The organism is Bradyrhizobium sp. Ses1, from assembly GCF_059512365.1.
Map to the genome: position 1 here is coordinate 1 of NZ_JCAMOQ010000066.1, position 41,283 is coordinate 41,283.

The following is a 41,283-nucleotide window of genomic DNA, read 5'->3' on the forward strand; positions in this document are numbered from 1 at the left end:
TCAGCCCGGCCGCTCAGCGCGAAGCTCGGCTGCGGAGCATCTTTGACTGCGATCTGCTTGTGCTTGACGACCTGTTCCTCGCTCGCACCATCCCCGACGAAGCCGGCGCTTTGCTGCAGACTCTGATCCATCAACGCTACAAATTGCACCGCAGCGTCATCGTCACGTCCAATCGCGTCGTGCAGGATTGGGGCGCTTATCTCCGGGACAACACCATGAGCACGACGATCCTTGACCGCCTCATGCACCATTGCCATCTGCTCGAGTTCGACGGCCGCAGCTACCGCCTCAAGGAAGCCGCCGAAGCCCTTGCACGCAAAACCCAGTCAACCTAATAACCTCTCGTCCTGCTCCACAAGTGGGGGAGTTTGCGCGACCACAGGTGGGGGAATTTGAAGTGACCGTCCGGGCACAATGGCCAGACTTCCTAGGGGAAAGACTAAACATCCCGCATCGCATTCAGAGGCTATGAAGGCCAAATGGGAGGACCCGGAATACAGGGCAAAAATGGCTGCTCGGGACAGCAAGAGGGAGGCGCTACGCAAAGCTGACCCTGAGCGCTTCACCAGAACCGGAGTCCCAAACGGGATGAGGAAGGCTGAGGCCCAGCGGCTGTGGTCAGTGGCTGAGCTGCAGGCTGATAAGATCATTCAGACAATGAAGGCAGGTGGGCTGCTTCCGGAGACAGCAGCGAGCAGCTCAGCAGCAGATCAGACTACAGCAGCAGATCAGTCTAGCGTCCCTGTTCCAAACACAGAGGATGAGATGGCTGAGGTTATGCTCCGAGAGGCCTTTAAGCTGGCCTTAGGGCCCACAGGGACACGTGCCAAGCTGGCGGCGCTGGCCACCATAATGAGGTACACAAGGCTAAAGCCCATGGCGGTCCTACAGTTGGCCACAGGCACTAAGGCTGAGGATGTGCTGGATGAGCTTGCTACCAGCTAATCGAAAACAGCAGAGGAAGTTAACAGCGACAATCAATTACTGGCTAATAAGCTTCTGTAATCTGTTCTCTGTGCTGGGCTAGCAGCTAAATCTACAGGTGAAATCTATAGGTAAGTCTACGCTCCTTCAAAAGTGGAACTCTCCCCATTACGGCCTGTAACATTCCGTGATGGAACTTTAGTTCCCCAAAGAAGGGGTGAGACCTCTATAGGGTAGGTTCTTTAGAGGTTGACCCCCTACTTTCCTTACCTGAATACCTAGCTGTCTAAGGCGTTAGCCGCAAAATAAGCTAAGTTACTGTAAATATTAGCAAAAGAATCGGGTCACAGACCTCTAGGGTACTCCCTAAGAGCTTTGCCCCCAGTTCCCTACCCTGGAACCTAAACTCCCTCAGGCTCCCAAAAAGAGACCCTATAGGACCGAAGGGAGAACCCCGACCAACCGCAGGCCGTCTTTAGTGCTGCCGTGAACCTTACAGCTCCGGCGCCTTCGGATTGCGGACCTATGCGCATGCGTGCCGATATTCCGGCCGATGCTTAACCCTGTGCTGACCGCACATCATTTCCGTAAAGACAGAAGTTACTTCAATAAATGCCTCTCGAGACTGCATCAACTATCAACGATTTTGTACTCTCCAACCCGGCCCACTCAGACGGGCTCAATCAAGCCGACGCCCACCTTCGGCTCATCAAAAGCGTCCTCAAGAACACCTTCCCGGGCCTTGCGGCTCCCCTCATGAACGCTGCGGGCCAGATTGTGCAGCCCAAGGACGGCACAGGCTCAGCACCCGCATATACCTTCGCCTCAGAGCCAACCTTAGGATTCTACCGCTCCGCTGCGGGCGTCATCAGCATCGCAGGCGGCCAGCTCAAGGGCGCGTCACCGGTAGGTAGCGTCCACACATTCCTTGCTGAGCCTTCAGGTCTGGGGAAGGGCGGCACTGGCACTGGCCATGCCTTCCTAGAGCTTGATGGCAGCACGTGGAATACTGCGGACTTCCCTGCTCTAGCAGCTCAGCTTGGTGTGCCCGGTTCTACGTTCACGTTGCCCAACATGACCACCACCGGGCGCTTTCCCCGCTCACGGCGTTCCGGTGTTGCTGCTGGCGCGGTTGAGGCGAACGCGGTGCAGCAGCATACCCATTCCGTCGTGGGCAGCACAGGCACTGAGACTGCTGCGCACAATCACACCTTCTCGGGCACCACCGGCTCGATGAACCGCAACAACCCGCATACGCACAGTTCCAACGCCAACGTGACGGGTGTTGCGGGTGTCACAGGCGGCGGATCGTTCGCTACGCCCACTACGGGTGCGGCAACCATCAACGCTGCGGACATCAACCACGAGCACGCTTTCAGCGGCACCACAAGCACTGAGCAGCAGGCGCATGCGCACAACATCGCCTTCGAAAGCTCAGGCGTTAATGGTGCTACAGCTGTGTCTGAGACACGCCCAGAGGCACTATCGTTCGTGTTCTGCATCAAGACCTGATTAAGGCGAGGGGTCTCAGCTTCGGTTGGGGCCCCTTTTTGCCCGGCCTACAGCGCGCCAGCAACCACGCCTCCTCGGGCTTCAAAGTTTGGCGGCTTCGCTGGAAGTACCCTCCCTTACCAGCCGCACCAGTCCGCAAGCGGACACCTAAGCGGCGCTCAATCCAAAGGATATTCTGCCCCATGCAGACCACTACCGGCTCACACGAGCAACAGTACGCCCTCGTGCCGCCGCAGACCTTCGTCGACCGTCTAACCAACAAATGGACCACCGCCTACCACAACGTGCCCAGTGCCGCCCTAAGGGCCCTCTGGACCACCATGGCCAACACCTACCAAGCCGCAATCCTCGACACAGCCGCTGGTGTACCGCCACGCTGGCGCATCCTGTGGCCCCCAACGGGCTCAGGGAAGACCTTGGGAGCCAAGGTGTATGCGGCACTCCAAGCTGAGCAGAACGCCGCTGCTGCCCATAAGACGCCTGTGGGCATACTCATCGTCACCCGCCTGATTTTCCAAGCCGACGAGATGGTGGCCGCTATCAATGCCATGGCTGGCCGTCAGGTTGCTGTGGCAGATCACAGCGAACACCGAGCAACCCATGAGCAACTCCACGCAAGCGATGTGGTGGTCATCACTCATCAGGCATATGTGAACGCCACACAGACCATCACCAGTACACGCGCTGGCCGGTGGCACCGCCTGACGAATTGGAAGGGCGGCAAACGTCTCCTGACCATCATCGATGAGGCTCTCTGCAACGCCATCGAGGAGAGCCAAGTCAAGGTAGACCGGCTAGGCCAAGCCATCGGGTTTATCCCCCATGGCCTGCGTACCAACTACGCCGCTGAGCTAGAGGCCCTGGAGCACCTCTATGTTGCCTTGGGCCATCATGCCGGTGTCAGTGCGGGATTCGGCGGTGGCGCATGTATGGCTTGGGGCACGGAAGGGGCATCAAGCGGCCCCGTCAACCTAGCCGCCTTGCGCGCCGAGATGCTCAAGCTCCCATATGACCAGTATCTTGGCAAAGTTGACGTGAAGGAGCGCAACCGCATTGCAACGCAGATAGACAAGACGCTGGAGGCTGCTGCGGCGGTGCTGGATCAGTATGCTTATTTTGCGCTGAGAGGCACAGAGCCCACACTCAACTCATCGGCGCTACTGGTGCCTTTGGATGCTCCGGGGCCTGTGGTCCTAGACGCTACTGCCCGTGAGGATTTCATCTACAATCTCATGGAAGACCACGCAGTGATTATCCCGACGCCTTCCGGTGTACGTGATTACAGCAGCGTCAAGCTGCACGTGGCGCGGACGGGCTCAGGGATCGGCAAGGGAGCTATGGTAGAACGCGCCAAGACGCGCTTTCCTCGCCTCATTGAAGACCTAACCGCGCGCCTTACGCCTGATCGTTCAGTGTTCTTCTGTGTCCACAAAGCGGTTGAGCACGAGCTGCCAGAGGCCGGAGATATGCCCTTTGCAAAGGTGACCAAGGCGCATTGGGGTGCTGTGGACGGCAGCAACGCCTATGCTGACTGCGATGTGGCGGTCATCTTCGGCTTGCCATTTCGTGATGCGGTGACGTGGCCAACCAACGTCTTCTTTGCGCTCAAAGGCGTACAAGGGGATGATTGGCTCGACAATCCAACCTGGAAAGGACACGGTAACCTTCGGGAGCACATGGTCCGCCGTCAGCTATCCGCATCCATCATTCAAGCGATCAATCGCATCTGCTGCCGCCATGTCACAGATGACCACGGCGGATGCCCTCCGGCTGATGTGTTCATCGTCCTTCCTTCCGGTGAGCGGGGTGAGGATATTCTCGCTGCAATCCGCCGAGAGATGCCAGGGATACAGGTCACCGATTGGCCATTCGAGCCTGATGGTCCAAAGGTTCACAGGCGGGGCGCAGGGACGCCCCATGAGCGCTTGTTGACCTTCATGGGTAACCGGGCCCCGGGACGTACATCAATGACGGCGGTGGCTCGTGAGCTTGGGCTCAAGCCGGATGCCAAGAAAGACTTGCAGAAGAACCTTCGTAACGAGAACCACCGGACCACCATGGCCCTCAAGGCGATTAGGGTGACCTACGTCAGCACGGGCCGGGGTGGCAAGAGTGAGCTGGTTAAGGAAGCAGCGTAGCTAGAATACACAAGCCGCACATAGGTTTTCCCATCGGGGGCCCGTGTGCGGCTTTTTTTCGTTTAGCCCCAGCCACACTAGCTAATTGGCATCCCAATTGAAGCGACTTGTAATGAACACCGCCTGCTGCGGCTCATCGGCGTGGTGCCAGTGTATTTCCAACGCTCCCTCAGCCAGCCGCATGACCATCTTTCGCACCGCGCCCCGCAGCGCCTTATTGGCCTCCTCGGTGTCTATGGTCTCCGCTGTGAGCGCCTTCTCCACCGCTGCCAGCCGTAGCTTGACGTTGGTGCTCGTCAGGGTGTCCCTACGTTCCAGCAGCCGCCTCAGGGTCTCCTTTGCAGCCTCCAGCTCCTGCTCAGCCGTGTGCAGAGCCTGCCTTGCCGCCCTGCTCTTGTCAGTGATGGTGATCTCTAGCAGCTCGCGTACCCTGTCCTCGCCCCCATCAATCGCCGCATGTAGACGCCCAATCTTCTCATCCATCTCTGCGGTGTCATTGCCTCGGGGAGCCCCATCCAAAACTTGGTGGATTACCCGCCGTATCTCCCCTTCGGCATCGTGGTAGGGGACGCTCTCATACTTGCATGTACCTGACTTCGCATGCGCTGCTGAGCACACGAGGTACACATGCTGCCCTTTGTTGACGCGAGTTACAGTGCCGCCGCAGTGCTGACATTTGAGCACGCCCGCGAAGATGGACTGCACCGGGCCGTTGGTGTTCCGGCCCCGCGCTCCTGTTGTGCTTAGGCGAGCATTAACGCGCTCGAACAGCTCGCGGTCCACAGCGGCAGGGAAGCGGTGAGCTATGGGCTCTTGCGGTATCCGTTCCTTGCTGCGCTTGCCCGCGACCTTCCGCACCGTGTGGGGCACAAAGACCCCAATGGCAGCCCTATTGGTTAGCAGCTTGCGGATATAGGAGCGGTGCCAGTATTTGGCTTTCCAACCACCCGCGCCCCACGTCTCAACCTTTGCCTCGTTGAGCTGCGCCGCAATGCTGTGTACCCCCTCACCATCGTCAGCCAACTCGAACATCCACCGCAGCCGCTCCGCCCGCTCCTCTATCAGCTCGTAGCTTGCGGTCTCGGTGCTCCATCGTATCCACGCAGGCAGCCTCAGTGTGTAAGGCTTGGCGAGCTTCTCCTGACCGGCAAACTTCTGGCGTCTCGCTGCATGGGCCTTGGCCACACGCACGCCCTTAGTGGCGCTCTCCTCGTTAGCCCGGATGAAGCGGACCACCATCATCAGGAAGAGCATAGGGTCCTTGTCGAGTGTTTCGGCGCTGTACTCCCTGCCCCCGTCAGACAGGTCCACAACCGTGACCCCCGCCTCCACGATGTCCTCAATGGTACGCACGGCCTTCCGGGCGGCCTGCCTGCTTATGCGATCAAGGTTCTCAACTAACAGCCACGAGCCGCGCGGTATCGTGCCGTCCTTGACGCGCTCCAGGAACACGCCAAGTGCTCCGGTCTCAAGGTTCGCCCCGGTGAAGCCCGAGACGCCCTTGTCCTGCAGCGTCAGCTCCTCATCCAACGCCACCCCATTCGCAGCGGCCCACGCCTTTGCGGCGTCAGTCTGGCGTTGGAGCGAGTGGCCCTTAGCCTGCTCTGGCGTGCTGAACCTGACGTAGCTGTATGCCTTCGCGGGCCGCTGCGTATCCATTGGTCCGCCCTCAGTGGCTCAGGGCTTCGTTAGATGGGCCGGTGAGTGTGTCCATAGGTACTGAGGCTGAGAGCGCCGCTAGCGCCTCATCGACACCCCCCAACCTGTCAGCTAAGCGCTCTGCCTTGGCTTCCATGCGTTCCCCGAGGCGCTGCAAGAGCTCCCCGATAAGGATGGTTGCCCATGCGCCCCTGAAGGCTGCTGTGGCGAGCGCCACTTGAGCGCGGCTGATGCGGTGGCGAGCTGCGGTGAGCAAGTCGCGGATGGTGATGCGTATGGCCATATGTTCTGTGTCCTATTCCTTATCAACGCCCCAGAGTGGGCATCGGGGATATGACATGCTGATGATGGGCTCGCCCGGCGCCGGCAAATCGATGCTGGCAGCGCGGCTGCCCTCGATCCTGCCGCCGCTGTCGCCGTCCGAGCTGCTGGAGGTCTCGATGATCGCCTCGGTGGCCGGCGAGATCCGCGACGGCGCCCTGACCGCGCGGCGGCCGTTCCGCAGCCCGCATCATTCCGCCAGCATGGCGGCGCTCACCGGCGGCGGCATGCGCGCCAAGCCCGGCGAGATTTCGCTCGCGCATCAGGGCGTGCTCTTCCTCGACGAACTGCCGGAATTCGATCCGCGCGTACTGGATTCGCTGCGGCAGCCGCTGGAGACCGGCGAGGTTTCGGTTTCGCGCGCCAACCATCGCGTCACCTATCCGGCGCGCTTCATGCTGGTGGCGGCAATGAATCCGTGCCGCTGCGGTCATGCCTATGAGCCCGGCTATGCCTGCAAGCGCGGGCCCATCGACCGCTGCACCGCCGATTACCAGATGCGCATCTCCGGTCCGCTGATGGACCGCATCGATCTGCGGATCGAGGTGCCGGCAGTGACCGCCGCCGACCTGATCCTGCCGCCGCCTTCTGAAGGATCGGCGGAAGTGGCGGCGCGGGTTGCTGCCGCGCGCGACATCCAGCTTGCGCGCTATGCCGCCGCCGGCATGCCCAACGTCCGCACCAACGCCGAGGCACCGTCATCGCTGCTTGAGACCATCGCCCAGCCGGACGCGCAGGGGCAAAAACTGTTGCGTGATGCAGCCGAGACCATGCGCCTCACTGCGCGCGGCTATCACCGCGTGCTGCGCGTCGCACGCACGCTCGCCGATCTCGATGGCACGGAGAAGATCGGCCGATTGCACCTCGCGGAAGCGCTGTCCTACCGCGCGCTGGCCGACGATATCAGGCGCGCGGCGTAGAGCGCGTCCAGCCGTTTCGCGTCAACGCGACGGTAACCAGTTCTCTTTACACTCCGCCAACCATAAGTCCGCGCGATCCCGGCGGGCTCGAGCATGATCCCGGAAAAGTGGGAACCGGTTTTCCGAAAGGATCATGCTCAAGCAAAGAAGCAGAGCGAGGGATGCTTCGAAGAAGCGTCGCTCCGCTCTTGAGTGAGTGGTGTCATGTTGCGTTTGAAGATCCTGGCCTCGGTCGTGCCGCTGGCCGCGTTCGCGCTTGTTGCCCGCGGTGAATTGCTGCCGGGCTCGCACCCCTGCATCGAGGCCGGCGGTGCCACCATCCAGATCGCATCGCTCCCCTGGCTCGCCCAGCTCCATGTCAGCTTCACGGACGATCCGGCTGCCGCCACCGTGCGGGTCCAGATCTCCGATAGCGCGGAAGCCGCCGATTTCACCGTCATCGATGATGTCGATGATAGCGAGCCCGGCGCCTGCGAGAGCAGCGGCGTCCCACAACTGGTCGCGATCTCGGCCAATCCTACGGCAACCGATCCCGTGATCTATCTTTCGCAGGACGGCCCGGCCGATTACCGGATCTTCGTTCATTCAAAGAGCTTCTCGGTGCGAGATGCCGCGGCGCTGATCGTCGGCGCGCATGGTGGGCACCGCCGACTGCAGGCCGCTTCGCTGTAGCAACGATCGTTAACGCATTATCAACCCTGTTCGCATCGCGGGCCGGAACGCGACGCCGTCTCAAGCACTTTGCAAGGTCGCCGACGCATCGTCGACCCAACATGCGAGGTGGCCCAAGCTGCCAGCCTCCAAAGCAGGTGATCAGGGGATCGGCGATGACGTGGACCTATCGGCTGAAGCTCCACCTGCTTCGGTTCGGGCGCCGTCACCCCTGGATCGTCTTCACCCTCCGCGCCTTCGTCGTGTTCGCCGCGGTCTTCACCGGTGGCTATGCATTGCTCATTGGCGCGGTTTCCGATCGTGACCCACGTTCCATCGCTGTGGGTGTCAGCTTGCTCTTCGCGCTCACATGCGTGGCGCTGGTCGTACTGAATGTCCGGCTGCGGCTGATGCGCGGCAAGTTGCGCATGATCGCCGAGCACAACGAGGCGCTCGCCGACCGCAACTGGGAGCTGCAGGAGGCCGAGCAACGCGCGCGCAGCCTGTTCGAATCGCAAAGCGACCTGATCGTGCTGCGCGACGCCGATGGCATGATCACCTTCGTCAACGACGCCTATTGCGACCTCGCAGGGAAACCGCGCGGCGAACTGATCGGCAGCCATTTCGCCTTCGAGGTACTGGAACAGGGCAACACTGCGCTGGAGCCAAGCGGCACCCGCGTCTACGACCAGAAGATCGCGCACCCCTCCGGGCCGCGCTGGATCGCCTGGCGCGAGGGCCTCGTCCGCACCGATGCAGGACGGCCTGCGGAGATGCAAAGCGTCGGGCGTGACGTGACCGACCGCACCGAAAGCGAGCGCGCGCTCGCTGACGCGCGCGATCAGGCCGATGCGGCCAACCGCGCCAAGTCGCGCTTCCTCGCAATGGCGAGCCACGAGATCCGCACCCCGCTGAACGGCATCATCGGCATGAGCGGCCTGTTGATGGATACGCCGCTGACGCCGGAGCAGATGACCTACGCCAAGGCGGTGAAGACCTCCGGCGACGCGCTGCTGTCGCTGATCGAAGAACTGCTGGACTATTCCAAGATCGAAGCCGGCAAGATCGATCTCGAAGAGGGCCCGTTCGCGCTTTCGAAACTGATCGAGGACATCACCGAACTGCTGGCACCAAGGGCGGAAGCCAAAGGAATCGAGATCGCCGCCTATATCGATGAGCGGTTGCCGATGGAGGTGATCGGAGACGCGGCCCGGCTGCGCCAGGTACTGCTCAACCTCGCCGGCAACGCCATCAAGTTCACCGCGACCGGCGGCGTCGCCCTCGTCGTCGAGCCCGGCATCCGGCCGAATGAGATCAGCTTCCTGGTGCGCGACACCGGCATCGGCATTGCACCGGAAGCGCAGCAACGCATCTTCCGCGAGTTCGAGCAGGCCGATGAAGGCATTGCGCGCAGCTATGGCGGCACGGGGCTCGGCCTCAGCATCAGCGACCGCATCATCAAGCGCATGGGCGGCCGCATCGCGCTTGCAAGCACGCCGGGCGCGGGCTCGACCTTCGAAGTCTCGATCCCACTCGCCGCTTCCGACGGCAACACCGCAACCGTGTTCAGCCCGCCCAACCTTGCGGGACGATCGATCATGCTGGTCGCGCCGCAAGGCATCGAAGCCTCGCTGATATCGCGCCGCTTGCAGCGCTGGGGCGCACAGACCTGCATGGTGTCAGATACCACGATGGCGGAGGCCTTGCTGCCCGAGCGTTCATGGCACGCCGTGCTGATCGACCATGCGCTGGGAGCGGCCGAGATCAGCCGCATCAGTGAAGTGGCGCGGCTGCATGCGATGCAGCGGATCGTGATGTTCACGCCGGCGACCCGGCAGGAGCTGCGGCGGTCCGCCGACGCGCCGTTCACCGGCTATCTGGTCAAGCCGCTGCGCGCCGTCTCGCTCGCCGCTCGTCTGACTGCCACGCCCGAGGTCGCGTCGCCGAGCGTCGTCGCGGAGCCCGTTGTGGAACCGATCGAGGCGGATTCAACGCAGGCCTCACTGTCCGATAAGAAGCTATCGATCCTGGTTGCCGAGGACAATGAGATCAACGCGCTCCTGATGCGCTCGCTGCTGACGCGTCTCGGCCACCAGGTGGTGATGACCACCAATGGCGAAGACGCGCTTCAATCCTGGTCATCGGCGAAATCGACAGGGGCGCCATACGACCTCGTGCTGATGGACGTGCAGATGCCGCAGCTCAACGGCATCGAGACCACCAAACGCATCCGGCAACTCGAAGCCGGCCAGTCCGGCCGAGCAACGCCAATCCTCGCGCTGACAGCCAATACGCTGGCTGAGGATCGCTCCGCCTGCTTCGAAGCCGGCATGGACGGCTTTCTGATCAAGCCGCTCGATCGCGAGAAGCTGGAGAAGGCGCTCGCGGGATTGGCCGCATCACGGCATCTGGCGGCATAGCCACCGCTGCTCCCGCCGTCATTGCGAGCGAAGCGAAGCAATCCATCGCACCACACATGCGGAGGCGTGGATTGCTTCGCTTCGCTCGCAATGACGATGCCGGGCGACAGCGAATTATAACCGCCGCAGTGCGACTGTTTCCACCACGTGGTCGGCACCCTTCTTCAGGATCAGCGTCGCACGCGGACGGGTCGGCAGGATGTTGTCCTCGAGATTAGCGCGGTTGGTGCGTTCCCAGATCGCGATCGCGGTGGCGGTGGCCTCTTCGTCCGACAGCACGGCATAGCGGTGGAAATAGGAGCGCGGGTCGTGGAACGCAGTATCGCGCAGGGCAAGGAAACGCTTGACGTACCACTCGCGCAACACCGGCTCATCGGCATCGATATAGACAGAGAAATCGAAGAAGTCGGAAACCACCGGCACCGCCTTGCCGTCGCGCGGCAAGCGGCTCGTCTGCAGCACATTGACACCTTCGACGATCAGGATGTCGGGACGATCGATCTCGATGAATTGGTTCGGAACGATGTCGTAGGTCAGGTGCGAATAAACCGGCGCGCGCACCGGCCGCCGTCCGGCCTTGATGTCGCTCACGAACGAGAGCAGCAATTGCTGGTCGTAGCTTTCCGGAAAGCCCTTCTTCTGCATCAATCCCAGACGCTCGAGCACGGCGTTGGGATAGAGGAAGCCGTCTGTGGTGACGAGATCGACTTTGGGTCGCGGCGACCAGCGCGCGAGCAGCGCCTGCAGCACGCGAGCCGTGGTGGACTTGCCGACCGCGACCGATCCCGCGACGCCGATGATATAGGGCATCTTGCGGTCCTGGATGCCGAGGAATTGGCGCTGCGCGTAATAGAGCCGCTGCGTGGAGTCGACATAGATCGACAGCAGCCGCGACAGCGGCAGATAGATGTCCTCGACCTCGTGGATGTCGAGCCGATCATGCATCGAGCGCAGCCGCTCGAATTCGCCTGGCTCCAGCGTCATCGGCGTATCGTCGCGCAATTTCGCCCATTGCTCGCGCGAGAAGATCCGGTACGGATTATATTGCTGGTCGGGTGCCTGAATATCCATGGCCGTGCCCTAACTGAACTATTGCTTGGGCATGATCTTTTCGGAAAACCGGTGCCCACTTTTCCGGATCATGCCCTAGATTCTTCTTTTGACGCGTTTTCTTCACGCGAACCGGTGTCCACTTCGCTCGAAAACGCTTTAGTCACGCTTGCGCGCCGCTTTCTCTTCCAAGCCGGACATGGATGTGCGCTGCGCCAGCGCCGCCTCGACGTCCTCGAGCTTCACGCCGCGGGCCTTCAGCAGCACCAGCAGGTGAAACACCAGATCGGCACTTTCGGCGATGAGATGATTGCGATCGTTCTCGATCGCGGCGATCACCGTCTCGACCGCTTCCTCGCCGAGCTTCTTGGCACAATGCTCTGCGCCCTTGTCGAGCAGCTTCTTGGTATAGGACGCCTCTCCCCCCGACGCTGCGCGGGCATCGATGATGGCGGCCAGATCGTGGACCGTGAAACGCGACATACTCAAGCACCCAGACCGGCCGGACGCCGGCAATTTCCCCCGGAGGGGACTTAGCACTTTTGTGACGGCGAGTCCTAGGGATCGAGACGCATGGGCAGCCCTGCACGCACCATGTGCTCCTTGGCTTGGCGAATGGTAAATTCGCCGAAATGGAATATCGACGCGGCCAGGACCGCGGTGGCGTGACCCTTCCGGATCCCGTCGACGAGATGATCGAGATTGCCGACCCCGCCGGACGCAATGACAGGTACGGGGACACTATCAGCGATCGCCTGCGTCAGCTCAAGGTCGAAGCCCTGCCTTGTGCCGTCCCGATCCATCGATGTCAGCAGGATCTCGCCGGCGCCGAGCGAGACCACCTCCTGGGCATATTCGATCGCCTCGATGCCGGTGGGCTTGCGCCCGCCATGGGTGAAGATTTCCCAGCGGTCGGAACCGCCGGCACGATTGACCCGCTTGGCGTCGATCGCGACCACGATGCACTGCTCGCCGAACTTTTCGGCACCCTCTTTCACGAATTCGCGACGGCTGACCGCCGCGGAATTGATCGACACCTTGTCCGCACCGGAGCGCAGCAGCGCGCGGATGTCGTCGATGGTGCGGACGCCGCCGCCGACGGTGAGCGGCATGAAGCAGGCCTCGGCGGTCCGCCGTACCACGTCCAGCATGGTGCCGCGATTTTCATGGGTCGCGGTGATGTCGAGGAAGCAGAGCTCGTCGGCGCCGGCGGCATCATAGGCGATCGCCGCCTCCACGGGGTCGCCGGCGTCGCGCAGATCGACGAAATTGACGCCCTTGACCACACGGCCGTCCTTGACGTCGAGGCAGGGAATGACGCGGACTTTGAACATGTCGTCTCCTAAGCCGCGGCGCTGGCGCTGCGGATCAGTTTTAGCGCGGCGTCGGGATCGAGTCGGCCGTCATAGAGCGCGCGGCCAACAATGGCGCCGGCGAGTTTCTTGGCGCGTGGCTCCAGCAATGCGTTCACATCATCGATAGAAGCAAAGCCGCCGGACGCGATCACGGGGATCGAGATGCTCTCGGCAAGGGCGATCGTGGCCTCGAGGTTGAGGCCCTTCAAAAGACCGTCGCGGGCGATGTCGGTGAAGATGATCGCGGCAACGCCGGCATCCTCGAAGCGCCGCGCGATCTCAAGCGCCGTCACCTCAGAGGTCTCGGCCCAGCCCTGAACCGCGACCTTGCCGTCGCGCGCATCGAGGCCGACGGCGACGCGGCCGGGATGCTTCTTCGCGGCGCCCCTGACGAGCTCGGGGTCACGTACCGCCGCGGTGCCGATGATGACCCGCGCCACGCCCTTGTCCAGCCAGGCTTCCACCGTCTTGAGATCGCGGATGCCGCCGCCAAGCTGCACCGGCATCGTCACCGCCTTCAGCATCGCCTCGACGGCCCGCGCATTCATCGGCTTGCCGGCAAAGGCGCCGTCGAGATCGACGACATGCAGATATTCGAATCCCTGCTCGGCGAAGGCACGCGCCTGCGCCGCCGGATCGAGATTGAACACGGTGGCGCGCGCCATGTCGCCCTGCTCCAGGCGCACGCACTGTCCGTTCTTGAGGTCTATGGCAGGAAAGAGGATCACGGCTTCCACTTCAGGAAATTCGAGATCAGCGCCAGCCCGAAGCGCTGGCTCTTCTCGGGGTGAAACTGTGTGCCGATCGCGGTGTCTTTTGCAACGACGGCTGTGACCGGCCCGCCGTAGTCGGCGCGCGCCAGCACGTCCTGCTCATTGGCCGCGTTAAGGTGATAGGAGTGCACGAAATAAGCGTGGCGGCCGTCCGGCCCCAGCGGCAACCGCTCCAGCACGGGATGCTCGCGCAGCACTTCGAGCGTGTTCCAACCCATGTGCGGGATCTTCAAGTTCTCCTCGCGCGGCTGGATCTTCTCGACGTCGCCGGCGACCCAGTTGAAGCCCTCGGTCGTCACATGCTCCTTGCCGCGCGTCGCCATCAACTGCATGCCGACGCAGATGCCGAAGAACGGCCGCGCCTTGACCCGCACAGCTTCCGTCAAGGCCTCGAGCATGCCGTCGAGCGCATCGAGGCCTTTGCGGCAATCGGCGAAGGCGCCGACGCCCGGCAGCACGATGCGGTCGGCGCGGAACACCGCATCGGGATCGCGCGTCACCATGATCTTCTGCGGATCTTCCATGCTGCGCGCGGCGCGCTCGAACGCTTTCGCCGCGGAGTGCAGGTTGCCCGAGCCATAATCGATGATGGCGACCGTCATCGCGATCCTCCCGGCTCTGGAAACAACCCGATAATGCCGCCCTGCGGCAGCGGCGGCGGCTTGGAGAACGGCTGGCCCGGATTGTTCCGCGTCGGCGGCGGGCCACCGCGGTCGACCGACCATTGGTCGTTGACGACGCCGCGATGCGCTGCGGTCCAGCGATCGAAAAAGCGGCGCTCGGCGGATTCCTCGTCGTCGGCCACGACGATATCGAGCTGGCGCCATCGGCCGCGCGACAATGTCCAGCGCTTCAGGCTTGCCGCCTCGAATCCCAAGAGCAGCGCCAGCACCACGTCCACGGCCAGGATCGTGCCGCGGCCGATGCCGAGCTTTGCCAGGCCGTAATCGATCGCCGCCATCAACACGACCCAGCCGATCAGCGCCAGCCACAGCCGGTGCCAGGCCAGCCAGATCACGCTCGCAACCGCCGCCCAGAAATGAAAGCCGTCGCGCACGAAGGTGAACCTGTCAGTCGCCGCAAGATCGGCATTGTTCCCTACGGGGGCATGCACTGTGTAGACCGGCATCAAAACTCTCCGCCGCGAAGTTTTGGTTTGGCATGATCTCCGCGCAAACGCTTCGCGTTTGTCGCGAGGGAAAGCCGGGACCGAGTTTTCCGGGCCGTGCCCGGGAAATCAGCCGCCGAGCTTGCCCTTGGTGGAGGGCACTTCGCCCGCGGCCTGCGGATCGATCGCGACCGCCGCGCGAAGCGCTCTCGCAAGACCCTTGAAACAGGATTCGGCGATATGATGGCTGTTCTCGCCATATAGGGTCTCGACGTGCAAAGTCACGCCGGCGTTCATCGCAAACGCATTGAACCATTCGCGCACCAGCTCGGTGTCGAACTCGCCGATCTTGTCGCGGGGGAAGGCGGCCTTGAACACCAGCACCGGACGGCCCGAAATGTCGATCACCACGCGCGACAGCGTTTCGTCCATCGGCATGTGGATCGAGGCATAGCGGGTGATGCCAGCCATGTTGCCGAGCGCCTGTTTCACTGCCTGTCCGAGCGCAATCCCGACATCCTCGGTGGTGTGGTGGTAATCGACGTGGAGATCGCCCTCGGCCCTGACCGTGATATCGATGCGCGAATGCCGCGCCAGGAGGTCGAGCATATGGTCAAAGAAGCCGATCCCAGTCGAAACCTGGGACACACCCGACCCGTCGAGGTTGACCGCCACCTCGATGTCGGTCTCCTTGGTCTTGCGCTTGATCGTCGCCGTGCGCATGAAAATTGAGCTTTCCCGTGCCGAAAACGGGCGTCTTTTAACAGGCCGATGACCCCTTCGCTACTGCGGGATGACACCAAAAACGGCCAAGTTGCGGCCATGGTGACCAAACCGGCCTCAAATGACCCGATTGTAAGCCACTGGCCGACCGCCTAAATCTGCTCGGACAATGAGGTACCCCATGCAAGCATCCCCAAACGAGCCGACCGTCTGGCACGGCACCACGATCGTCACCGTCCGCAAGGGCGGCAAGGTGGTGATCGGCGGCGACGGACAGGTCTCGATCGGCCAGACCGTGATCAAGGCCAATGCCAAGAAAGTGCGCAGGATCGGCAAGGGCGACGTGATCGGCGGCTTTGCCGGCGCCACCGCCGATGCCTTCACGCTGTTCGAGCGGCTGGAAAGCAAGCTCGAGCAATATCCGGGGCAACTGACCCGGGCGGCTGTGGAGCTGGCCAAGGACTGGCGGACCGACCGCTATCTGCGGCGGCTGGAGGCGATGATGATCGTGGCCGACAAGGACGTCTCGCTCGTCCTCACCGGAACCGGCGACGTGCTGGAGCCGGAAGCCGGCGTCATGGCAATCGGCTCGGGCGGCAATTACGCATTGGCCGCGGCGCGCGCCTTGATCGACAGCGACAAGGATGCCGAGGCGATCGTGCGCCGCTCGCTCGATATCGCAGCCGACATCTGCGTCTATACCAACCGTAACGTGACGATCGAGACGCTGGGCGGCTGAAGCATGATCCGGAAAAGTGGGAACCGGTTTTCCTCGCGACAAGCGCGAAGCGTTTGCGCGGAGATCATGCTCGGACAAAGAAATGAGATCATGATCCGATTCAACCCAACCGGATCATGATCTCATGGGACTCTACACCTTCCGGGAAATGACGACGGCCCACCTTGCGCTGATCGAGCGCTGGCTGGCGCTACCGCATGTCCGGGAATGGTGGGGCGATCCATCCGAGCAATATGCGCTGGTGAGTGGCGATCTCGATGAGCCAGCAATGGACCAGTTCATCATCTCCGCCGAAGGCAACGATTTCGCTTACCTGCAGTGCTACGCGCTGACGGCCTGGAATGAAGGCTTCGGAGCACATCCCGAAGGCACGCGCGGCATCGATCTCTTCATCGGCGAGCCCGACATGATCGGGCGCGGACACGGCTCGGCATTAATCCGCCGCTTCGTCATCGAGCGGTTGGGGCAGGGCGCGCCGCGCATCGTCACCGATCCCGATCCGAACAATGCTCGCGCCGTGCGCGCCTATGAAAAAGCCGGATTTGAGAAAGTCCGCATGATCCACACGCCCGACGGCCCGGCGCTCCTGATGGTCTGTGACGCATGACCGCAGATTACGAACTCGACATGATTTCCAGCCCGACGGCGATCTAACCTCAGCTTGCTCTCACAGCCTTGAACCCCTAGCTAGGTGACATGACCGACTTCTCCCCCCGCGAAATCGTTTCCGAACTCGACCGTTTCATCGTCGGCCAGACCGACGCCAAGCGTGCCGTCTCCATTGCCTTGCGTAACCGCTGGCGGCGACTGCAGCTTTCCGGTTCCCTGCGCGAGGAAGTGCTGCCGAAGAACATCCTGATGATCGGGCCGACCGGCGTCGGCAAGACGGAAATAGCGCGACGACTGGCAAAGCTTGCCGGCGCGCCGTTCCTCAAGGTCGAAGCCACCAAATTCACCGAGGTCGGTTATGTCGGCCGCGATGTCGAGCAGATCGTGCGCGATCTCGTCGAGGTCGCGATTGCGCTGATCCGGGAGCGCAAGCGGAAGGACGTGCAGGCGCGGGCGCAACTTGCCGCCGAGGAGCGCGTGCTGGACGCCCTGGTCGGACCGGGCTCGAGCCCGGCGACGCGCGAATCCTTCCGCAAGAAATTGCGCGCCGGCGAATTGAACGACAAGGAGATCGAGATCGAGACGCAGTCCTCCGGCGGCTTCCCGATGTTCGAGATTCCGGGCATGCCGGGCGCGCAGATGGGCGCGATTTCAATCGGCGACATCTTCGGCAAGATGGGTGGCCGCACCAAGACCCGGCGTCTGACGGTGGCGGGCTCGCACGAAATCCTCGTCAATGAGGAATCCGACAAGCTGCTCGACACCGACCAACTGGTGCAGGAAGCGATCAATGCGGTCGAGAACAACGGCATCGTGTTCCTCGACGAGATCGACAAGATCTGCGTGCGCGAAAATCGCGCCGGCGGCGACGTCTCGCGCGAAGGCGTGCAGCGCGACCTGCTGCCGCTGATCGAAGGCACCACTGTTACAACCAAGCACGGGCCGGTGAAGACCGATCACATCCTGTTCATCGCCTCCGGCGCATTCCATATCGCAAAACCCTCTGACCTGCTGCCGGAGCTGCAGGGGCGCCTGCCGATCCGCGTCGAATTGCAGGCGCTGACGCGCGACGACATGCGCCGCATCCTGACCGAGCCTGAGGCGTCGCTGATCAAGCAATATGTCGCGCTGATGCAGACCGAAGGCGTGAAACTCGAGATTACCGACTCCGCGATCGACGAGCTCGCCGACGTCGCCGTGGCGGTCAACTCCACCGTCGAGAATATCGGCGCGCGGCGGCTGCAGACGGTGATGGAGCGGGTGCTGGACGAAATCTCCTTCACCGCGCCCGATCGCCACGGCGACACCATCACGGTCGATGCCGATTATGTGCGCAAGCATGTCGGCGACCTCGCCAAGAACGCCGATTTGAGCCGGTTTATTTTGTAAGACCAACCGTCATTGCGAGCGAAGCGAAGCAATCCATCTCTCCACTTGCGGAGAGATGGATTGCTTCGTCGCTTCGCTCCTCGCACTGACGGATCGACTAGACCCTCGCGCGCCGCACGCGCACGTAGAGCGCGCCCTCGCCACCGTGGCCGATATGGGCTTCCTCGAAACCGACGACGAGCGCGCGGAATTCGGGCAGGCTCAGCCATTGCGGCACCTGGCGGCGCAGCACGCCACGCTCGGAATCGCCGCCGCCGGCTTTGCCCTTGCCGGTGATGACGAGCACGAAAGTCAGCCCGTCGCTGTGCGCGCGTTGCAAGAACGTGAGCAGCACGCGATGCGCGCGCGTCTGCGTCATGCCGTGCAGGTCGAGCCGGGCGTCGATCTCCTTCTTGCCGCGCGACAGTTGCGCGCGCTCGCGGCGGCCAATCGGTGCCAGTGGCGGCGGCGTCTGCGGACGCGGCGCCGGTGCTGATTTGACTGGGATCGGTTTCGCCGGCGCTGCAGTTTTGGCGGCGGCCTTGGTCTCCGCTTCGGGTCCGGCATGCGTCTTCACAGCGGGTTGGCGTTTGCGCAGCGGCTTGACCTGCTTCGCGACGCTTTCCCACAGCGCACGCTCTTCTTCGCTGAGCGCGCGCCTTCGCCGCGGCGGCGCCGGATCTGCAATCGGAACGGGACGCTTCATCTGTAGGTGCGGTAATGGCGGTAGTGCCGATGACGCCGCGGCTCATCAGTCTTGATGGCGGGCCGCGGCTCCGGCATCGGCACCGCGCTGGTCGACGCGGATGCATCCGCGGGCTTCGCCGCGCTCTTTTCCTTCTGCGGATCGACTTGCGGAAACAGCTTTGCGATCTTTTCCGACGGCCGCTCATCCGGCACCGGCATTTTGCGCCCGCGGGCGACGGGATCGAGGCTCCTCGGCACCAGCATCACGAAGCGCATATTGTGCCGCAGCCGGCCCGATACTTTTCCGGCATCGGCTCCGGCACCGAAATAAAGGTCTGCGCGGGCCGGGCCGACGATCGCCGAGCCGGTATCCTGCGCGATCATCAGGCGGCGGAACGGCGTCTTCGATTGCTCTGACTCGATCGGCAATTCGCCTTCGATGAAGAACGGCGTGCCATAGACGTGCAGCGCCTTGTCGACCGCGATCGAACGGCCGGGCGTCAGCGGCACGCCCTGCGCGCCGACTGCCTCGTCCTTGTCGGAGAGCTGCACCTCGCGGAAGAAGACATAGGAGCGGTTCTGCCGCCGCAATTCCTTGGCTCCGTCAGGGTTCTGCGCCATCCAGTCCCTGATCTTCTGCATCGACATCTGCTCTTTCGGGATGATGCCGCGGTCGATCAGGATGCGGCCCACCGGCGTGTAGGGATAGCCGTTGTGGGCATCATAGTTGATGCGCAATGTCGAGCCGTCCTCGAAGCGCACCCGCGCCGAGCCCTGGATCTGCGCGAATAGCAAATCGGTCTGCTCCTTGAGCCAGCAGATTTCGAGGCCGCGGCCGGCGATCGCACCGTCCTCGATCTCGGCGCGATCATAGTAGGGCACGAGCTTGCGGCGGCCGATCTTGCGGAATACCTGGCCCTTGTTCGGCAGGCCGCTCGAACTCTGCTTGGCGCCACGGACGAACAGGTTCGACGGCCGGCGGTAGACCGGCACGTTGTAGACGTCGGTCTGGGTCCGCGACCCATCCAGCACCGGCTCGTAATAGCCGGTGACGAAACCCTCGCCCTCGCCGAGCCGCGAGATGCGCAAGGGCAGGAAATGCTCCTCGAAGAAGGCTTTCGCCTTGGCTTCGTCGGTGAGCTCCGGCCCCTTGGCGATGCGGCAGGGATCGCGCAACGAGGTGCCGAGCGCCTTCGATTCCGAGGGCAGCCCGTGCTCGGCGGCGATCGGCCGGCAGCTCGCGCGAAAGGCCTTATAGGCCGCAAGGTGATCGTCATCGCTCCAGCCCGGCATGTCGGTCCAGGCCAGCGGTTCATATTGGCTGCTGCTGATCTGCAGCGGCAACTCCAGGTTCGGATAGGGGAGGTGACGGGTGTGCTGGACGGCCGAATGCCTGGTCGCCTTCGCTGGCGACCTTGGGCGCGCCTCTAGCGCGGCCGTCGAGCATAGAAGAGCGATTGCGCAGCACGCGGCCGTGAGACGCGCAAGGCGAAGCCGATCAGTGGGCGCTTCCAGTGCCAACCAGTTTCCAGTTCGGATCGCGCGACGCCGTATCGCGGGCGAATGTCCAGACATCGGTGATATCGGCGACCTTTTCCGGGTTGCCGTCGACGATGGTACCGGCCTTGTCGCGGGTGACGGAAATCATCTGCGACACAAAGCGGACCGTGACCTGTGCCGCACGGTCGCGTGCTTCCGCGCTGACAATCTCGGCCTTGTCGATCGAGACGAAGCGGGTTTCGGTCTTCTGCTCGTGCTTCTCACGATCCTTGATCGCGGCATCGAAGCTGTCATAGACCTCACTCGATAGCAGGTCGCGCAAGGCGCGGCGATCGCCGTTGGCAAAGGCCAGCACGATCATCTCGTAGGCGCTTCGCGCACCCGAGATGAAATGGCGTGGATCGAACGAGGAGTCCTGGGCGACAATGGCGTCCAGCCCCTGCGCCAGCGCCGTACCGGGTTCCGCAATTCCCTTCCAGCGGTCGGACGGCGGCGTCACGTCCTTGCTCGGCAGCGGAGGCGGCTGGTCGATCACCGAGCCCGGCATCGGAACGACATTATTGTCCCGCTGCAGCACATTCGGGGCCGCACGGTCATAGGGGGGCCGCTCGCTGCCGGTGCGCTGTCCGAGGACACTCCGCAGGCGCAGGAAAATGAAGACGGCCAGCGCCAGGAAAATGATGGTGTAGATATCCACGTCGTGTTCGCTTTCTGATCTGCACCGGCAACGGTCCGCCCCCAGCGGGCGTTCCGCTCAGGAAACGGCGGAGATTACCTCGCCAATTGAGTCCGCAGCATGTAGGCACGAAACTCCGCTCGGCCAATGGCGCGTTTTGGCGCGGCTATTCTAGCGCGTTTTGGCCGCGAGGGGAAATCCGATGATGCCTGGAAATCACGCATCTTCAAATATTTAGGGCGCAAATGGTGCCGCCTTTCAGCCGCGATTGACGATCTCGGCGCCAAATCGGCGAAGGTTTGGCAATCAAGGACTGTCGCCTTGTGGTGCAGTGTGGGGCTATGATAGCCACTCGCCCGGCACCAGCATTTCCAAAACCTTAACTGCGGCTTCGGACGTCAGACCGTCTCCGATCGCCAGTGCTCAGGAGAGCTTCCCATGACCAACGGCAACGGCGCACCCCCCGAGCAGGCCCCGCCCCAGCTCAACGTGCTGGCGCAATACACCAAGGATCTCTCGTTCGAGAACCCGAACGCGCCGGCCTCGCTCGGGCCGCAGGAGCAGCAACCGGCGATCAATATCCAGATCAATGTTTCGGCCAGGAACCTCGCCGAGAGCGAATATGAAGTGACGCTGTCGGTCGAAGGCAAGGCCGAGAGTGCCGGCAAGGTGATGTTCAGCTTCGATCTGCAATATGCCGGCGTGTTCCGGATCCTGAATGTGCCGCAGGAGAACCTGCACCCGCTGGTGATGATCGAATGCCCGCGGCTGCTGTTCCCGTTTGCGCGCGAGATCATCGCCACCGCCGTGCGCGATGGCGGCTTCCCGCCCTTGATGCTGGATCCCGTCGATTTCGTCGGCCTGTACCGCCAGAACATGGAGCGGCAGGCAGCGACACAAGCCGCCCCGGCACCCGGCGTGAAACCGAGCTGATCTTAAGGAATCTACGCGGCGGCTTCGGCCGCCGCCGGCAGGTACTCGTTCCAGATCGGCTTGTCGCCGAGGGTCGCGATGAAGGCGCGGTGTGCCTCGCGCTCCGCGTCGGTCACCCGCGGCACCAGCGGAATCTCGCGCTGCCGCCGCGGCATATCGCCATGGCCGACCTGGGTGATCTCGGCTTCCGAGGCCAGGATGAGCTGCGATTGCCGCGCCCCGATCAGGTCGACATAGACCTCCGCCAGCAACTCGGCATCGAGCAACGCGCCGTGCTTGGTGCGGCGGGAATTATCGATCGAATAGCGCGAGCAGAGATCGTCGAGCCGATTCGACACGCCCGGATGTTTCCGGCGTGCCAGGAGCAGGGTGTCGACCAGCCGATCCTTGGCGATCACCGGCCGCTTGATTCGATCGAGTTCGGCATTGATGAAGCTGATGTCGAACGAGGCGTTATGGATCACCAGCGGAGTGTCGGCGATGAACGCCAGGAATTCGTCGACAACTTCGGTGAACACCGGCTTGCTGGCCAGGAATTCGGTCGAGAGGCCGTGAACGGCGAAAGCCTCGGCCGGCATGTCCCGCTCGGGATTGATGTAGACGTGGTAGGTTTGCCCGGTCGGCATGCGGTTGAAGATCTCGACGCAACCGATCTCGACCAGCCGATCGCCGCGCAGCGGATCAAGGCCGGTGGTTTCGGTATCGAGAACGATTTCGCGCATGGATTTTTAGGACCGCAGAATACCAGGCGAATCAGATTCGCCGCTTCGGCATCTTAACGACCTCAGCCAGAATGTCCTTGATTTGCGCGCGCACGGGATCAAGGCCGTGTGAGGTATCCACCACAAAATCCGCCCGCTTGCGTTTCTCGGCATCGGGCAATTGTCGCGCCAGAATCGCATCGAGTTTCTCGTCGTCCATCGTGCCCCGTGCCAGCACGCGCTCGCGCTGTATTTCCGGCGAGGTCGTCACGACGACCACCGCATCGACCCGTTTCTCTCCGCCGGTCTCGAACAGCAGCGGCACGTCGACGACCACGACGGGCGCGCCGGAGGCTTCCGCATCCGCAAAGAATTTCTGCCGGGACGCGCCGAGCATCGGGTGGACGATCTGCTCCAGCTGCTTCATCGCCGCTGGATCGTGGACCACGCGCGCGGAGAGCTTTGCACGATCCACCTTGCCATCAGCGGTGGTGCCGGGGAAGGCAGCTTCGATCGCCGGCACCGCTTCGCCTTCGTAGAGTTGGTGCACGGTCGCGTCGGCGTCATAGACGGGGACGCCAGCTTCCGCGAACAGTTTCGCGGTGGTGGATTTCCCCATCCCGATCGAGCCGGTCAGTCCCAGGATCAGCATCTTTCAGTCATCACTCGGAAACATGTCAGATTGCCAGCAAATTCTCGCTGCGCAGGAAGGCTAACAGCGACAATAGCGGCAGGCCGAGGATGGTGAAATGGTCACCGTCGATGCGCTCGAACAGATGTACCCCGAGGCTTTCGAGCTGATAGGCGCCAACGCTGGTGGTCACGGCCTCGCCGGCCTGGCCCAGATAGGCGGTGATCTCGTCCTCGCGAAGCGGGCGCATCGACATGCGTGCCACGCTGGTGTCGGCAAACAGTATTTTGCCGTCTTGGGCGACGGCAACGGCGGAATGCAGTTCGTGAACCCGACCCGCGAGCGCACGCAATTGTTCGGCCGCCTGATCGCGGCCAGCGGGTTTGGTGAACAATCGATCGCCGAGCGCCAGGGTCTGGTCGGCGCCGACGACGAATCGTCCCGGCCGCGCGGAGGAAACGAACAAGGCCTTTTCGCGCGCCAGCAGCAACGCGATGTCCGCCGGCGCCGAAAGGCCCGAATTTTCCTGGATCGCCCGTTCGTCGATATCAGCCGGCATCGCCTCGAACGCGATCCCCGCATTGGCCAGCAGCATTTTTCGCGCACGGCTCTGGGAGGCGAGAATCAGCGGACTTTTTCCGCGCCAGATCGTCATCGCCACCGAATCACTCCAGCGGCCGTTGCCGCTGGCGGTCATTATAGAGCTTCATCACCGCTGCGGCCGTCTCCTCGATCGAACGTCGCGTGACGTCCAGCAGCGCCCAGTTGAACTTTGCGCTCAGGCGGCGCGCGAACGCGACTTCATCGGTAACCGCCTGCCTGTCGATATATTCGTCATTGCCGGACGCCGCGCCCATGCTCAAGAGCCGGTTTTGCCGAACCTGGATCAGGCGCTCCGGCGTCGCATGGAGGCTGACTACCAGCGGTTTCTTCAGGTGCTCCAGTTGATGCGGCAGCGGAATGCCGGGTACGAGCGGGACATTTGCGGTGCGGATGCCGCGGTTGGCGAGATAGATCGACGTCGGCGTCTTCGAGGTGCGGGACACCCCGACCAGAACGACATCAGCCTCCTCAAGGCCTTCGACATGCTGGCCGTCGTCATGCATCATCGTGTAGTTCAGCGCGTCGATGCGCTTGAAATATTCCGCGTTCAGCACGTGCTGCGCGCCGACCCGGCCCGAAGTGGCCGCACCCAGATACGCCTCGAACAACTGCATCACCGGCCCAATGATCGACAGGCTCGGAACGTTGATCTCCCTGCATTTGGCTTCCAGCCGGCTGACGAGATCTTTCTCGAGCAACGTGAACAGCACGATGCCGGGCGATTCCTCGATTTCATCGAGCACGCGGTCGAGCTGCTTCTGGCTGCGCACCAGCGGATAGACGTGTTCGACCGGCGAGACATTGGCGTATTGCGCGGCCACCGCGCGCGCCACCGTGATCAGCGTCTCGCCGGTTGAGTCCGACACCAGATGCAGGTGAAAGTAATTGCCTGATGTAGGCACCAGAACCTCTGTCTATCCTGTGAATCCCTGTGGAGGTTGCCTACAACTTTTCAGCTGAGATCGCCGCCTTAGGGATATCTAAACCTTTTCTTCACAGCGCCTCCTGCGAGGACAAGTCCGCCGTGCCGGTGGGATGATAGTGAGAATATGTGAATTTGTCTCTGGATAAGCTGGTCAAGGAACGCTGCAAGCGCTTGAGGCCTTGGGCGATATTCCGTTGCGCGACAGTGCGGGCCGAATTGTTGAGCGGTGTGAACAAGCACCCGAGAACGGCGGGATCGCGTTGTGTGAGTCAAATTCACGGTCACTTAGACTCAAACCTAAGATTCTAAAATTAATTGGTTTTAAGAGAGCGGTGCTTGCGGATATGTATCCGTAACCTCGCTGGCGGGCCTTCTTTTGAAACGGCGAGGCTGCCCGAGATGTTCCAGGAGCACGGCGATCACGATGTATGAGTGGATCAAGGCGCTGCACATCATTGCGGTCATCTCCTGGATGGCCGGCATGCTCTATCTGCCACGGCTGTTCGTCTATCACTGCGAGGCCGAGAAAGGCTCCAAGCAGTCCGAGACCTTCAAGGTCATGGAACGGCGCCTTCTGAGGGCGATCATCAATCCGGCCATGATCGTCACCTGGCTCGCCGGCCTCTATCTGGCCTGGACTGGTCACTGGTTCAGCTCCGGCTGGCTGCATGGCAAGCTCTTGCTGGTGCTCGTGCTCTCCGGTGTCCACGGATTTTTTGCCCGCTGGATGAAGGATTTTGCCGCCGACCGGAATACCCGAACCCAGAAATTTTATCGGATTATCAACGAGGTACCGACTGTCCTGATGATCGGCATCGTCATTCTTGTGGTGGTCAAGCCGTTCTAGAGGAGCCGTTTGCCCAGGAATCAGGCTTCAGTCCTTCTTGCGGAGCGCAAAGCGATTTTCTATATTTGTCCCAATCCCACCCCACGCAGGCGGATGTGATCGCGTTCCGGTTCCATCAACGGCCGGCCGCCACATCAGGTTTGAAGCCCCACCGGCGCTTTCCTTGCTTAGACCTGCGGACCTTCATTTTTGCGTCCGCTTTTTCTCAAAGCCACCTCGCAAGACCCTTCTCAAAAAATGCTCCACAGGACCACCCCCATGCGGGAAATCAAACTTCAAGACCTCAAGTCCAAGACGCCGGCCGAGCTTGTCTCGTTCGCCGAGGAAAATGGGGTCGAAAACGCCAGCACCATGCGCAAGCAGGAGCTGATGTTCGCCATCCTCAAACAGCTCGCGATCCAGGAAACCGACATTATCGGTGAAGGTGTCGTCGAGGTGTTGTCGGACGGTTTCGGCTTCCTCCGTTCGCCCGATGCCAATTATCTGCCGGGCCCTGACGACATCTACGTTTCGCCCTCGCAGATCCGCCGCTTCGGCCTGCGCACCGGCGATACGATCGAAGGCCACATCCGCAGCCCGAAAGAGGGCGAGCGCTATTTTGCGTTGTTGAAGGTCAATTCGCTCAATTTCGAGGACCCTGAGAAGTCCAAGCACAAGGTCAATTTCGACAACCTGACGCCGCTGTTTCCTAATCAGCGGTTTCGGATGGAAATCGATGACCCGACGCGAAAAGACCTTTCTGCAAGGGTGATCGACATCGTTGCGCCGATCGGCAAGGGCCAGCGCGCCTTGATCGTGGCGCCGCCGCGCACGGGTAAGACCGTGCTGATGCAGAACATCGCGCATTCGATCACGCACAATCATCCCGAATGCTATCTGATTGTGCTTCTGATTGACGAGCGTCCGGAAGAAGTCACCGACATGCAGCGCTCGGTGAAGGGTGAGGTGGTGTCCTCGACCTTCGACGAACCGGCCGTGCGTCACGTCCAGGTGGCCGAGATGGTGATCGAGAAGGCCAAGCGCTTGGTCGAGCATGGCCGCGACGTGGTTATCCTGCTCGACTCGATCACGCGCCTGGGCCGCGCCTACAACACGGTGGTGCCGTCATCCGGCAAGGTGCTGACCGGCGGTGTCGACGCCAACGCGCTGCAGCGACCGAAGCGCTTCTTCGGTGCCGCCCGCAACATCGAGGAGGGCGGCTCGCTCACCATCATCGCCACCGCGCTGGTCGATACCGGCAGCCGCATGGACGAAGTGATCTTCGAAGAGTTCAAGGGAACCGGTAACTCCGAATTGATCCTCGACCGCAAGGTCTCCGACAAGCGGACCTTCCCGGCGATCGACATTTCCCGGTCCGGCACCCGCAAGGAAGAGCTGATCACCGATCCGCAGCTCCTGAAGAAGATGTACGTGCTGCGCCGGATCCTCAATCCGATGGGCACGATGGACGCCATCGACTTCCTGCTCGACAAGCTCCGAAACACCAAGAGCAACTCCGAGTTCTTCGATTCGATGAACACGTAAGCGCCGGCCGACAGGTCCGTTTATGTTGCGATGCAATATATCTGGTTATGCTGCGGTATAGCTGCAGCATAACCGCATCGTTCCAGAATTCCGTCATGTAAGTATTTGATAATTATTATACTTCTTCAATTCGCGGATCTGCCGATGATGGGGCGCCGCCGATCTCGTAGCAAATTGCCGCACAATTGCTGCAGCAAGATGGGCTGATTGTTGCGATGCAGCGTAGGCGCGAACGATGAGACGCGCGAATTGTGCGTTGCCTTCCCGGCCGTTCGCTAACAAATAGGCGATGCATCCGCGAGACCAGACCATCTTTGCGCTTTCCTCGGGGCGACCGCCAAGTGCGATCGCCATCGTCCGGGTGTCGGGGCCGCAAGCTGGTCCGGCATTGGTGAAGTTGGCCGGCAAGATTCCATCGGCGCGGATGGCGACCAGAACGCTGCTGAAGGATGCCACCGGCCAGCCGATCGACGATGCGGTGGTCCTCTGGTTCCCAGCGCCCGCGAGTGCCACGGGCGAGGACGTCGCCGAATTTCATGTCCATGGTGGGCGGGCCGTGCTCGGCGCGGTGTTCAATGCGCTCGCTGGCGTTGATGACGTTCGGCCTGCCGAGGCCGGCGAATTCACCCGCCGCGCCTTCGAGAACGGCAAGCTCGATCTGACCGAGGCCGAGGGCCTCGACGACCTCATTCATGCCGACACCGATCGGCAGCGCCGCCAGGCGCTGCGCCAGTTGAAGGGCCTGCTCGGCAATCGCGCACGCGACTGGCGCGCTGAGATCATCGAAGCATCGGCTCTGATCGAGGCTGGTATCGATTTTTCCGACGAGGGCGACGTTCCGGCGGAACTGATCGCGCCGGCGCTCACGAAGGTCAAAGCGCTGCTGACCGAAATTCAGCAGGTGCTGGCGGCCCAGGCGCAGAGCGAACGACTTCGCGACGGTTTGGTGGTCGCAATTGCGGGCCCTCCTAATGTCGGCAAGTCGACGCTGATCAACCAGCTTGCGCGGCGCGACGTCGCGATCGTCTCGCCGCACGCCGGCACGACGCGCGACATCATTGAAGTGCAGCTCGATCTCGACGGCTACCCGGTGACGGTGATCGACACCGCCGGAATCCGAGAGACCGACGATCCGATCGAGCAGGAGGGGGTGCGCCGCGCCCGTGCCCGCGCCGAAGAAGCCGACCTGGTTTTGTGGCTCACCGATAGGACGAGCGCGGCAGCTTCAAACGACGGGTCCGCGCCGGTCTGGTTGGTGCGTAACAAGATCGATCTGGATGCTTCGGCGTCGGAGCTACAAGGATCGGAACTACCGTGCGCCACGTTCAGGATCTCTGCTCGGAGCGGGGAAGGGATTCCGGAACTGATCGCGGCCCTTGTCGGCTTTGCGCACGACTGCTTCGGATCTGGCGAGGGCGGTCTGATTACTCGGACGCGGCAGCGCAAGCTGTTGCGAGAGACGGCCGAATCGTTGCGGCGGGCGATCGATGTGGTCGGGGCGGGCGAAGAACTTGCCGCGGAGGAACTCCGGGCGGCCGCCTATAGTCTCGGACGGCTTCTCGGCCGCGTGGATGTCGAGGACATCCTCGACGTGATCTTTCGGGAATTCTGCGTCGGGAAGTAGGTCGCTGGATCAGTAGGCCGCTGAGTCAGGGAAGCCGATCCGGAAAACGACACCATACTCGCTTCTCGGGCGCCGCAAATCATGAACGAGTCTTAACGAAACCGCATCTTGTCCGTCCTGGTTATCCATTGTGCTGCCGAACCGTTGGCGCCCGATCGCTCCTCGCACATGCTGGAGAACGGCCATGGCTAACGGGGCGCACGGAACTTCCACCGGACAGGCCTTCCGGATTCTATCCACTGGTCTACCAAGCCGCTATCGGGCTCGCCCCTTCTTCGTTCTGGCGGCCTGGATATTGTTTGATCGTCAGAACGACACCGAACTTCCTCTCGCAATCGTCAATCTGTTCCTGCTGGTGGCCGTGATGCTGCCTTATCTGCTGTGGCGGACCTGGCGGAACCATCAACGACTGCCACCTTCACTGACGACTAATAGCGGCTTCCGTAAGTGGACCAATGAATCGGCCCCAGGTCTGGCAGAGCCGCTTAAGGGCTCGGATGCCGCAATCGACATGTTGCTGTCGCTGGCCTCCGTGGCGTTCGGCTTGCTCGCTTTGGGTATCGTCTTCAACCTGAGCTGACGATCCGACCGCGCAGCACCGGCGCCGCGCTTCTCGACGTGAGTTCTCGACCTTCGCCCCGTGCCGGCACTGTTTCACGTGAAACACCCGGCGCAGGGGTCCGGTGGAACACGAACAGGACTGGCACCCTGTTTCACGTGAAACAGCGGATCAGGCTGGTCGAAACTTGTCTTTCGACTTTCACCGCTCCGCGCTAGAAGTTTGCGCATGTCTACCCAATCGCTTTCATTCGACGTCATCGTCATCGGTGGCGGCCATGCCGGCTGCGAGGCCGCCAGTGCGGCTGCCCGGATGGGCGCGAAGACCGCGCTGGTGACGCATCGTTTTTCGACCATCGGCGCGATGTCCTGCAATCCCGCGATCGGAGGCCTCGGCAAGGGTCATCTGGTCCGCGAAGTTGACGCTCTCGACGGCCTGATGGGCCGGGTCGCGGATGCCGGCGGCATTCAGTTTCGGGTGCTGAACCGCCGCAAGGGTCCTGCCGTCCGTGGTCCGCGCGCTCAGGCCGACCGCGAGCTCTATGCCGCTGCGATGCAGGCTGCGATCCTTGGGACCGTCAACCTGACCGTGGTCGAGGGCGAGGCGGATGATCTCCTGACCTCCAATGGCCGCATCAATGGAATTCGCCTCGGAGGCGGGCGGATGCTCTCTGCCGGCGCCGTTGTGATCACGACCGGCACCTTCCTGCGCGGTTTGATCCATCTCGGCGAGAAGAATTGGCCAGCGGGCCGGGTCGGTGAGGCTCCGGCCATGGGGCTTTCAGCTTCGTTCGAGCGTCTGGGCTTTACGCTTGGCCGGTTGAAGACCGGGACGCCTCCGCGCCTGGATGGCACCACGATCGACTGGTCTGCAATCGAGATGCAGCCAGGCGATGATCCACCTGAGCCGTTCTCCATCATGACGGACCGGATCACGACGCCCCAGATCCAGTGCGGGATCACTCGCACCACGCCCAAGACGCATGAGGTAATCCGGGCCAATGTGCATCGTTCGCCGATGTATTCCGGTCAGATCAAGAGCACTGGGCCGCGCTATTGCCCCTCGATTGAAGACAAGATCGTCCGCTTCGGGGATCGCGATGGCCACCAGATCTTTCTGGAACCCGAAGGCATCGACGACAATACGGTCTACCCCAACGGCATCTCGACCTCACTTCCGGAAGAGGTCCAGCTCGCGATCCTCGCCTCCATCCCCGGCCTTGAGCGAGTCAAGATGGTCCGGCCGGGCTACGCGATCGAGTACGACCATGTCGACCCGCGCGAGCTCGATCCGACGCTTGAGACCAAGCGCTTGCCCGGACTGTTTCTGGCTGGCCAGATCAACGGCACGACCGGATACGAGGAAGCAGCCGGGCAGGGGATCGTCGCTGGCCTGAACGCGGCACTCGCTGCCGGCGGCACTGATCCAATCGTGTTCGACCGCGCCGACGGCTATCTCGGCGTGATGATCGATGACCTGGTCACGCGTGGGATCACCGAGCCCTATCGCATGTTCACCTCGCGGGCCGAATACCGGCTGACGCTGCGGGCCGACAATGCCGACCAGCGGTTGACGGATAAGGGGATTGCGTTGGGGTGCGTCGGCGAAGCCCGCTCCAAGCGCCACACCGCAAAGATGGCGGCGCTGAATGCCGCCAAGGCGCTGGCCAGGTCGCTTTCGATTACGCCCAACGAGGCCATAAGACACGGGCTGGCGCTCAACCGCGATGGCGTCCGCCGCTCCGTCTTTGAACTGCTGTCGTACCCCGAAGTGGAGTGGTCGACGCTCCGAGGCATCTGGCCGGAGCTGTCGGTCATCGATCCATCGACTGCCGTGCACCTGGAGATCGACGCGAAGTACGATGTCTATCTCAAGCGCCAGATCGCAGACGTCGATGCCTTCCGCCGCGACGAGGGACTTGTCCTGACCGGCGTCGACTATGACGATGTACCCGGCCTCTCCAACGAGGCGCGCGCCAAGCTGAAGGCTGCGCTGCCGCGGACCGTGGGTCAGGCAGGCCGGATCGACGGGATGACTCCGGCGGCGCTGGGCATTCTGGCCGCTTACCTGCGTCGGGAGGCACGGCGGAAGAAGGCGACGGCGACCGCGTAAGCGTTTCACGTGAAACGGCGCGCCACGGTCATTGCGAGCGCAGCGAAGCAATCCATTTATCCGAGCACGACGGCGCCAATGGATTGCTTCGCTGCGCTCGCAATGACAACCTGCCTTCCGACTGACATTGCGAATCATGGTCAAAGCATCGCTAAACAGAGCGCTACCGAGCGCAGCTGCCGACAAGAGGGCGGCCCTCGCCCTCACCCCCGTTTCACGTGAAACGGAAGCCCGGCTCGATAGCTACGTCGCGCTTCTCTTGGAGTGGCAGGCCAAGACCAATCTCGTCGCGCCATCGACGCTGCCCGAACTCTGGACCCGCCACATCGCTGATTCGCTGCAACTGCTCGACCTTGCTCCAACAGCCAAGGTCTGGGTCGACCTCGGCAGCGGTGGCGGCTTTCCCGGTGTCGTGCTCGCCTGCGCGCTCGCAGATACGCCTGACACCTCCGTCCATCTGGTCGAGCGCAACGCCAAGAAAGCGGCCTTTCTCCGCGAAGCACTGCGGGTGACAGCAGCACGGGGGACAGTGCATCTGGCTGACATCGGGGATATTGTGGAAAGAATCAGCGGCCCCATCGATTGCGTGACCGCGCGGGCGCTGGCTCCGCTACATCAGCTCATCGGCTTCGCGGAACCGTTGGTGCGAAAGGGTGCAAAAGCGCTGTTTCTCAAAGGCCAAGATGTAGAGGCCGAATTGACCGAAGCCACTAAATATTGGAAAATTGAGGCGCAGCTTCATCCGAGTCGGACCGGCGGACACGGCTGGATTGTTGAGCTCAACTCCATCGTGCGACGTTGAGCTTTACGCAGGGGATCAGCAGGGCAACGTTATGACCGTAATTGATGAGATTTATCAAGAGGATAGGGCGCCACAACCGGCTGGCCATCCACGCATCTTGTCGCTTGCCAACCAAAAAGGGGGCGTCGGCAAGACAACCACAGCGATCAATCTCGGGACGGCACTCGCGGCCATCGGCGAGCGGGTCCTGGTCGTTGATCTCGATCCGCAGGGCAACGCATCCACCGGGCTCGGCATCGACCGGCGCAATCGGGGCTGCTCGACCTATGACGTTCTCATCGGCGAGGCGCCGCTGCGCGAGGCGGTCGTGGCGACCGCGGTGCCACGGCTTCACATAGCGCCCTCGACCATGGATCTCTCCGGCCTCGAGCTTGAACTCGGCACGACGCCGGGCCGCGCGTTCCGCCTGCGCGACGCGATCGCGGGGCTCAACAACAACACCTCGCCGGATGCCGATTACACTTATGTGCTGATCGACTGTCCGCCGTCGCTCAACCTGCTGACCGTGAACGCGATGGCGGCGTCGGACGCGATCCTGGTGCCGCTGCAGTGCGAGTTCTTCGCGCTCGAAGGTCTGTCGCAGCTCTTGCAGACGGTCGAGCAGGTGCGCTCGACGCTCAACCCGAACCTGTCGATCCACGGCATCGTGCTGACGATGTTCGACTCCCGCAACAATCTGTCGAACCAGGTCGTCGCCGACGTCCGGCAGTTCATGGGCAGCAAGGTCTACAACACCATGATCCCGCGCAACGTGCGCATCTCCGAGGCGCCGTCCTACGGCAAGCCGGTGCTGGTCTACGACCTCAAATGCGTCGGCAGCGAAGCCTATCTGAAGCTCGCCACCGAAGTGATCCAGCGCGAACGCGAGTTGCGCACGAATTAAGGACCATTCGTAGGATGGGTAGCGCGCCGCGAAACCCATCATCTTTCCATGCGAGGAGCGCGATGGGTTTCGCGGCGCGCTACCCATCCTACGATCCGACCGATCTGAAATTCGAATTCCGGAGTTTGCTACGTGAATCCAAGGGAGCTGGCGACAATGGCCGACGAAGCGCGTTCGCGACTGGGCCGTGGGCTTGCAAGTCTGATCGGGGACGTCGGCGGCGAGGCCGCGCATGTCGAGCGGCCTCGCACGCAGCGCAAGGTGCCGATCGAATTCCTCAAGGCCAATCCACGCAATCCGCGCCGCAGCTTCGCCGATGCCGAGCTTCGTGAGCTCGCCGATTCGATCAAGCAGCGCGGCGTGATCCAGCCGATCGTGGTGCGGCCGGTCAAGGGCGCGCAGGACCGCTACGAGATCATCGCTGGCGAGCGGCGCTGGCGCGCCTCCCAGCTCGCCGGCCTGCACGAGGTGCCGATCGTCCCGATCGAGGTCAACGATAGCGACGCGCTCGAGATGATGATCATCGAGAACGTGCAGCGCGAAGACCTCAACCCGATGGAAGAGGCGCAGGGCTATCATGCGCTCGCCAACGAGTTCAAGCGCAGTCAGGAAGATATCGCGCGGGATGTCGGCAAGAGCCGCAGCCATGTCGCCAACATGATGCGGCTGACGAAGCTGCCCGCCGAGGTGCAGGCCTTCATCGCCAGCGGCGAATTGTCCGCAGGCCATGCGCGCGCGCTGATCGGCGTGCCCGATCCGCTCGCAGCCGCCAAGCGCATCGTCGCCGAAGGTCTCAACGTGCGCCAGGCCGAAGCGCTGGCGCATGACGAGGGCGTGCCGGTGCGCAAGCCGCAGAAGGCGCGCGGCGGCGCCGCCGGCAAGGAGAAGGACCCGGACACGCTCGCGCTAGAGAAGCGCGTCTCCGATGCGCTGGGCCTGACCGTCAGTGTCAACCACCGCGACCCCGGCGGCTCCGTGCAGATCAGCTACCGCAGTCTCGAGCAGCTCGACGAGGTGATGCGGCGGCTCGAGGGCGGTTAGTCTCGTCATTGCGAGGAGCGATAGCGACGAAGCAATCCATCTCTCCGCATGGGGAAATATGGATTGCTTCGCTTCGCTCGCAATGACGCCTTGGGGTGCATCGCGTCTCATCCCCGCCGTCGCGCATTCGCGGCGATCGAGAGCAAGGTGCGTTGCGCGATCACGGCGGCAAGCGAATTCTGCTTGCGCATATCGAGCGCCGCAGTGCCGAGCTGCTCGATGATGCCGACCAGCCGCTGCGGGCTGAAATTGCGGAGTGCGATTTCGACGGCACCTTTCCGCGAGAAATGCAATCGCGGGTATCCGCCCTCCAGCACCGACGCGGCCGGCGCACCATCGGCAATCGCCAGCGCCGATTTGTGCAGCCAGGCCGCCTGGCGCTGCGCGGCAGCGATGATGACGCCGGGATAGGTGCCGGCGACCATCGCTTTCGCAAACTCCGTCTCGACCGCGGCGGCATTGCCGGCGAAGGCACTGTCCACGATCGGATCGAGCTTCAGCTCGGATGCGTCGGACACCACCGTCATCACGTCCTCAAGCGTGACCTCGCCCTTGCCGTGGGCGTAGAGCGTGAGCTTGCGCACTTCGTTGCGCGAAGCCTGGCGGTCGCCGCCGAGCAGTGACATCAGCACCGCGCGGGCATCTTGCGCGATGCGCAGGCCGGATGCCTTGAGTTCGTCGTCGATCAGCTTGGCGAGATCGCGCTCAGTGTCGGGATAGCAGCCGATCGCCACCGCATTCTTGGCGCGCTCGCAGATCTTGCGCAGCGGCGAATCCGGCCTGATGTCGCCGGCCTCGATCACGATGCGGCAGTCCTTCACCGGCGAATCCGTCAGCGTCTCGACGCCGCTGGCAAAATTGCGCGAGCCGGCGCGAACGCGGATCGCGCGCCGTCCGCCGAACAGCGGCACCGTCATCGCTTCATCCACCAAACGCGAAGGCTCGGCGGCGAGGTCGTCGCCGTCGAGGCGGACCAGAGAGAACGGATCGTTGGGGTCGTCGACCGCGGATGCCATCAGCGCATCGGCGCGCTCGCGCACGAGGCCGGCATCGGGGCCGTAGAGCAGGATGATCGGACGGCCGGGATCGGGCCGGGCGAGGAAGGCGTCGATCTCTTTTCCGCGGAGCGCGACCAACGCCGATCAGGTCCCGGCAGTGAAGAAGGACGCCAGCCGGGTATTGATGTTGTCCGCGATCTCCTGCGCGGCGCGATCTTCGGCGTCGCGCAACGCGCGCGTGCGGGTGAAGCGCTGGTAGGAGCCCGGCATGTCGTAGGACACCCGCGAGAAGGTGGAGCCCGTCATCACCGACTTGTTGGAGGCGATCTCGACCAGATTGTATTGCGCGTCGATGCCAAAATTCTCGCCGGTCGGCAGCGCCGTGTTCGGATCGATCATCAGCGAGGAGCGGCTGGTCGTGAAGCGGATCACCAACCGATGGGTCGGCGGCATGCCGGTGGCGTTGCCATAGAGTTTGAACGCCAGCGCATTGCGGACTTCCACGCCGATGCGGGCCTCGCGGGACGCGTTCGGCTTGTCGTTGATTGGCGGGAGCTCGACGCCCATCAGCTTCTCGCGCAACGCGGGCGTGCCGTCGGTATGCTCGGCATACATCGGCTGGAAACAACCTGCCGTCACCGCAGCCAAAGCGGCCACCGCGACGAGCCGGAGAGCGATCCGGATCCTAGCCGACGACATTCACGATCCTCATGGGCACCACGATCACCTTGCGGACGGGCTTGCCGTCCAAGGCGGCTTTTACCGCATCAAGCGCCAGAACGGCAGCCTCGATCTCAGCATTTTCCGCCGCCCGTGGCACGGTAACATCACCCCGCTTCTTGCCGTTGACCTGCACGACCAGGGTCACGCTGTCTTCAACCAGCAAATCACGTTCGATTTGCGGCCAGGAAGCCTGCGAAATCAGCCCCTCCTGGCCCAGAACCTGCCAGCATTCCTCGGCGAGGTGCGGCATCATGGGCGCGAACAGTTGAACAAGGATGACCGCCGCCTCCCGGACCGCCCAGGCGACGTCGGGGGCAGGCTTGCCGCCCTTGGCCAGGGTCTCGGCGAGCGCATTGGCGAATTCCCGGATATGGGCGAGGCAGACATTGAAATGCAGCCGCTCGATCCCGGAGGACACCTTGTCCAGCGCGCCATGGGCGGCCTTGCGCAAGACGAGTGCCTCGGGGGTGAATGACGCCGGCCGGGCCACTGGGGCACCCTTCGCGATCTCGGCGGATTCATTCACCAGCCGCCACAGCCGCTGCACGAAGCGTGCCGCGCCTTGCACCCGCTCGTCGCTCCAGATCACATCGCGATCCGGCGGGGAGTCCGACAGCATGAACCAGCGCGCGACGTCGGCGCCATAGGTCGCGATAATGTCGTCGGGGTCGACCGTGTTCTTCTTCGACTTCGACATCTTCTCGATCGGGCCGATCGTGATCGCCTCACCGGTGTCGATCGTCGTCGCGCGCCGCTCGCTGCCGACGACCTCGATCTTCACGTCCGCCGGCATCACGTAGGTACCGTCGGCCTTCTGGTAGGTCTCGTGCACCACCATGCCCTGCGTGAACATGCCGGCGAACGGCTCATCCATCGCGATGTGGCCCGTCGCCTTCATCGCGCGGGTGAAAAAGCGGCTGTAGAGCAGATGCAGGATCGCGTGCTCGACGCCGCCGATATACTGATCGACCGGCATCATCCGGTTGGCGACTTCAGGCGTGGTCGGCGATGTCTCGTTCCAGGGATCGGTGAAGCGCGCGAAGTACCAGGACGAATCCACGAAGGTGTCCATGGTGTCGGTCTCACGCTGTGCCGGCCCGCCGCATTGCGGGCAGGTGACGTGCTTCCAGCTCGGATGGTGGTCGAGCGCATTGCCCGGCTTGTCGAAGGTCGCGTCCTCCGGCAGCGTTACCGGCAGCGCGCTGTCGGGCACGAGCACGACGTCGCATTTCGGACAATGGATGATCGGGATCGGGCAGCCCCAATAGCGCTGGCGCGAAATGCCCCAGTCGCGCAGGCGGAAATTCACCTGGCGCTCGCCGACGGGCGCGTTGCCGCGAATCTCGCTCTCCAGCCGCTTCGCGACTTCTTCCTTCGCCTGCTCGATGGTCATGCCGTCCAGGAAGCGCGAATTGATCATGCGGCCGTCGCCGTCATAGGCGGTGTCCGTGATCACGAACGTCTTCGGATCCTGGCCTTCGGGACACACGACCGGCGTGTTGCCGAGGTCGTATTTGTTGACGAAGTCGAGGTCGCGCTGATCGTGCGCCGGGCAGCCGAAGATGGCGCCGGTGCCGTATTCCATCAGCACGAAATTCGCGACATAAACCGGCAATTTCCAGTTCGGATCGAACGGATGGATCGCCTTGATGCCGGTGTCAAAGCCCTGCTTCTCGGCGGTGTCGATGACCTCCTGCGCGGTGCCGATCCGTTTGACCTCCGTGATGAACTCGGCAAGCTTCGGATTCTTTGCCGCCGCGGCCTGCGCCAGCGGATGGTCCGCCGAGATCGCCATGAACTTGGCGCCGAACAACGTGTCGGGCCGCGTCGTGAAAATCTTCAATTCGCGCTCGCCGTCCGGCGTGGTTGTGGGATCCAGCGCGAAGCGGATCAAGAGTCCCTCGGAGCGGCCGATCCAATTGCGTTGCATCAGCCGCACCTTGTCGGGCCAGCGATCCAGCCCGTCGAGAGCGTCCAAGAGCTCCTGCGAGTACTTCGTGATCTTGAAGACCCATTGGTTCATCTCGCGCTGCTCGACGACAGCGCCCGAGCGCCAGCCGCGGCCGTCGATCACCTGCTCGTTCGCGAGCACGGTCATGTCAACGGGGTCCCAGTTGACCTTGCGCTTCTCGCGCTCGACGAGGCCGGCGCGCAGGAAGTCCAGGAACATCTTCTGCTGATGCCTGTAGTAGCTGGGATCGCAGGTCGCGAACTCGCGTGACCAGTCCAGCGACAGGCCGATCGAGCGAAGCTGCTTCTTCATCGCCGCGATGTTGTCGTAGGTCCACGCCTTCGGCGCCACCTTGCGCTCGATCGCGGCATTCTCCGCCGGCAGGCCGAATGCGTCCCAGCCCATCGGGTGCAGCACGTTGAGCCCCTTGGCGCGCATGTAGCGGGCCAGCACGTCGCCGAGCGTGTAGTTCCGGACATGGCCAATATGAATGCGCCCGGAAGGGTACGGGAACATCTCAAGCACATAGTATTTCGGCCGCGGATCGTCGTTTTTCGACGCAAAGATCGCCTTCTCGTCCCACTGGCGCTGCCAGCGCGGCTCGGTTTCACGGGCGTTGTAACGTTCGGAGGTCATGGAGCAGGGCTCTTGAGGGGCTTTTCGGCCGTTTAGAAGACGGCGGACTAGGCCATAGAATTGGCTGCGGGGTCAACGGGTTGGGGCACTCGTGACGGCCCTTGACGGTACGGCATAACGTGCCGGCTCAGCAGATATAGGTCTGCATTCTCGCGGCAGGAGATGCCCGAGCTTTGTTTCACTTTTCGCCCTCGCATCGAATAGAGGGCGCAGGGAAAGCCGGGTGCTGGTTGCACCCGTGGGTCCCGTGCAACAAAAAGCACGGGGGTAGGACCACAGGTTCAACCGAAGCATTCCGGCTTTCCCTGCGCGATGGTGTTACGGTTTCCTTCGTGCTCTCCTCGGTGATCGGGCTTTCTTGCCACCGTCACCTCTCGCGCGAAGTTGTTCGCGCAAGAGATTTAGCGCCAGCGTCGGGGCGCCAGGACCACACGACTTCGCCGTCCGCGTTACATGCGCTCGTCAGTCGCATGCATCGCGTCCACCGCATCTCACCGCAACGTTCGTGACGATCGCGAGCCGCCCCTCATCCGCCGTGAGACGCGCGGAGTCATAGTGCTGATTTGCCCGACGGCGGAAGCGGAATGTTTTTTGTGCGAGGGCTGGACAGGACAAATCAGGTTGGAATTGCTTGCGAATTTTTCTCCGCCGTCATTCCGGGGCGTCCGAAGGACGAACCCGGAATCCATCCAGCCAGGAAGGATGCGGCGAAATGGATTCCGGGCTCGCGCCAAGAGGCGCGCCCCGGAATGACAGAGGATGTGGTGATGTCGTCGCGCCCGAATGACAGCAGCGAAGTTAGCTCGCCATCGCCATCGCTGCCGCGCCTTCCGAGCCTCGCACCAGGCCGTGCTCGACGACGGTGTTGCGGCCGAGATGTTTGGCGGCGTAGAGGGCGGCATCGGCGGCTTCGATCAGGTCACCGGGGAGGAGCGCCGGGCTTGGCTTGGTGCAGGCGACGCCGACGCTGGCGGTGACGATCTGGTAGCTGGAGGTTGCGTGCGGTAGGTGGAGATCCTGCACCGTGGCGCGCACGATCTCGCCGATCTCTTTTGCGCGTGCGGCACCGGTGTTCGGCAACAGCAGGCAGAATTCCTCGCCGCCATAGCGGCAGGCGAAGCCCAGCGTATTGGCGGCGATGCCGGAGAGCGTCTCGCCGAGCCTGGTCAGGCAGGCATCGCCTTCGGGATGGCCGTAGGTGTCGTTGTAGAGCTTGAAATGATCGACGTCGATCATCAGGAGCGACAGCTCGCAATCATATTGCTGCGCCTTCATCCACTCGAAATCGAGCCGGCTCTGGAAGCCCCGGCGATTGGCGAGCCCCGAGAGCATGTCGATCGAGGCCATCACCGTCAGGCGGTCGTTGGTCGCGACGAGGTCGCGTTCGCGCTGGCTGAGCTGCGCGGCCATCGCGTTGAAGGCGCGGGCCAGCGGTACGAACTCCGCCGGTAGCTTGTTCTTGGCGACGCGGGCCGACCAGTCGCCCTCGCCGAAGCGCCTGGCCGTGCGGGTCATCACGTCGATCGGCTGGATGATCAATTTCTCTGCGCCGACCAGCGCGCCGAACAGCACAACCAGGCAGACGAAGCCGAGCTGCAGATAGGCGGTGCGGATATCGCGATCGATCGCCGCCGTCACCTTGGCTTCGTCGATGCTGACGATCAGCCGCGAGCGTGTGCCGGGAATGCGGGCAAAGCTGATCGTGCGGTTCGTGCCATCCGCCGCGGTAAAGGACATCGAGCCGGAGGACTCACCATAACTAAGCGCCTTGTCCGCGACCGCGGACATCAGCGGCACGGTGTCCAGCGAGCGGCCGATCATGCTTGCCTGATCCAGCGGTGCCGCGAGAACCGTGCCAGTGCTGTCAACCAAGACGGAGGAAACACCGGCACGTCCGCCGTAATTGCTCATGATCTTGGACATCCAGTCCAGATTGATCGCGGCCAGAACCACCGAGTCGGTTTCACTGTTGACGGCCGCCACCGGGTAAGCGGCCATCACGACCGGTGTATTGGTGGGGCGGCTCACGATCAAATCGCTCAAGACAAATTCCCGGCGCCCCCTCGCTTCGGTCACATAGGGCCGGTCGCTGAGATCGATGCCGACATAGGCGTTGTCGGTCGAGCACTGGATCCGGTTGTCGCTGCCGAGAAACATCAGGCTGCGGATCCAGGGCATGTTGGCGGGCACGCTGGCGCGCAGGATCTCGCAGCTCTTGCCGATGCCGCCGGCGGATGCGCGGATATAGGCCGCGGATTTGAGCACGGTCTCGACCGAGGAGATGACCTCGCGCTGGGCGTCGGCGCTGTGTGCGGCGAGCGCGGCGAATTCCTCGGCGGCGTGTGCGATCTGCTTGGCCCGCGAACCCTCCAGGGTGCGGACGCGGTCCAGCATCATGGGCGCCACCAGCAACAGCGCAAGCAGCGCCAGCCGCCCGCGGATACCCAGAAGAGTCTTGAGTTTGGCGCGGTGGCGGTTGAAATTAATTTTAGACATTAATGTCCCCTAGCCCCACTGGTGAAAGTAGAACGAAGGGTTCAAGAAGGCTTTCCCGGATTTGATAAAATTCGAGGGAACTCCCGCTAGGTCGCGTGGACAGTTATCTTAGCCAGAGCAGAGTTGCGGCGATAGCGACGACAGCGAAGTAATTTCGTGCG

Annotated in this window: 38 protein-coding genes and 1 pseudogene; 19 read left to right on the plus strand and 20 right to left on the minus strand. The window is 62.6% G+C overall.

What is annotated here, in order from left to right:
• The 4 genes from AC5ZG5_RS40895 to AC5ZG5_RS40910 all read left to right on the plus strand — a co-directional run.
• On the plus strand, positions 1-335 hold a 335-nt coding region (locus AC5ZG5_RS40895), incomplete at its 5' end, for an ATP-binding protein (RefSeq protein WP_496165518.1).
• A 133-nt stretch (positions 336-468) separates the two neighbouring features.
• Positions 469-945, plus strand: a complete 477-nt coding sequence (locus AC5ZG5_RS40900; protein WP_456646343.1) for a hypothetical protein — start codon at positions 469-471, stop codon at positions 943-945.
• A gap of 591 nt (positions 946-1,536) precedes the next feature.
• The gene (locus tag AC5ZG5_RS40905; protein ID WP_456646342.1) at positions 1,537-2,436 is read left to right on the plus strand and encodes a phage tail protein; all 900 of its coding nucleotides are present in this window, start codon (positions 1,537-1,539) and stop codon (positions 2,434-2,436) included.
• Between the two features lie 182 nt (positions 2,437-2,618).
• Positions 2,619-4,574 carry a DEAD/DEAH box helicase family protein gene (locus AC5ZG5_RS40910; protein ID WP_456646341.1) on the plus strand — a complete coding sequence of 652 codons (1,956 nt, stop codon included), beginning with the start codon at positions 2,619-2,621 and terminating at the stop codon, positions 4,572-4,574.
• Between the two features lie 81 nt (positions 4,575-4,655).
• Here the strand turns inward: AC5ZG5_RS40910 and AC5ZG5_RS40915 are convergent, their stop codons facing one another.
• Positions 4,656-6,233, minus strand: a complete 1,578-nt coding sequence (locus tag AC5ZG5_RS40915) for a recombinase family protein (protein WP_456646340.1) — start codon at positions 6,231-6,233, stop codon at positions 4,656-4,658.
• A gap of 329 nt (positions 6,234-6,562) precedes the next feature.
• Between AC5ZG5_RS40915 and AC5ZG5_RS40920 the strand changes: the two are divergent.
• From AC5ZG5_RS40920 to AC5ZG5_RS40930, 3 genes and pseudogenes are all read left to right on the plus strand, one after another.
• Positions 6,563-7,474 (plus strand): annotated as a pseudogene (locus tag AC5ZG5_RS40920) (YifB family Mg chelatase-like AAA ATPase); the annotation flags it as partial.
• A 204-nt stretch (positions 7,475-7,678) separates the two neighbouring features.
• On the plus strand, positions 7,679-8,146 hold the full coding sequence (locus AC5ZG5_RS40925; protein ID WP_456646339.1) for a hypothetical protein: 468 nt from the start codon (positions 7,679-7,681) through the stop codon (positions 8,144-8,146).
• Positions 8,147-8,301: 155 nt separating this feature from the next.
• Positions 8,302-10,545 (plus strand): PAS domain-containing hybrid sensor histidine kinase/response regulator, encoded by a 2,244-nt coding sequence (locus tag AC5ZG5_RS40930; protein WP_456646338.1) that lies wholly within the window; start codon positions 8,302-8,304, stop codon positions 10,543-10,545.
• 114 nt (positions 10,546-10,659) lie between these two features.
• Here the strand turns inward: AC5ZG5_RS40930 and coaA are convergent, their stop codons facing one another.
• The 7 genes from coaA to hisB form a co-directional block, all read right to left on the minus strand.
• Positions 10,660-11,616: a type I pantothenate kinase gene (gene coaA, locus AC5ZG5_RS40935; protein WP_028164789.1), complete on the minus strand. Its 957-nt coding sequence runs from the start codon at positions 11,614-11,616 to the stop codon at positions 10,660-10,662.
• 138 nt (positions 11,617-11,754) lie between these two features.
• Entirely contained in the window at positions 11,755-12,078 is a 324-nt protein-coding gene (locus AC5ZG5_RS40940; protein WP_130225516.1) for a phosphoribosyl-ATP diphosphatase, read from the minus strand.
• A gap of 74 nt (positions 12,079-12,152) precedes the next feature.
• Complete coding sequence (hisF, locus tag AC5ZG5_RS40945; protein ID WP_456646337.1) at positions 12,153-12,929, minus strand: imidazole glycerol phosphate synthase subunit HisF; 777 nt, start codon at positions 12,927-12,929, stop codon at positions 12,153-12,155.
• Between the two features lie 8 nt (positions 12,930-12,937).
• Positions 12,938-13,678 (minus strand): 1-(5-phosphoribosyl)-5-[(5-phosphoribosylamino)methylideneamino]imidazole-4-carboxamide isomerase, encoded by a 741-nt coding sequence (hisA, locus tag AC5ZG5_RS40950; protein ID WP_456646336.1) that lies wholly within the window; start codon positions 13,676-13,678, stop codon positions 12,938-12,940.
• The gene (hisH, locus tag AC5ZG5_RS40955) at positions 13,675-14,325 is read right to left on the minus strand and encodes an imidazole glycerol phosphate synthase subunit HisH (RefSeq protein WP_456646335.1); all 651 of its coding nucleotides are present in this window, start codon (positions 14,323-14,325) and stop codon (positions 13,675-13,677) included. The genes hisA and hisH overlap by 4 nt, the downstream gene beginning before the upstream one ends.
• Positions 14,322-14,852, minus strand: coding sequence for a DUF2628 domain-containing protein (locus tag AC5ZG5_RS40960; protein ID WP_456646334.1), 531 nt, complete (start codon positions 14,850-14,852; stop codon positions 14,322-14,324). The genes hisH and AC5ZG5_RS40960 overlap by 4 nt, the downstream gene beginning before the upstream one ends.
• A 108-nt stretch (positions 14,853-14,960) precedes the next feature.
• Positions 14,961-15,554, minus strand: a complete 594-nt coding sequence (gene hisB / locus AC5ZG5_RS40965; protein ID WP_456646333.1) for an imidazoleglycerol-phosphate dehydratase HisB — start codon at positions 15,552-15,554, stop codon at positions 14,961-14,963.
• Between the two features lie 181 nt (positions 15,555-15,735).
• On the opposite strand from hisB, the gene hslV reads away from it, so the two are divergent.
• From hslV to hslU, 3 genes are all read left to right on the plus strand, one after another.
• Positions 15,736-16,293, plus strand: a complete 558-nt coding sequence (gene hslV / locus AC5ZG5_RS40970; RefSeq protein WP_027581383.1) for an ATP-dependent protease subunit HslV — start codon at positions 15,736-15,738, stop codon at positions 16,291-16,293.
• 124 nt (positions 16,294-16,417) lie between these two features.
• The gene (locus AC5ZG5_RS40975) at positions 16,418-16,900 is read left to right on the plus strand and encodes a GNAT family N-acetyltransferase (protein ID WP_456646332.1); all 483 of its coding nucleotides are present in this window, start codon (positions 16,418-16,420) and stop codon (positions 16,898-16,900) included.
• Positions 16,901-16,989: 89 nt separating this feature from the next.
• Positions 16,990-18,291, plus strand: coding sequence for an ATP-dependent protease ATPase subunit HslU (hslU, locus tag AC5ZG5_RS40980; RefSeq protein ID WP_028164781.1), 1,302 nt, complete (start codon positions 16,990-16,992; stop codon positions 18,289-18,291).
• A gap of 97 nt (positions 18,292-18,388) precedes the next feature.
• Here the strand turns inward: hslU and AC5ZG5_RS40985 are convergent, their stop codons facing one another.
• The 3 genes from AC5ZG5_RS40985 to AC5ZG5_RS40995 are packed head-to-tail and all read right to left on the minus strand — an operon-like array spanning position 18,389 to position 21,154.
• On the minus strand, positions 18,389-18,976 hold the full coding sequence (locus tag AC5ZG5_RS40985; protein WP_130225510.1) for a Smr/MutS family protein: 588 nt from the start codon (positions 18,974-18,976) through the stop codon (positions 18,389-18,391).
• Positions 18,973-20,532: a murein transglycosylase A gene (mltA, locus tag AC5ZG5_RS40990; protein ID WP_456646331.1), complete on the minus strand. Its 1,560-nt coding sequence runs from the start codon at positions 20,530-20,532 to the stop codon at positions 18,973-18,975. Before mltA ends, AC5ZG5_RS40985 begins: the two co-directional genes overlap by 4 nt.
• Entirely contained in the window at positions 20,456-21,154 is a 699-nt protein-coding gene (locus AC5ZG5_RS40995) for a Tim44/TimA family putative adaptor protein (RefSeq protein ID WP_028164778.1), read from the minus strand. The genes mltA and AC5ZG5_RS40995 overlap by 77 nt, the downstream gene beginning before the upstream one ends.
• A gap of 417 nt (positions 21,155-21,571) precedes the next feature.
• Here AC5ZG5_RS40995 and secB point away from each other — a divergent pair, with 417 nt between their 5' ends.
• Positions 21,572-22,066, plus strand: a complete 495-nt coding sequence (gene secB / locus AC5ZG5_RS41000; RefSeq protein ID WP_028164777.1) for a protein-export chaperone SecB — start codon at positions 21,572-21,574, stop codon at positions 22,064-22,066.
• A gap of 11 nt (positions 22,067-22,077) precedes the next feature.
• Here the strand turns inward: secB and dnaQ are convergent, their stop codons facing one another.
• The 4 genes from dnaQ to AC5ZG5_RS41020 are packed head-to-tail and all read right to left on the minus strand — an operon-like array spanning position 22,078 to position 24,903.
• Positions 22,078-22,788: a DNA polymerase III subunit epsilon gene (gene dnaQ, locus AC5ZG5_RS41005; protein ID WP_130225509.1), complete on the minus strand. Its 711-nt coding sequence runs from the start codon at positions 22,786-22,788 to the stop codon at positions 22,078-22,080.
• A 31-nt stretch (positions 22,789-22,819) separates the two neighbouring features.
• Positions 22,820-23,419 (minus strand): dephospho-CoA kinase, encoded by a 600-nt coding sequence (coaE, locus tag AC5ZG5_RS41010; RefSeq protein ID WP_130225508.1) that lies wholly within the window; start codon positions 23,417-23,419, stop codon positions 22,820-22,822.
• A gap of 25 nt (positions 23,420-23,444) precedes the next feature.
• Positions 23,445-24,053, minus strand: a complete 609-nt coding sequence (locus AC5ZG5_RS41015; RefSeq protein ID WP_456646345.1) for a Maf family protein — start codon at positions 24,051-24,053, stop codon at positions 23,445-23,447.
• Between the two features lie 10 nt (positions 24,054-24,063).
• A complete protein-coding gene (locus AC5ZG5_RS41020; RefSeq protein ID WP_028164773.1) occupies positions 24,064-24,903 on the minus strand; it encodes a pyruvate, water dikinase regulatory protein in 840 nt (279 codons plus the stop codon).
• Positions 24,904-25,350: 447 nt separating this feature from the next.
• Here AC5ZG5_RS41020 and hemJ point away from each other — a divergent pair, with 447 nt between their 5' ends.
• Together hemJ and rho are read left to right on the plus strand one after the other, a co-directional pair.
• Entirely contained in the window at positions 25,351-25,773 is a 423-nt protein-coding gene (gene hemJ, locus AC5ZG5_RS41025) for a protoporphyrinogen oxidase HemJ (RefSeq protein ID WP_456646330.1), read from the plus strand.
• 258 nt (positions 25,774-26,031) lie between these two features.
• Positions 26,032-27,297, plus strand: a complete 1,266-nt coding sequence (rho, locus tag AC5ZG5_RS41030) for a transcription termination factor Rho (RefSeq protein WP_130225505.1) — start codon at positions 26,032-26,034, stop codon at positions 27,295-27,297.
• Positions 27,298-27,390: 93 nt separating this feature from the next.
• On the opposite strand, the gene AC5ZG5_RS41035 is transcribed toward rho, so the two are convergent.
• Positions 27,391-27,705, minus strand: a complete 315-nt coding sequence (locus tag AC5ZG5_RS41035) for a hypothetical protein (RefSeq protein ID WP_456646329.1) — start codon at positions 27,703-27,705, stop codon at positions 27,391-27,393.
• Between AC5ZG5_RS41035 and mnmE the strand changes: the two genes are divergently transcribed.
• From mnmE to AC5ZG5_RS41065, 6 genes are all read left to right on the plus strand, one after another.
• Complete coding sequence (gene mnmE / locus AC5ZG5_RS41040; RefSeq protein WP_456646328.1) at positions 27,587-28,921, plus strand: tRNA uridine-5-carboxymethylaminomethyl(34) synthesis GTPase MnmE; 1,335 nt, start codon at positions 27,587-27,589, stop codon at positions 28,919-28,921. The genes AC5ZG5_RS41035 and mnmE overlap by 119 nt on opposite strands.
• 184 nt (positions 28,922-29,105) lie before the next feature.
• On the plus strand, positions 29,106-29,501 hold the full coding sequence (locus AC5ZG5_RS41045; protein WP_456646327.1) for a hypothetical protein: 396 nt from the start codon (positions 29,106-29,108) through the stop codon (positions 29,499-29,501).
• Positions 29,502-29,708: 207 nt separating this feature from the next.
• The gene (gene mnmG, locus AC5ZG5_RS41050) at positions 29,709-31,592 is read left to right on the plus strand and encodes a tRNA uridine-5-carboxymethylaminomethyl(34) synthesis enzyme MnmG (RefSeq protein WP_456646326.1); all 1,884 of its coding nucleotides are present in this window, start codon (positions 29,709-29,711) and stop codon (positions 31,590-31,592) included.
• 136 nt (positions 31,593-31,728) lie between these two features.
• The gene (gene rsmG, locus AC5ZG5_RS41055; protein ID WP_456646325.1) at positions 31,729-32,394 is read left to right on the plus strand and encodes a 16S rRNA (guanine(527)-N(7))-methyltransferase RsmG; all 666 of its coding nucleotides are present in this window, start codon (positions 31,729-31,731) and stop codon (positions 32,392-32,394) included.
• A gap of 31 nt (positions 32,395-32,425) precedes the next feature.
• Positions 32,426-33,277 (plus strand): ParA family protein, encoded by an 852-nt coding sequence (locus tag AC5ZG5_RS41060; protein WP_130225500.1) that lies wholly within the window; start codon positions 32,426-32,428, stop codon positions 33,275-33,277.
• Between the two features lie 156 nt (positions 33,278-33,433).
• Positions 33,434-34,318 (plus strand): ParB/RepB/Spo0J family partition protein, encoded by an 885-nt coding sequence (locus AC5ZG5_RS41065; protein ID WP_028164766.1) that lies wholly within the window; start codon positions 33,434-33,436, stop codon positions 34,316-34,318.
• A gap of 107 nt (positions 34,319-34,425) precedes the next feature.
• On the opposite strand, the gene holA is transcribed toward AC5ZG5_RS41065, so the two are convergent.
• The 4 genes from holA to AC5ZG5_RS41085 all read right to left on the minus strand — a co-directional run bounded on the left by holA (position 34,426) and on the right by AC5ZG5_RS41085 (position 41,122).
• The gene (gene holA / locus AC5ZG5_RS41070; protein ID WP_456646324.1) at positions 34,426-35,454 is read right to left on the minus strand and encodes a DNA polymerase III subunit delta; all 1,029 of its coding nucleotides are present in this window, start codon (positions 35,452-35,454) and stop codon (positions 34,426-34,428) included.
• 6 nt (positions 35,455-35,460) lie between these two features.
• Positions 35,461-36,015, minus strand: coding sequence for an LPS assembly lipoprotein LptE (gene lptE, locus AC5ZG5_RS41075; protein ID WP_028164764.1), 555 nt, complete (start codon positions 36,013-36,015; stop codon positions 35,461-35,463).
• Positions 36,002-38,626 carry a leucine--tRNA ligase gene (gene leuS / locus AC5ZG5_RS41080; protein ID WP_456646323.1) on the minus strand — a complete coding sequence of 875 codons (2,625 nt, stop codon included), beginning with the start codon at positions 38,624-38,626 and terminating at the stop codon, positions 36,002-36,004. The genes lptE and leuS overlap by 14 nt, the downstream gene beginning before the upstream one ends.
• Before the next feature lie 798 nt (positions 38,627-39,424).
• Complete coding sequence (locus AC5ZG5_RS41085; RefSeq protein WP_456646322.1) at positions 39,425-41,122, minus strand: diguanylate cyclase domain-containing protein; 1,698 nt, start codon at positions 41,120-41,122, stop codon at positions 39,425-39,427.
• Positions 41,123-41,283: the final 161 nt, after the last annotated feature.

Excerpts from the sequence above, each read along its gene's own strand:
- coaA (WP_028164789.1), bottom strand. The coding sequence starts at position 11,616 with ATGGATATTCAGGCACCCGACCAGCAATATAATCCGTACCGGATCTTC.
- mltA (WP_456646331.1), bottom strand. The coding sequence starts at position 20,532 with ATGTCTGGACATTCGCCCGCGATACGGCGTCGCGCGATCCGAACTGGA.
- leuS (WP_456646323.1), bottom strand. The coding sequence starts at position 38,626 with ATGACCTCCGAACGTTACAACGCCCGTGAAACCGAGCCGCGCTGGCAG.
- dnaQ (WP_130225509.1), bottom strand. The coding sequence starts at position 22,788 with ATGCGCGAAATCGTTCTCGATACCGAAACCACCGGCCTTGATCCGCTG.
- AC5ZG5_RS40940 (WP_130225516.1), bottom strand. The coding sequence starts at position 12,078 with ATGTCGCGTTTCACGGTCCACGATCTGGCCGCCATCATCGATGCCCGC.
- AC5ZG5_RS40905 (WP_456646342.1), top strand. The coding sequence starts at position 1,537 with ATGCCTCTCGAGACTGCATCAACTATCAACGATTTTGTACTCTCCAAC.
- AC5ZG5_RS41015 (WP_456646345.1), bottom strand. The coding sequence starts at position 24,053 with ATGACGATCTGGCGCGGAAAAAGTCCGCTGATTCTCGCCTCCCAGAGC.
- AC5ZG5_RS40910 (WP_456646341.1), top strand. The coding sequence starts at position 2,619 with ATGCAGACCACTACCGGCTCACACGAGCAACAGTACGCCCTCGTGCCG.
- mnmG (WP_456646326.1), top strand. The coding sequence starts at position 29,709 with ATGTCTACCCAATCGCTTTCATTCGACGTCATCGTCATCGGTGGCGGC.
- rho (WP_130225505.1), top strand. The coding sequence starts at position 26,032 with ATGCGGGAAATCAAACTTCAAGACCTCAAGTCCAAGACGCCGGCCGAG.
- AC5ZG5_RS40915 (WP_456646340.1), bottom strand. The coding sequence starts at position 6,233 with ATGGATACGCAGCGGCCCGCGAAGGCATACAGCTACGTCAGGTTCAGC.
- hisB (WP_456646333.1), bottom strand. The coding sequence starts at position 15,554 with ATGCGCACGGCGACGATCAAGCGCAAGACCAAGGAGACCGACATCGAG.
- hslU (WP_028164781.1), top strand. The coding sequence starts at position 16,990 with ATGACCGACTTCTCCCCCCGCGAAATCGTTTCCGAACTCGACCGTTTC.
- AC5ZG5_RS40930 (WP_456646338.1), top strand. The coding sequence starts at position 8,302 with ATGACGTGGACCTATCGGCTGAAGCTCCACCTGCTTCGGTTCGGGCGC.
- AC5ZG5_RS41065 (WP_028164766.1), top strand. The coding sequence starts at position 33,434 with ATGGCCGACGAAGCGCGTTCGCGACTGGGCCGTGGGCTTGCAAGTCTG.
- rsmG (WP_456646325.1), top strand. The coding sequence starts at position 31,729 with ATGGTCAAAGCATCGCTAAACAGAGCGCTACCGAGCGCAGCTGCCGAC.
- AC5ZG5_RS40985 (WP_130225510.1), bottom strand. The coding sequence starts at position 18,976 with ATGAAGCGTCCCGTTCCGATTGCAGATCCGGCGCCGCCGCGGCGAAGG.
- AC5ZG5_RS41085 (WP_456646322.1), bottom strand. The coding sequence starts at position 41,122 with ATGTCTAAAATTAATTTCAACCGCCACCGCGCCAAACTCAAGACTCTT.
- mnmE (WP_456646328.1), top strand. The coding sequence starts at position 27,587 with ATGCATCCGCGAGACCAGACCATCTTTGCGCTTTCCTCGGGGCGACCG.
- AC5ZG5_RS40960 (WP_456646334.1), bottom strand. The coding sequence starts at position 14,852 with ATGCCGGTCTACACAGTGCATGCCCCCGTAGGGAACAATGCCGATCTT.
- AC5ZG5_RS40925 (WP_456646339.1), top strand. The coding sequence starts at position 7,679 with ATGTTGCGTTTGAAGATCCTGGCCTCGGTCGTGCCGCTGGCCGCGTTC.
- AC5ZG5_RS41045 (WP_456646327.1), top strand. The coding sequence starts at position 29,106 with ATGGCTAACGGGGCGCACGGAACTTCCACCGGACAGGCCTTCCGGATT.
- hemJ (WP_456646330.1), top strand. The coding sequence starts at position 25,351 with ATGTATGAGTGGATCAAGGCGCTGCACATCATTGCGGTCATCTCCTGG.
- hslV (WP_027581383.1), top strand. The coding sequence starts at position 15,736 with ATGCAAGCATCCCCAAACGAGCCGACCGTCTGGCACGGCACCACGATC.
- hisH (WP_456646335.1), bottom strand. The coding sequence starts at position 14,325 with ATGACGGTCGCCATCATCGATTATGGCTCGGGCAACCTGCACTCCGCG.
- AC5ZG5_RS40900 (WP_456646343.1), top strand. The coding sequence starts at position 469 with ATGAAGGCCAAATGGGAGGACCCGGAATACAGGGCAAAAATGGCTGCT.
- coaE (WP_130225508.1), bottom strand. The coding sequence starts at position 23,419 with ATGCTGATCCTGGGACTGACCGGCTCGATCGGGATGGGGAAATCCACC.
- secB (WP_028164777.1), top strand. The coding sequence starts at position 21,572 with ATGACCAACGGCAACGGCGCACCCCCCGAGCAGGCCCCGCCCCAGCTC.
- AC5ZG5_RS40975 (WP_456646332.1), top strand. The coding sequence starts at position 16,418 with ATGGGACTCTACACCTTCCGGGAAATGACGACGGCCCACCTTGCGCTG.
- lptE (WP_028164764.1), bottom strand. The coding sequence starts at position 36,015 with ATGTCGTCGGCTAGGATCCGGATCGCTCTCCGGCTCGTCGCGGTGGCC.
- AC5ZG5_RS41060 (WP_130225500.1), top strand. The coding sequence starts at position 32,426 with ATGACCGTAATTGATGAGATTTATCAAGAGGATAGGGCGCCACAACCG.
- hisF (WP_456646337.1), bottom strand. The coding sequence starts at position 12,929 with ATGTTCAAAGTCCGCGTCATTCCCTGCCTCGACGTCAAGGACGGCCGT.